The organism is Arthrobacter sp. GQ119 (assembly GCF_059759125.1).
The window spans coordinates 1-52,711 of sequence record NZ_JCAXEA010000032.1 but is presented as its reverse complement, the minus strand read 5'-3'; the positions used below and the strand labels follow the sequence as shown (position 1 = coordinate 52,711).

Annotated in this window: 55 protein-coding genes and 1 pseudogene; 28 read left to right on the top strand and 28 right to left on the bottom strand. The window is 65.6% G+C overall.

Annotated elements, in window-relative coordinates:
• From AC6CH3_RS21800 to AC6CH3_RS21790, 3 genes are all read left to right on the top strand, one after another.
• On the top strand, positions 1-299 hold a 299-nt coding region (locus AC6CH3_RS21800; protein ID WP_498134410.1), incomplete at its 5' end, for an aldehyde dehydrogenase family protein.
• A gap of 41 nt (positions 300-340) precedes the next feature.
• Positions 341-1,024 carry a GntR family transcriptional regulator gene (locus AC6CH3_RS21795; RefSeq protein WP_498134409.1) on the top strand — a complete coding sequence of 228 codons (684 nt, stop codon included), beginning with the start codon at positions 341-343 and terminating at the stop codon, positions 1,022-1,024.
• A 68-nt stretch (positions 1,025-1,092) separates the two neighbouring features.
• Entirely contained in the window at positions 1,093-1,737 is a 645-nt protein-coding gene (locus tag AC6CH3_RS21790; protein ID WP_498134408.1) for a GntR family transcriptional regulator, read from the top strand.
• A 78-nt stretch (positions 1,738-1,815) separates the two neighbouring features.
• On the opposite strand, the gene AC6CH3_RS21785 is transcribed toward AC6CH3_RS21790, so the two are convergent.
• From AC6CH3_RS21785 to AC6CH3_RS21775, 3 genes are all read right to left on the bottom strand, one after another.
• Complete coding sequence (locus tag AC6CH3_RS21785) at positions 1,816-2,481, bottom strand: nucleoside/nucleotide kinase family protein (protein WP_498134407.1); 666 nt, start codon at positions 2,479-2,481, stop codon at positions 1,816-1,818.
• Positions 2,482-2,513: 32 nt separating this feature from the next.
• Entirely contained in the window at positions 2,514-3,014 is a 501-nt protein-coding gene (locus AC6CH3_RS21780; protein WP_498134406.1) for a sensor histidine kinase, read from the bottom strand.
• 153 nt (positions 3,015-3,167) lie between these two features.
• Positions 3,168-3,407, bottom strand: a complete 240-nt coding sequence (locus tag AC6CH3_RS21775; RefSeq protein ID WP_498134405.1) for a hypothetical protein — start codon at positions 3,405-3,407, stop codon at positions 3,168-3,170.
• 142 nt (positions 3,408-3,549) lie between these two features.
• Here AC6CH3_RS21775 and AC6CH3_RS21770 point away from each other — a divergent pair, with 142 nt between their 5' ends.
• On the top strand, positions 3,550-4,164 hold the full coding sequence (locus AC6CH3_RS21770; RefSeq protein ID WP_494035736.1) for a TetR family transcriptional regulator: 615 nt from the start codon (positions 3,550-3,552) through the stop codon (positions 4,162-4,164).
• A 14-nt stretch (positions 4,165-4,178) separates the two neighbouring features.
• Here AC6CH3_RS21770 and AC6CH3_RS21765 read toward each other — a convergent pair whose 3' ends face one another.
• Positions 4,179-4,790 carry a mucin-associated surface protein gene (locus AC6CH3_RS21765; protein ID WP_498134404.1) on the bottom strand — a complete coding sequence of 204 codons (612 nt, stop codon included), beginning with the start codon at positions 4,788-4,790 and terminating at the stop codon, positions 4,179-4,181.
• A gap of 841 nt (positions 4,791-5,631) precedes the next feature.
• Between AC6CH3_RS21765 and AC6CH3_RS21760 the strand changes: the two genes are divergently transcribed.
• The 3 genes from AC6CH3_RS21760 (at position 5,632) to AC6CH3_RS21750 (ending at position 7,705) form a co-directional block, all read left to right on the top strand.
• Entirely contained in the window at positions 5,632-6,081 is a 450-nt protein-coding gene (locus AC6CH3_RS21760) for an Hsp20/alpha crystallin family protein (protein ID WP_498134403.1), read from the top strand.
• A 149-nt stretch (positions 6,082-6,230) separates the two neighbouring features.
• Positions 6,231-6,701 (top strand): transporter substrate-binding domain-containing protein, encoded by a 471-nt coding sequence (locus AC6CH3_RS21755; RefSeq protein WP_498134411.1) that lies wholly within the window; start codon positions 6,231-6,233, stop codon positions 6,699-6,701.
• Entirely contained in the window at positions 6,698-7,705 is a 1,008-nt protein-coding gene (locus AC6CH3_RS21750; RefSeq protein WP_498134402.1) for a cation diffusion facilitator family transporter, read from the top strand. Before AC6CH3_RS21755 ends, AC6CH3_RS21750 begins: the two co-directional genes overlap by 4 nt.
• Before the next feature lie 2 nt (positions 7,706-7,707).
• Here the strand turns inward: AC6CH3_RS21750 and AC6CH3_RS21745 are convergent, their stop codons facing one another.
• Positions 7,708-8,451 carry a GAF and ANTAR domain-containing protein gene (locus AC6CH3_RS21745; protein WP_498134401.1) on the bottom strand — a complete coding sequence of 248 codons (744 nt, stop codon included), beginning with the start codon at positions 8,449-8,451 and terminating at the stop codon, positions 7,708-7,710.
• Between the two features lie 224 nt (positions 8,452-8,675).
• Between AC6CH3_RS21745 and AC6CH3_RS21740 the strand changes: the two genes are divergently transcribed.
• Positions 8,676-9,548, top strand: coding sequence for an NAD-dependent epimerase/dehydratase family protein (locus AC6CH3_RS21740; protein ID WP_498134400.1), 873 nt, complete (start codon positions 8,676-8,678; stop codon positions 9,546-9,548).
• A gap of 254 nt (positions 9,549-9,802) precedes the next feature.
• Here AC6CH3_RS21740 and mmsB read toward each other — a convergent pair whose 3' ends face one another.
• From mmsB to AC6CH3_RS21710, 6 genes are all read right to left on the bottom strand, one after another.
• Positions 9,803-11,113 (bottom strand): multiple monosaccharide ABC transporter permease, encoded by a 1,311-nt coding sequence (gene mmsB / locus AC6CH3_RS21735; RefSeq protein ID WP_498134399.1) that lies wholly within the window; start codon positions 11,111-11,113, stop codon positions 9,803-9,805.
• A gap of 5 nt (positions 11,114-11,118) precedes the next feature.
• On the bottom strand, positions 11,119-12,648 hold the full coding sequence (gene mmsA, locus AC6CH3_RS21730) for a multiple monosaccharide ABC transporter ATP-binding protein (protein WP_498134398.1): 1,530 nt from the start codon (positions 12,646-12,648) through the stop codon (positions 11,119-11,121).
• A gap of 100 nt (positions 12,649-12,748) precedes the next feature.
• Positions 12,749-13,873 (bottom strand): multiple monosaccharide ABC transporter substrate-binding protein, encoded by a 1,125-nt coding sequence (gene chvE, locus AC6CH3_RS21725; RefSeq protein WP_498134397.1) that lies wholly within the window; start codon positions 13,871-13,873, stop codon positions 12,749-12,751.
• A 268-nt stretch (positions 13,874-14,141) separates the two neighbouring features.
• On the bottom strand, positions 14,142-14,300 hold the full coding sequence (locus AC6CH3_RS21720; RefSeq protein WP_498134396.1) for a hypothetical protein: 159 nt from the start codon (positions 14,298-14,300) through the stop codon (positions 14,142-14,144).
• A 10-nt stretch (positions 14,301-14,310) separates the two neighbouring features.
• Positions 14,311-14,508 carry a hypothetical protein gene (locus tag AC6CH3_RS21715; protein ID WP_498134395.1) on the bottom strand — a complete coding sequence of 66 codons (198 nt, stop codon included), beginning with the start codon at positions 14,506-14,508 and terminating at the stop codon, positions 14,311-14,313.
• A 104-nt stretch (positions 14,509-14,612) separates the two neighbouring features.
• Positions 14,613-14,819: a hypothetical protein gene (locus tag AC6CH3_RS21710; protein ID WP_498134394.1), complete on the bottom strand. Its 207-nt coding sequence runs from the start codon at positions 14,817-14,819 to the stop codon at positions 14,613-14,615.
• A gap of 158 nt (positions 14,820-14,977) precedes the next feature.
• Here AC6CH3_RS21710 and AC6CH3_RS21705 point away from each other — a divergent pair, with 158 nt between their 5' ends.
• On the top strand, positions 14,978-15,757 hold the full coding sequence (locus AC6CH3_RS21705) for a phosphatase PAP2 family protein (protein WP_498134393.1): 780 nt from the start codon (positions 14,978-14,980) through the stop codon (positions 15,755-15,757).
• Between the two features lie 58 nt (positions 15,758-15,815).
• The gene (locus tag AC6CH3_RS21700; RefSeq protein WP_498134392.1) at positions 15,816-16,121 is read left to right on the top strand and encodes an MmcQ/YjbR family DNA-binding protein; all 306 of its coding nucleotides are present in this window, start codon (positions 15,816-15,818) and stop codon (positions 16,119-16,121) included.
• 23 nt (positions 16,122-16,144) lie between these two features.
• Here AC6CH3_RS21700 and AC6CH3_RS21695 read toward each other — a convergent pair whose 3' ends face one another.
• Positions 16,145-16,453 (bottom strand): MerR family transcriptional regulator, encoded by a 309-nt coding sequence (locus AC6CH3_RS21695; RefSeq protein ID WP_494035699.1) that lies wholly within the window; start codon positions 16,451-16,453, stop codon positions 16,145-16,147.
• A 138-nt stretch (positions 16,454-16,591) separates the two neighbouring features.
• Here AC6CH3_RS21695 and AC6CH3_RS21690 point away from each other — a divergent pair, with 138 nt between their 5' ends.
• The 4 genes from AC6CH3_RS21690 to AC6CH3_RS21675 all read left to right on the top strand — a co-directional run bounded on the left by AC6CH3_RS21690 (position 16,592) and on the right by AC6CH3_RS21675 (position 19,851).
• A complete protein-coding gene (locus tag AC6CH3_RS21690; RefSeq protein WP_400581644.1) occupies positions 16,592-17,014 on the top strand; it encodes an Hsp20/alpha crystallin family protein in 423 nt (140 codons plus the stop codon).
• Between the two features lie 209 nt (positions 17,015-17,223).
• Positions 17,224-17,643, top strand: coding sequence for a J domain-containing protein (locus tag AC6CH3_RS21685; protein ID WP_498134391.1), 420 nt, complete (start codon positions 17,224-17,226; stop codon positions 17,641-17,643).
• Positions 17,640-18,026 (top strand): hypothetical protein, encoded by a 387-nt coding sequence (locus tag AC6CH3_RS21680; protein WP_498134390.1) that lies wholly within the window; start codon positions 17,640-17,642, stop codon positions 18,024-18,026. The genes AC6CH3_RS21685 and AC6CH3_RS21680 overlap by 4 nt, the downstream gene beginning before the upstream one ends.
• Positions 18,027-18,258: 232 nt before the next feature.
• The gene (locus AC6CH3_RS21675) at positions 18,259-19,851 is read left to right on the top strand and encodes a GH1 family beta-glucosidase (RefSeq protein ID WP_498134389.1); all 1,593 of its coding nucleotides are present in this window, start codon (positions 18,259-18,261) and stop codon (positions 19,849-19,851) included.
• A 14-nt stretch (positions 19,852-19,865) separates the two neighbouring features.
• On the opposite strand, the gene AC6CH3_RS21670 is transcribed toward AC6CH3_RS21675, so the two are convergent.
• From AC6CH3_RS21670 to AC6CH3_RS21660, 3 genes are all read right to left on the bottom strand, one after another.
• Complete coding sequence (locus AC6CH3_RS21670; protein ID WP_498134388.1) at positions 19,866-20,924, bottom strand: App1 family protein phosphatidate phosphatase; 1,059 nt, start codon at positions 20,922-20,924, stop codon at positions 19,866-19,868.
• An 87-nt stretch (positions 20,925-21,011) separates the two neighbouring features.
• Positions 21,012-21,743 carry a DUF72 domain-containing protein gene (locus AC6CH3_RS21665; RefSeq protein ID WP_498134387.1) on the bottom strand — a complete coding sequence of 244 codons (732 nt, stop codon included), beginning with the start codon at positions 21,741-21,743 and terminating at the stop codon, positions 21,012-21,014.
• A gap of 4 nt (positions 21,744-21,747) precedes the next feature.
• A complete protein-coding gene (locus tag AC6CH3_RS21660; protein WP_498134386.1) occupies positions 21,748-22,482 on the bottom strand; it encodes an ANTAR domain-containing protein in 735 nt (244 codons plus the stop codon).
• Between the two features lie 147 nt (positions 22,483-22,629).
• Between AC6CH3_RS21660 and AC6CH3_RS21655 the strand changes: the two genes are divergently transcribed.
• From AC6CH3_RS21655 to AC6CH3_RS21645, 3 genes and pseudogenes are all read left to right on the top strand, one after another.
• Complete coding sequence (locus tag AC6CH3_RS21655; RefSeq protein WP_498134385.1) at positions 22,630-24,432, top strand: glycoside hydrolase family 15 protein; 1,803 nt, start codon at positions 22,630-22,632, stop codon at positions 24,430-24,432.
• 93 nt (positions 24,433-24,525) lie between these two features.
• Positions 24,526-24,708 (top strand): annotated as a pseudogene (locus AC6CH3_RS21650) (DUF1508 domain-containing protein); the annotation flags it as partial.
• A gap of 62 nt (positions 24,709-24,770) precedes the next feature.
• Positions 24,771-25,478 (top strand): HAD family hydrolase, encoded by a 708-nt coding sequence (locus tag AC6CH3_RS21645; protein ID WP_498134384.1) that lies wholly within the window; start codon positions 24,771-24,773, stop codon positions 25,476-25,478.
• Here the strand turns inward: AC6CH3_RS21645 and AC6CH3_RS21640 are convergent.
• Positions 25,473-25,745, bottom strand: coding sequence for a hypothetical protein (locus AC6CH3_RS21640; protein ID WP_498134383.1), 273 nt, complete (start codon positions 25,743-25,745; stop codon positions 25,473-25,475). The genes AC6CH3_RS21645 and AC6CH3_RS21640 overlap by 6 nt on opposite strands.
• 211 nt (positions 25,746-25,956) lie before the next feature.
• Between AC6CH3_RS21640 and AC6CH3_RS21635 the strand changes: the two genes are divergently transcribed.
• Positions 25,957-27,132, top strand: coding sequence for a zinc-dependent alcohol dehydrogenase (locus AC6CH3_RS21635; RefSeq protein ID WP_498134382.1), 1,176 nt, complete (start codon positions 25,957-25,959; stop codon positions 27,130-27,132).
• 58 nt (positions 27,133-27,190) lie between these two features.
• Here AC6CH3_RS21635 and AC6CH3_RS21630 read toward each other — a convergent pair whose 3' ends face one another.
• From AC6CH3_RS21630 to AC6CH3_RS21600, 7 genes are all read right to left on the bottom strand, one after another.
• Positions 27,191-27,988: an SDR family oxidoreductase gene (locus AC6CH3_RS21630; RefSeq protein ID WP_498134381.1), complete on the bottom strand. Its 798-nt coding sequence runs from the start codon at positions 27,986-27,988 to the stop codon at positions 27,191-27,193.
• 40 nt (positions 27,989-28,028) lie between these two features.
• Positions 28,029-28,385 (bottom strand): VOC family protein, encoded by a 357-nt coding sequence (locus tag AC6CH3_RS21625; protein WP_400581619.1) that lies wholly within the window; start codon positions 28,383-28,385, stop codon positions 28,029-28,031.
• A gap of 44 nt (positions 28,386-28,429) precedes the next feature.
• The gene (locus AC6CH3_RS21620; protein WP_498134380.1) at positions 28,430-29,593 is read right to left on the bottom strand and encodes a serine hydrolase domain-containing protein; all 1,164 of its coding nucleotides are present in this window, start codon (positions 29,591-29,593) and stop codon (positions 28,430-28,432) included.
• Positions 29,594-29,756: 163 nt separating this feature from the next.
• The gene (locus tag AC6CH3_RS21615) at positions 29,757-30,569 is read right to left on the bottom strand and encodes a bifunctional allantoicase/(S)-ureidoglycine aminohydrolase (RefSeq protein WP_498134379.1); all 813 of its coding nucleotides are present in this window, start codon (positions 30,567-30,569) and stop codon (positions 29,757-29,759) included.
• Positions 30,566-31,870, bottom strand: coding sequence for a DUF6986 family protein (locus AC6CH3_RS21610; RefSeq protein ID WP_498134378.1), 1,305 nt, complete (start codon positions 31,868-31,870; stop codon positions 30,566-30,568). The genes AC6CH3_RS21615 and AC6CH3_RS21610 overlap by 4 nt, the downstream gene beginning before the upstream one ends.
• 3 nt (positions 31,871-31,873) lie before the next feature.
• Positions 31,874-33,472, bottom strand: coding sequence for a malate synthase A (aceB, locus tag AC6CH3_RS21605; protein ID WP_498134377.1), 1,599 nt, complete (start codon positions 33,470-33,472; stop codon positions 31,874-31,876).
• A 25-nt stretch (positions 33,473-33,497) separates the two neighbouring features.
• A complete protein-coding gene (locus AC6CH3_RS21600; RefSeq protein ID WP_498134376.1) occupies positions 33,498-34,973 on the bottom strand; it encodes an NAD-dependent malic enzyme in 1,476 nt (491 codons plus the stop codon).
• Positions 34,974-35,208: 235 nt separating this feature from the next.
• On the opposite strand from AC6CH3_RS21600, the gene AC6CH3_RS21595 reads away from it, so the two are divergent.
• Positions 35,209-35,964: an IclR family transcriptional regulator gene (locus AC6CH3_RS21595; protein ID WP_205652443.1), complete on the top strand. Its 756-nt coding sequence runs from the start codon at positions 35,209-35,211 to the stop codon at positions 35,962-35,964.
• Positions 35,965-36,048: 84 nt separating this feature from the next.
• Here AC6CH3_RS21595 and AC6CH3_RS21590 read toward each other — a convergent pair whose 3' ends face one another.
• Both AC6CH3_RS21590 and pucL read right to left on the bottom strand, forming a co-directional pair.
• Positions 36,049-37,530 carry a nucleobase:cation symporter-2 family protein gene (locus AC6CH3_RS21590; RefSeq protein ID WP_498134375.1) on the bottom strand — a complete coding sequence of 494 codons (1,482 nt, stop codon included), beginning with the start codon at positions 37,528-37,530 and terminating at the stop codon, positions 36,049-36,051.
• 165 nt (positions 37,531-37,695) lie between these two features.
• The gene (pucL, locus tag AC6CH3_RS21585; RefSeq protein ID WP_498134374.1) at positions 37,696-38,604 is read right to left on the bottom strand and encodes a factor-independent urate hydroxylase; all 909 of its coding nucleotides are present in this window, start codon (positions 38,602-38,604) and stop codon (positions 37,696-37,698) included.
• Between the two features lie 362 nt (positions 38,605-38,966).
• Here pucL and AC6CH3_RS21580 point away from each other — a divergent pair, with 362 nt between their 5' ends.
• The gene (locus AC6CH3_RS21580) at positions 38,967-39,164 is read left to right on the top strand and encodes a hypothetical protein (protein ID WP_498134373.1); all 198 of its coding nucleotides are present in this window, start codon (positions 38,967-38,969) and stop codon (positions 39,162-39,164) included.
• A gap of 161 nt (positions 39,165-39,325) precedes the next feature.
• On the opposite strand, the gene ligD is transcribed toward AC6CH3_RS21580, so the two are convergent.
• Positions 39,326-40,570, bottom strand: coding sequence for a non-homologous end-joining DNA ligase (gene ligD, locus AC6CH3_RS21575; RefSeq protein WP_498134372.1), 1,245 nt, complete (start codon positions 40,568-40,570; stop codon positions 39,326-39,328).
• A 101-nt stretch (positions 40,571-40,671) separates the two neighbouring features.
• Positions 40,672-42,060: an 8-oxoguanine deaminase gene (locus AC6CH3_RS21570; RefSeq protein ID WP_498134371.1), complete on the bottom strand. Its 1,389-nt coding sequence runs from the start codon at positions 42,058-42,060 to the stop codon at positions 40,672-40,674.
• Positions 42,061-42,454: 394 nt separating this feature from the next.
• Here AC6CH3_RS21570 and AC6CH3_RS21565 point away from each other — a divergent pair, with 394 nt between their 5' ends.
• From AC6CH3_RS21565 to AC6CH3_RS21535, 7 genes are all read left to right on the top strand, one after another.
• The gene (locus tag AC6CH3_RS21565) at positions 42,455-42,946 is read left to right on the top strand and encodes a nucleoside deaminase (protein WP_498134370.1); all 492 of its coding nucleotides are present in this window, start codon (positions 42,455-42,457) and stop codon (positions 42,944-42,946) included.
• Between the two features lie 14 nt (positions 42,947-42,960).
• The gene (locus AC6CH3_RS21560) at positions 42,961-44,508 is read left to right on the top strand and encodes an NCS2 family permease (RefSeq protein WP_498134369.1); all 1,548 of its coding nucleotides are present in this window, start codon (positions 42,961-42,963) and stop codon (positions 44,506-44,508) included.
• A gap of 178 nt (positions 44,509-44,686) precedes the next feature.
• On the top strand, positions 44,687-46,033 hold the full coding sequence (locus tag AC6CH3_RS21555) for an XdhC family protein (protein WP_498134368.1): 1,347 nt from the start codon (positions 44,687-44,689) through the stop codon (positions 46,031-46,033).
• Positions 46,024-46,959 (top strand): FAD binding domain-containing protein, encoded by a 936-nt coding sequence (locus tag AC6CH3_RS21550; RefSeq protein WP_498134367.1) that lies wholly within the window; start codon positions 46,024-46,026, stop codon positions 46,957-46,959. The genes AC6CH3_RS21555 and AC6CH3_RS21550 overlap by 10 nt, the downstream gene beginning before the upstream one ends.
• A gap of 2 nt (positions 46,960-46,961) precedes the next feature.
• Positions 46,962-49,865, top strand: coding sequence for a molybdopterin-dependent oxidoreductase (locus AC6CH3_RS21545; RefSeq protein ID WP_498134366.1), 2,904 nt, complete (start codon positions 46,962-46,964; stop codon positions 49,863-49,865).
• A 7-nt stretch (positions 49,866-49,872) separates the two neighbouring features.
• On the top strand, positions 49,873-50,853 hold the full coding sequence (locus AC6CH3_RS21540) for an aldo/keto reductase (protein ID WP_498134365.1): 981 nt from the start codon (positions 49,873-49,875) through the stop codon (positions 50,851-50,853).
• A gap of 3 nt (positions 50,854-50,856) precedes the next feature.
• The gene (locus AC6CH3_RS21535; RefSeq protein WP_498134364.1) at positions 50,857-51,528 is read left to right on the top strand and encodes a uracil-DNA glycosylase; all 672 of its coding nucleotides are present in this window, start codon (positions 50,857-50,859) and stop codon (positions 51,526-51,528) included.
• Here AC6CH3_RS21535 and nboR read toward each other — a convergent pair.
• Positions 51,525-52,148: a nicotine blue oxidoreductase gene (gene nboR, locus AC6CH3_RS21530; protein ID WP_498134363.1), complete on the bottom strand. Its 624-nt coding sequence runs from the start codon at positions 52,146-52,148 to the stop codon at positions 51,525-51,527. The two genes, AC6CH3_RS21535 and nboR, sit on opposite strands and share 4 nt — an antisense overlap.
• Before the next feature lie 151 nt (positions 52,149-52,299).
• Between nboR and AC6CH3_RS21525 the strand changes: the two genes are divergently transcribed.
• Positions 52,300-52,494: a YegP family protein gene (locus AC6CH3_RS21525; RefSeq protein WP_498134362.1), complete on the top strand. Its 195-nt coding sequence runs from the start codon at positions 52,300-52,302 to the stop codon at positions 52,492-52,494.
• The last annotated feature ends 217 nt before the right edge of the window (positions 52,495-52,711 follow it).

The window sequence follows — 52,711 nt, the reverse complement described above, 5'->3', positions numbered from 1 at the left end:
CCACCGAGATCTTCGGACCCGTCGCAGCGATCACTCCCTTCGACAGCGAAGAGGAAGTTCTCCGCCTGGCCAACGACACCGAATGGGGCCTCGTGGGCTATGTCTTCACTGAAAGCATGAACAAAGCCCTGCACTTCTCCGCAGAACTCGAAGTTGGCATGCTCGGGATCAACACCGGACTGGTATCCAACCCGGCAGCACCCTTCGGCGGCATCAAGCAGTCGGGACTGGGACGCGAAGGCGGCAAGGTCGGCATCGAGGAATTCCTCGAGATCAAATACACGGCAATAGCCGTCTAGTGAATATGTAGCCGGTGATGAGTGAAAAGAGTGGGATGTCAATGGCACCGAAAGGCCTGTTCACCCTGGAAGGAAGGCCCACGGCGCAGCTGATCGCCGATCAGCTGCGCGAACAGATAGTCCAGGGGGCCTTCCGCCCGGGACAGCAGATCAACGAATCTGCCGTGGCTAGCCAGCTGAACCTCCTGTCCAGAGGCCCACTCAGGGAAGCAATGCAGCGCCTGTGCCAGGAAGGGATCCTCATCAGCCGGCGTAACCGCGGAGTCTTCGTCCTGGAGCTTAAGGCAGAGGACATCACGGAGATTTACGCGGTCCGCGAAGCTGCGGAAATATCCGCGGCTAACTGCCTGCTGGATGGCAGGCCGGAGCAGCTCAAAGACACCTGCGAAGTGCTGAAGGAAATCGTCGGCGACATGAGGAAACACCTGGGCGTCCCCGATTGGCAGGACTTCGCACGGCTGGACATGCAGTTCCACACCTCCTTCATTGCCGGGACGGGAAATTCCCGTCTCGTCAGGATGTACGAGACCCTGGCAACCGAATCACGAATGTGTATCCTCAACCTTGCGGCATCCGGCCGAAGCGTTGACCTCCTGGTTGAGGAACACCAAAACATCCTCGATCTGCTGGAGGCAGGTGATAGGGAAGGGCTCCTCGAGGCCATTAAGAGCCACATGCAACACGCCGCTGACAGCTTCACCGCAAGCCGGCAGGACACCGCGTGAGAGTACTCGGCACAGCCCTGGCCTAGGAAATCCTGTATAATCGACAATCGACAACAGGAGGCGACCGCATGGAACCGAAGTTCGAGTGGCAAGCGCAGCGGACGACGACACCGGACGGCGTCTACAGCGTGCTGCGGACCGCCATTCTGGACGGAACTGTGCCGCCCGGCGGGCAGCTGCGGGAAATACACATCGCCAGAGATCTCGGGATCAGCCGGTCACCTCTGCGCGAGGCAATGACGAGGCTGGAGGAGGAAGGGCTGATCGTAAAGGTCCCCTTCCGCGGGTCCTTCGTTGTGGAGGTAAGCGCTCGGGAGGTCGCCGACATCGCATCCGTCCGACTGCTGGTCGAACCGTACGCTGCCCAGCTCTCTGCCGAAGCGCTGTGCGGACCCCAACGGCCGCTGTTGATGCAAACCATCGAGGAGCTCAACCGGGCAACGGAGAATAACGACATCCCAGCCAGCATCGACGCGCACCTTCGCTTCCACAGGCTCTTTTACGATTTTTCAGGGAATGGCGCGCTGCAAAACCTTTGGAATGGTTGGGAGAACAAGCTGCGCCTCTACCTCGCGGTCGACCATCGTTCGTACCACGATCTGCACGACATTGCCGTTGAGCACGAGAGATTGGCTGCTCTTGCCCTGGATGGCGACACTGATGGGTTCCGGCAGGAGCTGGCCAACCATTTCCAGTCGGCGCTGCGCGGCTAACTGTCAGACTGGATCCGCAAGCCGCACTGTTTCGGAATGACACGCACGATCATCCTCATGTGTCGAGCTACCGCGCCATCAGCCCCAAACGATGACCCGGTCCGCACGGTGCCGCGTGGCTTCAATGAGCCGCGCGTTCGCTTCGTCGGACCCGTTCGCCCAGGCTTCGGCCGCAGGCCGGTCCATTCCAAAAAGCATGTGCCGCTCCACGAGACGGGAGAGCCGCAGTTCCGGGGGAGTTTCGATGAACCACACCTCGTCCAGCTGTGACCGCACCCGCTGCCACGCGGGGTCCTCGGCCAGCAGGTAGTTGCCTTCCGTGATGATGAGGGGTACCGAGGCCGGCACGGCTATGGAAGCGGCCACAGGTTCGTCGAGGGACCTCCGGAAGTCCGGTGCGTAGACAACGTCCTCGTCCCGCAGCGCCAGCCGCTGCAACAGCGAGAAATAACCGCCGACGTCGAACGTGTCCGGGGCGCCCTTGCGCCGCTTCAGCGGCGTCCCGTCTATGATGGCGTTCCCCAGGTGGAAGCCGTCCATGGGCACCACCAGCGCTGCCTGCGGTCCGAAGAAATCGGCGAGGAAGGCGGAGAAGGTGGACTTTCCGGAGCCGGGGGCACCGGCCACGCCAAGCAGCATGCGGGAACCGTCGGACATCCGGAGGCGCAGATCTGCGATAGCCTGACGGATGTCCGGGGAATCGAAGGCCCGGGACGCAGACGGCTGGGCGTTGGGCTTAATCATGGAATGAATCCTAGGCCAGGCCCGGCGGCGCGTCAGTCCAGTGGAATGGTGACGGTCACTTCGGTGCCGGTTCCGGGTTCCGACGAGATGGCGACGGTACCGCCGGCTTCCTGCACCTCGGTGGACATTGTCAGAAGCCCGTGGCGGCGGCCGTCGGCGGCCTCCGGAAATGAGGTGTTGCCGGAGCCGATGTGGCCTGCTGAACGCTTGCCGAATCCCTTGCCGTTGTCGGCAATCGTCAGACGGATGCCGTGGAAGACGGCCGTGAGCCGGACCGTCACGTCAGTGGCATGGGCGTGCCTGAACGCATTGTCGAGGGCTTCCTGCGCAGACCGGTACAGCAAAGTGGCGCAGCCCGCCGGGATCTCCAGGCCGTGGTGCGGTGTCTCCCAATGAACGCAGGTGCCCTGGCGGCGCAGCGGGACCGTCAGGCGGTCGATGCAGCCAGCGAGTCCAAGCCGGTGAAAATCCGCAGACACAGGAGCCACAGCCGTGCCTGCGGCCACACCTTTGAGAGTTGCAGAGCTTTTCATGCCGACCCGTCTCCTTGCATCCTAAATGCGTGAGTTCCGGGGATCTTTTCCCCCGGGCTTTGCATCTAAGGGTGGCGCGGGAGGATCAGGCTTAGCGCGGCATATCCTCAGGATCGGATCAGGATTGATGCCTGGAGAATCCCAAAGCCACGTTTACTGGGCGAACGTCCAGGGTTGGAGCGCCTGCTGCGGATACGTGACCGCGTCCGCGGCGTCGAGCACTTCGAGTGCTGTCATGTGGGCTGCCGCGGCCACTTCGCGTATAGGTTTGCCGTGCGTCACGGCGGCCGCAACCGCAGTCTGCAGAGTCACTGCCGCGGGCTCGTGCTCGGCGCTGGCGGTTTCCAGCGTGGCAACGGCTTCCTCCACGGCGCGGATGTCTTCATCGTCCATCTGTGCACTCCTACTCTCTGCTCCATCGCAGTAACTCCCGCGGCGCCACCGGGACGGGGATCCGGTGAAGCTGCGTCATGCTGATAAAACAATAAGACAGACAGGTCTGTCTCGGCCAGTCCCGCGGTAGAGTATTTCCTTGATGAACGCACCTGAAGCAAGCGAGGGCACTTTGCTGCCCCAAGGGGTTCGTGCCGGTCAGAACGAGCCCCTGCACCGGATACTGTCCGCCGCCTACGAGCTCTTCTCCCGCCGTGGGATCCGTGACGTCGGCATTAACGAGCTGATCGAGCGTTCCGGCGTGGCAAAATCCACGTTCTATCGGCACTTCCCGTCGAAGGACGCGCTGGTTCTTGCCTTCCTCGCCCTGCGCGACCAGGTGTGGACCGTGGACCTCATCGTTGCCGAAGCCCGGCGCAGGGGAGATACGCCTGAGGGGCGCCTCCTTGCCATCTTCGATGTGTTCGGCGACTGGTTCCAGCGGGACGACTTCGAGGCCTGCACGTTCATCAACGTCCTCCTTGAAATGGGCCCCGAACATCCCTTGGGCGAAGCCAGCATCGGCTACCTGGCCCGAATCCGCGGCCACCTCCAGGCGCTGGCCGAAGAGGCCGGCTTGCGCGACACCGAGGAATTCGCCCGCTCCTGGCACATCCTGATGAAGGGCTCGATCATTTCGGCCACGGAGGGGGACTTCCTTGCTTCCAAGCGTGCCCAGCAGATGGCCGGCTGGCTGATCGCCCACCACCGGAGCTGAGGCCGGATTTCTGCTCACCGCTCCTTGCCCTTTCCTTTGCCTGGCCCGTTATCTGAGCCCTTGCCTGGCCCCTTGCCACCGTCTTCGTCGCCAGGCGCAGGGGGCGACGACGGCAGGGGCGCCACGGTGAGCGGCGATGGGTGGACGGCGATGTTTTGAGCCTCAGCCGCTTCCGCGGTTTCGGCCGCCGCCTTCCCGGCCGCCGCCTTCCCGGCCGCCGCCTTCCCGGCCGCGGCCTGGGACGCGGTCTGGGAGGCTGCCGCCTTCTCCGCCGCAGCTTTGGACGCCGCCGCCTTTGCGGCGATGGCGGCGAGGAGATCTGCCCGGACCGCTCCAATCGCTTTCATGATGCTTTGATGGCGCTTGAAGGAGACCTTCCCGTCCGCTGCGGCGCGGGTGACGTGATCCACGAGTTCATCAAGGGTCCGCAGGCCGGTTGCGGGATCTGCGTTGGCCGCGGCAGCGCTGACGGCCAAGACCCGTGTCTGTAGTTCCTTGCCGGTCTGCGGGTCCAGATCGGGTGAAGCTGGACTGCAGCCCAAAAGAGCAGCAACCATGAAGCAGGCGGCCAGCGGCCTGACGGCGACGCCCAGCCTCCGGCCCTTGCGGTCCAGCGAATCCTTCAAAGTTCCCAGCCTTGTGCGACGGTTCCCCGGCTGAGGATCTCCCACAGCCGAAGCGGCGCCGTCCGGTAACGGCAGCCGAATAGATCATAAGCCTACTTAGCTTCAGTCGCAGACTCCGCGGAAGACGAGGGGGCGGCGCGAGTTCTCATGCAGGTGGCACAACAGCGCCTGCTCAGGGCAGTCGGGGTGGGCGGCGAGATGGCGCAAAAGCCTTATCCTGACCTCCGACTGGGGATCTGTGGCTGAAATGATGTCCAGGATGAGGTCAATGACCTGCTGGCGCAGAACGGTCCGGCCCCACGGGTCGGATGGCCCGATGCAGGGCGGATAGAGGCTGACCGCTGGTTGGCAATTCCGAGGCCCCAGTCCTGGTTGCGGCTCGCTGTCCGGCACTTCGCGCTTCTGCCGGTCGGGGACGCTAGCGGCCATCACGGCCCCCCAGGTCGTCGGCGCCGGCCCCTGCAGGAAGGCCTGGGAGTAACAGCTTCTTCATCGGGGCTCTCCTTCACGGGGCTTCGCTGCCGGACACCGCCCAGTATCCCGCCGCGCTCCTGTGAAAATCTCGGCGTGCAATCCCCGCACCCCAGGCGTGGGGGCGGGAATTGGGGGGCGCGGGAAGCGGAATAGTCCCCGCACGGGGGAGTGCCAAAGTTTCCGTCAGGTAATCCCCGGCTTTTCCCAAGGAAGCGGCAGGACGTGCCGGGATATCGCATGGACGGAGCCTTAACATGCGGCTGCCTCCGGCGTAGTTTATTTGGTGTCGGATGCATCCCGAGCCGTCCCCTGCAAGTAAAAAGCTGCATGTAAAAACAGGGTCGGTGACAGACAGGAGGTAACAGCGATGGCTAACATTCTCCGCCGTGCCGGTGTTGAGTTCCCGGAGCCGTTCCGCCGGTTCCTGGAAGGAGATCTGGACTCCTGGCTCCGCGTGGAGGAATACCGTGAGGGCGGTGACTTAGTGGTCAAGGCCGAGGTCCCGGGAATCGACCCGGATAAGGACGTCGACATCACCCTGGCGGGTAACCAGTTGGAGATTTCGGTCCGGCATGAGGAAAAAGCCGAGCACAGGGATAAAGACGGTTACCGTTCCGAATTCCGCTATGGCACATTTGCCCGCACGGTAAGCCTGCCCGCTCCCGTAAGCCAGGAAGACATCAGAGCCTCGTACACCGACGGGATCCTTGAGGTCCGCATCCCCGTGCCCGAAAAGCCCGCGGCCGGTGCCCAAAAGATCCGGGTCTCACGTGGTGCTGCGACGGCGCCCGCGCCTGGTTCCGCCGGCGCTGAATAAAACCTTCAGCGAATCACTGCGCTATCGCGGAGCCCTCGGGTCCCGCGTTGGATAGAGTCGACCTGCACGCGGCCGCACTGCCGGCCGCGTGCATCCCGGTCGGCGAAAGGGACGCAGTGTTTCGGATCAGACATACGTTCGTGAGGCGCATGGCGGGGTTGCTCGCCGTCGTCGCCCTTGCCGGCGGGCTGGCTGGCTGCGCTGTCTCAGTGCCCCGGGATCCGGACGGCACCTTGGAGCGGGTCTCCGGGGGAAACCTGCGGGTTGGTGTCACGGCCAACGGCAAGTGGGCCAGCCTCCGTGACGGACAGGAACCCCAAGGCATCGAACCAGGCTTGGTGCGCTCCTTTGCCTCCTCCATCAGTGCCACGCCCGAATGGGTCACGGGAAGTGAACAGGAGCTTACCAAGGCGCTCAAGGAGGGTGCGCTGGATCTGGTGATCGGGGGTTTTGCCGCCGACACGCCGTGGGTCACACATGCGGGAACCACGCGCCCGTACACCGAATCGAAGGACGCCTTTGGCAAAACCGTGAAGCATGTGTTCCTTGTGCCGCTGGGCGAGAACGCCTTTCTGCTGGCCCTGGACCGCTTTCTCCTGCAACAGGACGTGCTGGGATGAGCCGCACGGAAACCGCCGCCAAGTTCGGAAACACAGAACTGCCCCGGGAGCAAAAAGAGGCCCTGCAAAGGGCAATCAGGTTCGAGTGGATCACCCTTGCTTTTCTGACCGTTTCCTCAGCTCTCGTCTTTTTGGTTCTGGGAAATTCCCAGGCCATGAAGGCCGCATGGATCGAAGACCTCCTCTCGTTCCTGCCGCCTCTGGCCTTCCTGCTGGCCTCCCGGCTGATTCGTCGGCCTCCGACGCAGAAACATCCGTACGGATATCACCGCTCGGTGGGGATTGCCCACCTTGTTGCCGCGGTGGCGCTGGTGGCCATGGGGTCCTTCCTGGTTGTCGACTCCGGCACAGGCCTGCTCACCGCGGAGCACCCGACCATCGGTGGCATCGAGCTGTTCGGCCAGACCATCTGGCTGGGCTGGCTGATGATCGCGGCGATGCTGCTGACCGCGGCTCCTCCGGTGTACTTGGGCCGGGTCAAAATCAAGCTGGCCGAAAAGCTCCACGACAAAGTGCTCTACGCCGACGCCGATATGAACAAGGCCGACTGGATGACCGCGGGCGCCGCAGCCGTGGGTGTTTTCGGCATCGGCGTCGGCCTTTGGTGGGCAGACTACGCGGCTGCCCTGCTGATATCGGTCAGCATTCTCCGGGACGGAGTGAAGAATCTTCGCGGTGCCGTGGGAGCGCTGATAGACACCCGGGCGCATACCGTGGACGACTCCGCGCCGGACCCCCTCAACCGGCGCATCGACGTCTACCTGAAGGGGCTTCCCTGGGTCAGCCAGGCCGCCTCACGCATCCGCGACGAGGGGCACGTGTTCCACATCGAGTCCTTCGTGGTGCCTGCCGGGGGAGCCGCGCCGTCCCTGGAAACCTTGGAGGATACACGCAAAGCCTGCGCCGGGCTCGACTGGAAGGTGCAGGACCTCGTCATCATTCCGGTTGCGGAGCTGCCGAAGGAGTTCCTGCCCGGACTGCGGTCCCCGGGTGGGGAGTACTGAGCCTAGCCCTCATAGTGGGTCTTTGCCGGCCCCTGTCCGAGTGAGTCGACGATCGCCGTCGCCACGCTGTGGAGCTTGATGTTCCGCGTGCTGGAGGCGGCCTTCAGCAGCTGGAATGCCTCCTCCTGGCTGCACCGGTTCTGGGCCATGATGACCCCGACGGCGACGTCAATCACCGTCCGGGACTCCAGTGTTGCCTTGAGATTTGCGGCCGCATCGCTGTAGTGGGCAAACCGCACGGCGAGGCGCAGTGCCATGGATGTCTGGGTGACAAAGTCCTCGGCCAGGTCCAGGACGCGTCCCTCGAACCTGCCGGGGCGGTGGGAGTAGAGATTCAGGGCGGCGCGCGTCTCGCCCTCAAGCTGGAAGGGGATGGCCAGGATGGAGCGTACGCCTTGGGCCAGCACCTTGCGGGAGTACTGGGGCCATAGCCTGTGCTCTTCAAGATCCGGGATATGGACTGTCACCTGCTCGCGCGAGGCAGTCATGCAGGGCCCGTCGCCGAAGTCGTATTGGATCTCGTCCATGGCCTGGGCCTCGGGCGTGCTGCTTGCCACCGTGGCGGCTTTTCGGTGCCGCAGCAGTGTGATTCCGCACAGGACTTCGTCGCCGGGCTCGGAAAGGCTGCGGGCCGAGACCCGGGCAAGCTCATGGAGGAAGGCCTCCACATCCGAGCTCGCGAGCACCATCTCATTCAGGTGCTCCGTGACTGATGTTTCAGATTTTGCGGTCGACTCGCTGGCCACGATTCCCAGTACCGTTTCGCTCAGGTCAAGACGAGCCGGCGGGCGCAGCGCATACCACGGAAGGGGAGCGGGTAGCGGCAGCAAAGAGCCGGATCGAACAACTATCCAACGGCCTTCTGCTAAACCGTACCGAGAAATTATATACACCAGTTCGCAGGGCATTATGACTGCGCCGGCGCATCCTCCCGCCTAGGCTGGGGAAGAACGAACCCGAGGAGACCACCATGAGAATTGCTGTGACAGGCGGAAGCGGAAAACTGGGGCGCAGCGTTGTCCGCAGGCTGACGGCGGACGGCCATGCCGTACTGAACCTGGACCGGACGGGTGAGAGAAGTCCGGCCCTGGCCATCGTGGACCTGCGGAACTATGGCCAGGTCCTGGATGTGATCCTTGGCCTGGATGACCGGCACCAGGGCTTTGACGCGATCGTCCACCTTGGTGCCATTCCTGCGCCCGGCATCGTGCCGGATGCGGCCACGTTCGAAAACAACATGCTCTCCACATACAACGTGTTCCAGGCGGCCCGCCGGGCCGGCATCAAAAAGGTGGTTTACGCCTCCAGTGAGACGGTGCTGGGACTGCCGTTCGACGTCGACCCTCCCTACATCCCGGTGGACGAGGAGTATCCGGCACGGCCGGAAAGCACCTACTCGCTGGTGAAGCACCTGGAGGAGCAGATGGCCATCGAAATGACGAGGTGGGACCCCGAGCTCAGCATCACCGGCCTGCGGTTTTCCAACGTCATGGACCCCGAGGACTACGAGGATTTCCCGTCCTTCGATTCCGATGCCACGCTGCGCAAGTGGAACCTCTGGGGCTACATCGACGGGCGCGATGGTGCCCAGGCGGTGGCGCGCGCCCTCGAGAACGGCAAGCCCGGGTTCGAGGCGTTCATCATCGCCAACGAGGACACGGTGATGAGCCGCTCCAGCGCCAGCCTTGCCGCGGAAGTGTTTCCCGGTGTCCGGGTGACCAAGGAGCTGGGGGAGCACGAGACCATGCTCTCCATTGACAAGGCCAGGCGGCTCCTCGGATTCGCGCCTGAGCACAGCTGGCGCAACTATCACTCCAACCGCACCACGCCCACCGAAGACTGACGATGTGCACCGGACGCGGTAGCTTCAGCTGATGAGTTCCCGCGTCGTTCCGAACGGCACCTGGTCGGAAAGCGCAGCCGTGTAACGGTCGGGTGCGTGGCGTGTGATCAGGATCCCGTGTGTCCCGGATTGCATGGCCAATTCCTGCAGGGCCCGCACGGCGTCGTCGAGCTGCTGGCCAGGGCTGGCCGGCTCGTGACCTGAATATCGATGCGTTCAGTGACGTCAGTCATGGTGCCTTTCCTCCGGTGAAATCAGTGGTTCTCGGCGTTCATCGGGTGGGGAACGGACGCCACGGTAACGGGTGTTTTGGCTGCTGGCTGCGGTTTCTCGACGGCGGCGGGCGGCGTCGTTTTCCACTTGAACCGCTTGCCGATGGTGGATCCGCTGCCGCCGCTGCGGTTCTTGTTGAAGATGTCGAAGCCGACTGCGAGCAGGAGCACCAGGCCCTTGATGAGCTGCTGGTAGTCGGTTCCGAGGCCGAGGATGGACATGCCGTTGTTGAGGACGCCCATGATCAGGCCGCCCACCATGGCTCCTGCCACGGTGCCGATGCCGCCCTGGACCGCTGCCCCGCCGATGAAGGCCGCGGCGATGGAGTCCAGTTCGAAGCCCGTGCCGCCGGCGGGCTGGGCAGAGTTCAGGCGTGCCGTGAAGACCAGGCCGGCCAGCGCGGCGAGGACGCCCATGTTCACGAAGAGCCGGAACGTCACGGCCTTGGTCTTGATGCCGGAGAGTTCGGCTGCGTGCAGGTTCCCGCCGATGGCGTAGGTGTGCCGGCCGAAGATGCTGTTGCTCATCAGGGCGGAGTAGGCGATGACCAGGACTGCGAGGACGATGAGGACGATCGGGGTGCCGCGGTAGCTTGCCAGCAGGAACGTGATGGTGAGCATCAGCAAGGCGATGAACGCTGTCTTGATGGCGAACCAGGCCATGGGTTCGTTTTCGAGGTTGAACCTGCGGCGGACCCGGCGCTCCTTGATGGCCTGGAAGAGGATGGCTGCAGTGCCTCCCACGCCGAGAATCACGGTCAGCCACTCGAGCACGGAGGTGCCGCCCGAAATGTCGGGGAGGAAGCCGCCGCCCAGGGCGCGCAGCTCGTCAGGGAACGGCGTGATCTGCTGGTTCTTCAGGGTGATGAGGGTCAGCCCGCGGAAGATGAGCATCCCGGCGAGGGTGACGATGAACGCGGGTATGCCGACGTAGGCGATCCAGTAGCCCTGCCAGGCCCCCACGAGTGCGCCGACGAGCAGGCACGCGGGGATCGCGATCCACCAGGCCCATCCCCAGTGGACGATCATCACACCCGATACGGCGCCGATGAAGCCCGCGATGGAACCGACGGACAGGTCGATGTGCCCGGCGATGATCACCATGACCATGCCGATTGCCAGGATCAGGATGTAGCTGTTCTGGACCACGAGGTTGGTGACGTTCTGGGGCTGCAGCAGGATGCCGTCGGTGAGGACCTGGAACAGGATGACAATGAGGATCAGGGCGACGAAGATGCCGACCTGGCGGAGGCGGCTTGCCAGGAAGCCGAGGGATTCTCGTAGGGCGGACATGTCCGTTATTCCTTCTCTTGGGTCATGTATTGCATGAGTGTTTCCTGGGAGGCCTCGGCGATGGGGACCTCGCCGGTGACGTGGCCTGCGGACAGGGTGTAGATCCGGTCGCAGATGCCCAGGAGCTCCGGGAGCTCGGACGAGATCACGATAACGGCTTTCCCCTGGGCGGCCAGTTCGGCGATGATCGTGTAGATCTCAAACTTGGCGCCGACATCGATGCCGCGGGTGGGCTCGTCGAGGATCAGCACATCGGGGTCCGAGAACATCCATTTGCTCAGGACCACCTTTTGCTGGTTGCCGCCGGAGAGTTTTCCGGTGATGGCCGCGACCGAGGGTGCCTTGATGTTCATGCTCTTCCGGTAGCGGTTGGCCACCGTGGTTTCTTCGTTCTTGTCCACCCAGCCGCGTTTGGCGAGCTTTCCGAGGGCGGCCATGGAGATGTTCCGCTGGATGTCCTCGATGAGGTTCAGGCCGTAGTGCTTGCGGTCTTCGGTGGCGTAGGCGATGCCGTGGCGGATGGCTTCGGGCACGGTGGAGGTGTTGATCTCCCGGCCATACTTGAAGACCTTGCCTGAGACGGCGTGCCCGTAGGTCCGGCCGAACACGCTCATGGCCAGTTCGGTGCGTCCGGCGCCCATGAGCCCGGCCAGTCCCACGACTTCACCCTTGCGGACGTTGAGGCTGGCGTTGTGGACCACGGTGCGGGTGTGGTCCTGCGGGTGCTGGACGGTCCAGTCTTCGATGCGGAGGACTTCCTCGCCGATCGATGGGGTGCGTTCGGGGTACAGGCTGTCGAGGTCCCGGCCCACCATGCCGCGGATGATCCGCTCCTGGGTGATCTGTCCCTGGTCCACGCGCAGGGTCTCGATCGATTTGCCGTCGCGGATGATGGTGACGGCGTCCGCCACCTTGCGGATTTCGTTGAGCTTGTGGCTGATGATGATGCTCGTAACGCCTTGGCCCTTCAAATGCAGGATGAGATCCAGGAGGTGGTCGGAGTCCTCATCGTTCAGGGCCGCCGTCGGCTCGTCCAGGATGAGCAGCTTGACTTCCTTTGAGAGGGCCTTGGCAATCTCCACCAGCTGCTGCTTGCCGACGCTGATGTGCTGGATCGGCGTCACCGGGTTTTCGCTGAGTCCCACCCGGGCGAGCAGCTTGGCCGCCTCGAGGTTGGTCTGGCGCCAGTTCACCCAGCCGCGGGAGGCCAGTTCGTTGCCCAGGAAGATGTTCTCCGCGATGGACAGGTACGGGCTCAGGGCCAGCTCCTGATGGATGATCACGATCCCGCGCTTCTCGCTGTCGGTGATGCTGGAGAACTCGCACGGTTCGTTCTCGAAGAGGATGTCCCCCTCGAAGGTGTTGTGGGCGTAGACGCCGGAGAGCACTTTCATCAGGGTGGACTTGCCGGCTCCGTTTTCGCCGCAGATCGCATGGACCTCTCCGCGGTTCACGTCCAGGGTGACGTCCTGGAGGGCCTTGACGCCGGGGAAGGTTTTGGTGATTCCCCGCATTTGAAGGATGGGTACGTTCATGGTGCTTTCCCGCTGGCTGGTGGGGCGCCGGGACCCTGCGGGTGCAGGGCCGGGGAGGGCGCGGCCCGGCCGGATGCCGGGCCGCGCCCCTTCGCGGCGCCTACTTGATGTCGGCGTCGGTGTAGTAGCCGGAGTCGATGAGTTCCTGCTTGTAGTTGTCCTTGGTGATGATCACGGACTCAAGCAGGTAGGCCGGGACTACCTTGACCTTGTTGTTGTAGGTTTCGGTGTCATTGGTTTCAGGCTGCTGGCCCTTCAGAACCGCATCGACCATCTTCACGGCCTGCTCGCCGAGCTTGCGGGTGTCCTTGAAGATCGTGGAGTACTGCTCCCCGGCGATTATGGACTTCACCGAGCCCTTCTCTGCATCCTGCCCCGTCACGGTCGGAAGGCTGCCCTTGGTGTAGCCGCCGGTGCTGGTCAGCGCGGAGATGATGCCGATCGACAGGCCATCGTAAGGCGACAGCACGCCGTCGAGCTTCTTGCCGGAACTGTAGGCGGAGGTGAGGATGTCCTCCATGCGCTTCTGCGCCACCGGCGCCTGCCAGCGGAGGATGGCTGCCTGCTCGAACTTGGTCTGGCCGCTCGGCACCTTCAGGGTGCCGGCGTCCATGAACGGCTTCAGCGTGTCCATGGCTCCGGTCCAGAAAAAGTTCGCGTTGTTGTCGTCCGGGCTGCCGGCGAACAGTTCCACGTTGAACGGGCCCTTGCCGTCCACCTTCTTTCCGCCGGCATCCAGAAGGCCCAGGCCCGTCAGGAGGGACGTGGCCTGCTGGACGCCTACGGTGTAGTTGTCAAAGGTCGTGTAGAAGTCCACGTTGGGCGTGCCGTTGATCAGCCGGTCGTAGGCGATGACCTTGACGTTCTGCTCCTTGGCCTTGGCCAGGACATCGGTCAAGGTGGTGCCGTCGATCGCGGCGATGATCAGGGCCTTGGCGCCCTTGGTGAGCATGTTCTCAATCTGGGACACCTGCGTGGGGATGTCGTCGTTGGCGAACTGCAGATCCGTCTTGTATCCGAGTTCCTTCAGCGACTTTTCGACATTGCTTCCGTCGGCAATCCACCGCTCAGACGTCTGTGTGGGCATCGAAATGCCCACGAGGGAGCCGGCAGTATCGGTGCTGGCCGCGGGGGCGGCGTTGCCGGGCCGGCTGCCGCAGCCGGTGGCCCCGACCGTCACGGCCAGGACCACGGCGAAGGCTCCCAGGAGTTTCTTGAAACGCACGATGTTCTCCTTCCGCGGCTGACTCGGGCCGCGAATTGCTGCTGAGCCGGGAGGCATCTGCGCCTTCCGACGGGACCGGCATTGGGCTCCGGTCGGCTGCGCGATCCTGAGGCCCGTACACCAGTGGGCTTTGCGGTCGGGGCGGCGTCCGTGCCGCCCCGTTGACTTCCTTGAAGCTGCTGCTCAATTCCTTGAGCCGATTGTCGCGCTTGTGAGCGCTAACAATCATGAGAATAGCTCACCCGTTATTGTGGGTCAACTCACATGTTTACCAAAGTGTGCGGGGATTTTGCCTCTTTGGTGTGGCTGGCCGGTTGCGGTGGACGTCGCCGGTAAGTGCGACGGCGTTGCGCACCTCGGCGGAACCCGGCAGGGCGAGGACGAGGCCGGTACCCACGCTGGCGGTGATGAGAGCTTCTGCGCGCACGTGAAAGTGGCTACTGGGAAGGTTGCGGAACCTCGCAGGCGATCTTGGGGTTGACCCCCATATAATTCAGCGGCCCCGCGGCGATGGTGATTGCCACGGTGCCGGCCTCCGTGCACGAGTCCGGCGAGCCGCCGAAATATCCTCGCTGGAATGCGGCGAAGACGCCGATGATAAGCCAGATGATCACTAGCGTTCCGACGATCCTCATGGAATCCTCCGTAGCCCCGTAGCCACACTCCAGTGTGTGTCCAATTATCCACCGCGGAGGCCTTCCGGGACAGGGCTCCCGGACGCGTCCGGGCGGCGGCGGAGTCAGCTGGGCTCTGTTGTTTCCACTGGGGTTTCTTCCACGTCAGGAGTGTCCTCGGCCGTGGCTACCGACGATTCTCCACGCGCCGAAGTGTCCTTGGCCTCGGTCCCCTCTTCCGGCTCAAACGTGTTGGGTTCGCCGGCGCCGAGCCCAACGCCGTTTTCCGAGCCCGGAACGGTGCCGCCGGTGTCAGTGTTTTCGGTGCTCATGTCGTCTCCTGATCCTCGTGGGGCTGGAAAAACTACGGTAACAGCGGCAGGCCGGCTTCGTAAGGGCATACACGCACGCCCCGATGTCCGGTCAGGCAGGAGATAATCTTCAACACAGAAATCGCTTCATTTCCATCGGCGCACAGGCAGGATTCCACGTGGCAGACGAATCAGCAGGCAAGGCGGGGTGGTGGCGGGTATTTCATGACAAGTTCGTGGTCGAGGAACGCTACATGGATGCGGGAGCGCGCAAGGCGCTGTATGTCACCGCCGTTGTTCTTGCCGCTGCGGGTGCCCTCGTCTTCTTCCTGACGCTGACGGATGTGCTCCAGAAGGACGGTCTGGCCGCCGCCGATGAGTCTGCACGGAAGTGGCTGCTCACCACGCGCTCGGAGGCGCTGACAATTGGCATGATCATCCTGGCGGTTGTCTTCGGTCCCGTAGCCCTGCCGATCATTGTGCTGGTGGTCACCCTGGTATGGGGAATCCTGGCCAAGCACGCCTGGCGGCCTGTCCTGCTCGCGGCAGCAATGGTCACGGGCGTTGTACTCGCCCAGCTCATCGGGCATGCCGTCGATCGTGCCCGTCCACCCGTCGATCTCATGCTGTTCGGTGCCGACCATACATTCTCCTTTCCCTCCGGGCACGTGCTCGGCGCCTCGGACTTCCTGCTCGTGACCGCTTTCCTTGTCTTTTCCCGCCACCGGCGCCCGGCAGTCACCGTCGTCGGTTTTATCTTCGCGGTCATCGGCGTGATCCTGGCCGCCCTCAGCAGGCTCTACCTGGGCTACCACTGGGTGAGCGACGCCCTGGCCTCGGTGTCCCTGTCCCTCGTGGTGCTCGGGACCGTAATTGCGGTGGACACGTGGCGGACCGCCAGGGTGCCCGGCGAAGCGGTGACCGGCGAATTGTCCAAGGCTGATTCCCCGGCGGACTGATGCCGGCTACACCAGGCGCCGCGATTGCGGCGGCCGCCGGCCGGTGCCAGAGTGGGGCATGGCCACTGAAGACGATGTCCGCCGGATCTGCCTCGCCCTGCCCGGAGTCACTGAGCGCAGCAGCTGGAACCAGCCCGCCTGGTTCGCAAAATCACTGATGGCCCGGATGTGGGACGAGGGCGTGCTGACGGTCAAGACCGGGGAACGTGAGGCATTGGCCGGTACCGATCCAGATACCTATTTCTGGACACCGCACCATGAGCGGTCGCCACAGTTGGTCCTGGTCCGGCTTTCACGGCTCGACGGCGGCGAACTCGCCGAACTGCTGGAAGAATCCTTCCTGTTGGCCGACGGGCGGATGTGAGGCCGCGGGCGTCACAGCAGGGACTAGCCTTCCGGCTGTCGGGCGTTGCGTGCACGGGCGCGTTCAAGCTGCCGGCGGAGCCTGGCGTTGTCCACCTCGAGTTCCAGCACTTTCGCCACTCCTGCCAGGTTGAGCCCTTCATCCAGGAGCTCGCCGATCCGACGGAGCACCGCCAGGTCTGAGTCGCTGTACTGCCGCGTTCCCCCGGAGGTCCGCCCCGGCGTCAGCAATCCGCGCCGCTCGTACAGCCGGATGTTTTGTTGCCCCGTTCCGAGCAGATCGGCCACCACGGAAATTGCGTAAAGGCCCCTGCCTTCGTCTTGATCTGCCACGGTGTTTCCTCGGTTGAGAATAATTTGAACTGCCTCTTGCACCAGTTTGACACCAGTGCTATAAAAAATCTATATCCACCACCATAGATGAGCGTGGGTTACCGTGACATTACATATGTGCTTAAGGAGTGGGAAATGATGCTCATCCGTACCGACCCGTTCCGTGAGCTGGACCGGCTCACTCAGCAGGTCTTCGGAACCGCGGCCCGCCCGGCCGCCATGCCGATGGACGCCTGGCAGGAGGACGGGGAGTTTGTAGTGGCCTTCGATCTTCCGGGCGTCCTGCCCGAGAAGGTGGACCTCAACGTGGAGCGGAACGTCCTTACCGTCAGGGCGGAACGCCAGGACCCCACGCAGCCCAATGTGGAGCTGGTGGTGGCCGAGCGGCCCCGCGGAGTTTTCAGCCGCCAACTGATCCTCGCAGACACTCTCGACACGGAGAACATCAAGGCGAGTTACGACGCCGGCGTGCTGACGCTTCGAATCCCCGTGGCGGAACAGGCCAAGCCCCGCAAGATTGAAATCGAGCGCAAGGGCGAACTCCACGAGATCGGAACCTGAGTCCGGCGGCGCTTGGCAAGGTAATCGCGTCGCTTGGCAAGGCAATCACCTGATGCTGCCAGGGCGGCTTCCGGCTTCAAAGTGCCGGCTCCATGCGGCCGGCACCAGGCCGGAAGCCGTTCCTGGTCCTCAACGGGCCATCTGGTCCTGAACGGGCCATCTGGTCCGCCGCTGAGCCAGCGCTCCTGCGGACTCACCAGGGAGGGACAATGCCGGGCAATTTTCCCGATCACTACGCGGCCCTGCATGTGCCGCGGACGGCGACACAGCGGGAAATAGCGCGCGCCTACCGGTCCCTTCTGAGAATGCACCACCCGGACTTGGCCAATCCCACCGCAGCACCCGCTGATCTGCAGCTCCTCATGCAGGCCTTCGAGGTGCTCCGTGACCCGAAACAGCGCCTCGCCTACGACCGCGAGGTTCTGAGGAATGAACGCGACATTATCAGGAACGAACCAAGGGCCGCTGCGGCCGGTCCCAGGGACGGCCAGTCCAAAGACCATTCCCGCGAGGTTCCCGTGCGGCACATCCGCCATGGGGATCCACCCCTGCGCGCAACGCCCGTCAGGTGGGAAAGCGGGCCTTGGGCAACCATCCGTTTCGACCCCGGAGGAAAGCGAAGACGATGAGCGATTGGCGCCGATACGACTCCCACCTGATCCCCGCCTTTCATGAAAGGTTTGAAGAACGCTGGGGCAAGAACACCGCGCCCTTCCTGGATCCGGAGGCACATGAAGAGCCGCTTCCGCGCGCGCAGTGGATCAACCCGGCCACCGGGGCGGCCCTCGCCGTGGTGCCCATCTGGACAGATGATGACCGCCAGCACCGATCGTTCGGGGTCTTCTACCTGCCGCCGGGAGGGGATATCTGGGTGCTCCGCCCGGGCTTCACCGGCTATCTGGAACCGGGGGAGGACACTTCCGAGCATCTGCTGGCCCTGAGGAACGACGCATTCAAGAAGGCCGTCGCCCACGCGAAGGATTTCCTGTTCGGCCCAGCGGTGATGCACTAGGTCGGCGTGGCCCGTGTCATCCTGCTCTCGTCAGGTCGCGCGGCCTGTGTCATTCTGGAAGGCACCGCAAGTGCCGACGGAAGAGAGGGCCATGTTTTCGCCAAGGGGTTCGTTTTCCAGCTTCAGCGTCAGCGATGCGGCGCAGGCAGTGATCCAAGGGGCGGGCCTGCTGTCCTGAGAGTTTCAGGCAAACTCTTCTTCTGCCCATTTCGAACAACACAGAGGTCCGACCATGCATGCCTCCGCCAAAGAGTTGGCCGCGAAGATTCCGCCGGGCTTCACCCTTGGAGTAGCCACCGCCGCATTCCAGATTGAGGGCGCCGTTGACGTGGACGGCCGGGGAAAGGCAGGCTGGGACGTCTTCGCCGCCAAACCCGGCGCCATTGTGGACGGCCACAGCCCGGCCGTGGCGTGCGACCACTACCACCGGATGCCGCAGGACGTGGCGCTCATGAAGGAGCTGGGCGTCGACTCGTACCGGTTCTCGCTCTCCTGGCCCCGGATCCAGCCAGGAGGCAGCGGACCCGTGAACAGGGCGGGTCTGGACTTCTACGACCGGCTGCTCGACGAGCTCCTGGCCAACGGCATATCTCCCATGGTGACCCTGTACCACTGGGACACGCCGCTGCAGCTGGACGAGGCGGGCGGATGGCTCAACAGGGACACCGCCTACCGCTTCGCAGAATTCGCCGCCATAGCCGCAGCAGCCTATGGGGACCGCGTGGCCCGCTGGGTGACCATCAACGAACCCGCCACGGTGACCACGAACGGTTATGCGTTGGGCCTGCACTCACCCGGGAAGGCCGATTTCGCGAACGGGCTGCCCTCGGTCCACCACCAGCTGCTTGGCCACGGTCTGGCGGTCCAGGCCCTGCGGACGGCCAAAGTGCCGGGGGAGATCGGCATGTCGAATGTGTACTCCCCGATGGTGCCGAATTCCGCCAATCCACTGGACAGGCTGAGCGCCGGCGCCATGGACGTGGCCCAGAACCGCCTCTACGCGGACCCCGTCCTTGCCGGGAAGTATCCCGACCTCGTCCGCCTCGGGAAGTTCTTTTCGTCCTTCGAGCATCCCGACGAGGACATGGCCATCATTTCGCAGCCACTGGATTTCTACGGGCTCAACTATTACATGCCCACAAGAGTGGCGGCCGGCGGGGGTGACAGTCCTGTGCCGGCGGCCATGGCGGAAGCCATCGGGGATGATCTCAGCACTGCCACACCGGGCGCGCCGCTGCACATCGAACCCTGGCCGGACACCGAGACCACGGCCTACGGGTGGCCCGTCAAGCCTGCCTATATGGCAGTCGCCCTCAAGGAGATGGCCGCCCGGTATCCGAACCTTCCGCCGGTCATCATCACCGAGGGCGGGGCCAGCTTCGAGGACATCATCGTCCGTGACAAGTCCACGAACCGCCGCTTCATTCCGGACGAACGCCGCCTGCGGTACCTGTCGGACCACCTTGGCACTGCGCTCCGTGCCACGGCCCCCGGCGGTGAGGCCGAGGCGGTGGATCTCCGCGGTTACTACGTGTGGTCCCTATTGGACAATTTTGAGTGGTCCGGTGGCTACAACCAGCCGTTCGGCCTGGTGCACGTGAACTTCCAGACGCTCGAGCGGACACCCAAGGCGTCCTACTACTGGTTCCAGGAACTCCTGGAGGAACGGACCTTGGTCGCCGCGGCAGGAGCCGCCGTCGCCGCTGCCGCTGAAGGCGCCGTTCCCGAGGGAGTTGTCCCGGAGGGAGTTGTGGCGGAGGGCGCTGTCCCTGAGGGAGCGGAACGCGGCGTGTCCGACGGCGAGGCGTCGCCGCTGGGCAGCTGACCCTCCGGTTCAGTTCAGATCAGTTCAAGTTCTTTGAGTTTCCGTGCAATGCCGGCGCCGTCGGGCGAGTAGATCCAGGGCACGGAGGAGGCACTGTGGTCTCCGTTTTCCGAATGCCCGCCGGCCAGAACCGACTCGCTGACGGAGAGCTGCCGGATGGCGATTGCAGCCACCCTGTCCGAATGCTCCCGGGTAAACGCGGAGTAGATCTGCTCGTCATGCTGGCCGTTGTCCCCGATGAGCAGCCAGCGCATGTTCGGGAATTCAGCGGCGAGGCGCTCCAGGTTTTGGCGCTTGTGGTCTTGGCCGCTGCGGAACCACCGGTCCTGGGTGAGTCCCCAGTCCGTGAGTACGAGCGCGCCGGAGGGATACATGTTGCGCGAGAGGAACCTGCCAAGGGTCGGGGCGGCGTTCCAAGGCCCGGTGGACAGGTAAATCACCGGGGCATCGGGGTGTTCCACCGTCAGCCGGTCCAGCAGCACTGCCATACCCGGAGTGGCCATCCTTGCCCGCTCACTCAGCACGAACGTGTTCCACAGGGCAAGGAAGGGCCTTGGCAGAGCCGTGACCATGACTGTGTCGTCGATGTCAGAGACGATGCCGAAGGTGGTCTCCGGACCGATGACGAAAATGCTGGCCTCCGCCGGTTCAGTACCTTCGGACCGCAGCACCGCCGTGTGCCAGCCCGGGGAAAGGGAGACCTGGACATCAATGTCGATGAGCCCGCCCCTGTCGGCCCTGACTTTCGTCACGGTGCCGCCGACCTCAATTTCCACCTCGGAGCCCGGGATGGGAACGCTGGTGAAGGCCCGCCATCCCCGGATGTTCTGGGTCCCGTTTTTTGCCGCGTGGTCGGCCTGGCTGCCGGGGACGGGCTTGCTGGCCAGCACCACCCTGCCCAGGATCCGGACCCACTCGGTGGAACCGTAGCCCTGGTAAGCGATGGTTTTAGGTTCGAACTTCCACCGCCGGGCAAGCTTCAGCCGGGCGGTGTTGATCGCGTTGGAGAGCCGGTGGGCCAGGCGGAAAACCTGAGTACCGGACAAAGAAGATTCCTGTGACGCCATGTCCATGTCTTCACTCTGCCACAGGCCCCGGTCCCGCGGGCCGTTACCTGTCTCTGTTACCTGACCCGGGCGGTTTCGCCCTTCCAGCGGCAGTCAGCCGTCCCCCAGCAGCCACCGCAAAGTGTCCGCGTTCCGCACCGCGTTGCCGCCGCCGTCGTTATTGAAATAGGCGTATACATCCTTGCCCGCGCCGCGCCACTCACGGATCCGGTCCGCCCACCACCGCAGGTCCTCGTCGGAGTACGAGCCGCCGTACAGGTGCTCGTGGTCCGGACCGTGCAGCCTGACATAGACGAAGGGAGCCGTGGCCCTCAGGATGCACGGCAGGTTGGCCCCGCTCATCACGCAGTAGGCCGCGGCGTGGTGCTCCAGCAGGCGGTAGACGTCCGGGTGGTCCCAACTCGGATGGCGGAACTCGACGCTCACCCGGATCCACGTGGGCAGGGCAGAGAGGAAGTATTCCAGCCGGCCGTCGTCGCGCGCCAGGTCCGGCGGGAGCTGGACCAGCAGGACGGCGCGCTTGTCGCCAAGTTCGTGCCAGCACCGGGAAATCCTCTCGATCCAGACTTCCGGGCCGTAGAGTTTCTTGCCGTGCGTGAGGCCGCGCGGAGCCTTGACGGACAGGGCGAATCCTTCGGGGAGCCGCCGCCGCCAGCTCGCAAAGGACGTGTCCCGCGGCCAGCGGTAGAAACTGGCGTTCAGCTCCACCGTGCTGAATCTCGCCACGTAATGCTGCAGCCTGTCGCGTGCGGGAAGCCCCGGCGGGTAGAGCACGTTCTCCCAGTGGTCGTAACTCCAGCCTGAGGTGCCGATATGCACGGACATGCGTTTACTCGAAGTGCGTGCTCAGTCGTCCTCCGCCGGCCGACTCCACGATCGCGGCAGCCACTTCGCGGAGTTTCGTGTTGCGGTTGCTGGAGGCGGACTTGATCAGCCCGATGGCCTCCTCCTGGCTGCAGCGGTTCTGCGCGATGATGATCCCCACCGCGGTATCGATGATGGTGCGTGACTCCATCGCCGCTTTCAGGTTCGAGGCCGCGTCGCTGTGCTGGGCTATCCGGATGGCGAGGCGCAGGCCTTTCGAGGCCTGGCGGACGTAGCTGACGGCGCGCTCCACGGCATCGTCGTCGAAGGCATTCGGCTTGTCCGAATAAACGTTGAGGCCGGCCCTGGCGTTGCCCCCGGGCAGGTCGAACGGCACAGCCAGGACGGAGCGGATGCCGGCTTTGAGGACAGTTTCGTTGTATTCGGGAAATGTGGTGTCCAGTTCAAAATCAGGAATGTGGACGATGATGCCTTCCCGGCACGACCGGAGGCACGGCCCGTCCTTGAACTGGTACTGGATTTCGTCAACCGCCCGCGCCTCTTCGCTGCTGCTGGCCACGGTGCCGGCACTGCGGTTCCTCAGGAGTGTGATGCCGCAATACAGCTGGCCGTGGGGACCCGACAATTGTTCGGCCGAGTAACGGGCCAGTTCGTTGAGGAAATCCTCGACGTCTTGGGTGTCCAGCAGGAGGTCCTGGACGTATCCCGTCACGTCAGTCTCGTTCAGACGACTATCCAAGGGAGCCTCCTGTTCTGCCCTGTCCACCGGTGTGGCTGGCCGTGGGACAGGTCCAAAGTCGTGATTCGTGGCAGTTGCACCGCCCACACTTCAGGCTACACCCGGGGTGCTCTCGTGCGGACGTTCCAGCTGTGGCACTGTAAGGGCATGGTACGCATCGAGGATTATGCGGTGGTGGGTGACCTGCACACCGCGGCCCTGATCAGCACTGAAGGTTCCATTGATTGGCTGTGCCTGCCGCGCTTCGATTCGCCGGCCTGCTTTAACGCCTTGCTGGACACGCCCGAGTCCGGACGCTGGAGGCTTGCTCCGGCGGGCGCGGGGGAGTGCACCAGTCGGCGCTACCGTGAACATACCCTGATCCTGGAAACGGAATGGGAGACGGACGACGGGGCCGTCCGGGTTATCGACTTCATGCCTCCCCGAGACGAAGTGGCGGACATCGTACGGATTGTCGTTGGCCTTCACGGCCAGGTCAGGATGCGGGGCGAGCTGGCTCTGCGTTTCGACTATGGCCACGTCATGCCCTGGGTGCGCCGCGACAGCCGCGGGCTGCACGCGATCGCCGGGCCGGATTCCGCCTACCTGACGACCAGCGCGCCTCTCCGTGGGGAACACATGCACACCGTCAGTGACTTCACAGTGAAGGCAGGCGACCGCGTGCCCTTTGTGCTGACGTGGGCGCCCAGCCATGTCCGCCGGCCGCGGTCGGTGGACGCCGAAGTTGTCCTGGAGTCCACGGAGAAGTTTTGGCTGGACTGGGCCGGGCAGTGCAAGGTGACAGGTCCATACAAGGACGCCGTGGAGCGCTCACTCATCACACTCAAGGCCCTCACCTATGCCCCCACCGGCGGCATCGTGGCTGCCGTGACCACGTCCCTTCCGGAACAGTTGGGCGGACCGCGGAACTGGGACTACCGCTACTGCTGGCTCCGTGACGCAACCCTGACGCTGCAATCGCTGCTTGCAGTCGGCTATACCGCCGAGGCCGCCGCGTGGCGGGACTGGCTGCTGCGGGCCGTCGCGGGCGATCCCGCTGACCTGCAAATCATGTACGGCATCCACGGCGAGCGCCGGCTGCCCGAGATGGAGCTCCCGTGGCTGTCGGGCTACGAGGACTCATCACCGGTGCGGATCGGCAACGGCGCGGCCGGACAGCTGCAACTGGACGTCTGGGGCGAGGTGCTGGACTGCCTGTCGCTCACCCGTAATTCCCTGCTCACGCATCCCGACGAGGCCTGGGACGTCCAGGTGGCGCTGATGGAGTACCTGGAAGGTGTCTGGAACCGGCCGGACAACGGGCTCTGGGAAATGCGCGGGCCGAGGCGCCATTTCACGCACTCGAAGGTCATGGCCTGGGTTGCCGCGGACCGGATGGTCAAGGGCGTACGGGAATCGGGGTTGCCCGGACCCGCCGCCCGCTGGGAGGCGCTCCGGGATACGATCCGGAAGGATGTCATGACCCACGGCTTTGACGCTGACCGCAACACCTTCACTCAGTCCTATGGCCGCCCCGAACTGGATGCCAGCCTGCTTCTCATCCCGCGCGTGGGGTTCCTGCCGCCCGACGATCCGCGCGTGATCGGCACCATCGACGCCATTCAGCGCGAGCTGACAGAGGACGGTTTCCTGCTCCGGTACCGGCCCGAAGTCAGCGATGACGGCCTCCCCGGTGGCGAGGGCGTCTTCCTGGCCTGCTCCTTCTGGCTGGTGGAAGCCCTCCTTGGCGCGGACCGCCACCGGCAGGCGACCCAGCTGTTTGAACGCCTCCTGGCGCTCCGCAACGACGTCGGCCTGCTCAGCGAGGAATGGGGTGTCCAGAGTGGCCGGCACCTGGGAAACACCCCTCAGGCCTTCAGCCACTTCGCGCTGGTGACCAGCGCCCTGGAACTGCAACAGCACCGGACACGGCGCAGCAACAAGCCTCTGCGGGCAGGAACTGCGTTGTAGCTACCGTTTCCTGCCGGAGGCCTCTTCATACGCCGAGGCAGTAAGTATACTTACTAACACCTGTCCGACTGGTGAAGGAGGAGGAGAGCTGGGATGCCTGGATACTTCGAACTGGTGGATGCCCCTGACGGCGGTTACCGGATCCGGCTGCTGGACGGCGCTGGCGCGCTGATGGCAGTGTCGGTCACCTTCCCAACGAAGCGGGCGGCCGTGGCCGGCGTTGCCCGTGCCCGTGAAATTGCCGGGACGGGGCTGATCCGCGACAACTCCCGCGATGCAGTGGAGCGGTCGGCATTTCTGTCTCCTGAATCCTCCGAGGCGGAACGTTGAGGGCCGGGGTGCCGAACCGTCGTGCCGCGGGCACGCGCCGGAAGGGAGTCCTGTTCGACGTCGACGGGACCTTGGTCGACTCCGCCTACCTGCATACGCTCGCCTGGTGGCAGGCGTTCCGCCAGTCCGGCTTTGATGTGCCGATGGCGCGGATACACCGCTGTGTGGGGATGGGCGGTGCGCGGCTGGTGGACCACCTGTTGCCGGACGGGCGTGACAAGTCCGTCGATGAGGATGTCCTCGCCGCCCACTCGGGAATATTCGGCACCTACTGGCCGGCCCTGAGGCCCTTGGAGGGTGCGCGGGATTTGTTGGCGCAGTGCTGTGAAAGCGGGTTGGCGGTGGCGCTGGCGTCCTCGGCCAGGGAACAGGACCTCAAGGCCCTCCGCGCGAGCCTTGCTGCCGATTCCTTCATCGATGCTGCGACGAGCGCCGCGGACGCAAAGGAGAGCAAGCCTGAGCCGGACATACTCGTCGCAGCACTGCGTGCCGTTGGGATCGAAGCCTCGGACGCCGTCTATGTGGGTGATGCCGTGTGGGACGTCTACGCCGCGGCCCGGCTTGGCATCCCCACCATCGGGGTGACCTGCGGCGGCACGAGCGAGGCGGAGCTGCGGGAGGCGGGGGCCGTCGAAGTGTACTCCGGACCCCGCGAACTGCTGGATGGCCTCAGGGACAGTGCCATCGGGAAGCTTCTCGCCCGGCACCCCTCATAAGGCGGTTGATCCGGCGGCCTCCCCGGATGAGGGGCTTCCTGATGCCGGCTCATCGGCATAGTCGCCCTTGTTCCACGACACCGTCACCGCAACCGATCCGTCGTCGTTCCTGGTAACTTGCGTAGTCACCTCCGGGACCCTGGCTCCCATTGCGAGGATCTTGGCGCGGTATGTGGTGACCAGTTCCTCAAGGCTGGACTCGGTCCACTCGCCGGGGCGCATCCGGGTGGAAATCTCCACGGGTTCGGGCTGGTACAGCGTCATCATGATGCCTTTCCTTGGGGGCGCGGACAGTTCCTACGCTAGGAGCCTTCGGTCGCTGAAACAAGAGAAAGGGAAGGGGGCTTACCTTTTGCCATCGGGCGCCGGAGTGCTACCTTGGCTGTGCGGCACAACTAATAAGCATGCTGACCTTTACTGCGGGCCGGATGGGCCCTGCTGTCGGAGGAACTCGTTTTGCGGCTGAAGGAAGGGACCCATGAAGGCACTGACCTGGCAAGGCAAACGCTCGGTGAGCGTGGAAGAAGTTCCCGATCCCGTGATTCAGGAGCCCACGGACGCCATCATCAGGATCACCTCCACTGCAATCTGCGGTTCGGATCTCCACCTCTATGAGGTGCTGGGACCCTACATGCACAAGGGGGACGTCCTGGGCCATGAGCCCATGGGCATCGTGGAGGAGGTGGGGGGCGCCGTCACCTCGCTCGCCAAGGGCGACCGCGTGGTGGTTCCGTTCAACATCGCGTGCGGGCGCTGCTACATGTGCAGCCAGGGTCTGCAGTCACAGTGTGAGACGACCCAGGTGAAGGAAAAGGGTTCAGGGGCCGCGTTGTTCGGCTACTCCGAAATGTATGGCTCCGTTCCGGGCGGCCAGGCGGAATACCTGCGGGTCCCGTTTGCGGACTATGGCCCGGTCAAGGTCGGCCATGAGCTCCCGGATGACCGCTACCTGTTTCTGTCCGACATTCTTCCCACGGCCTGGCAGGCCGTGAAGTACGCGGATGCTCCGGACGGCGGCATCCTCGCTGTTTTCGGGCTCGGGCCAGTCGGACAGTTCTCGGCGAGGATCGGAAATCACCTGGGCCTGCGGGTCATCGGGGTGGATCCCGTGCCGGAGCGCCGGGAGATGGCTGCACGGCACGGCGTCGAGGTCTTGGACTATTCCAAGGGCATCGGCGATGAGCTGCGGGAACGGACCGGCGGCCGCGGGCCGGATGCAGTGGTGGATGCCGTCGGCATGGAAGCCCACGGTTCTCCCGTGACGGGGTTCGCGCACCAGGCATTGGGTCTCCTGCCGGACAAGTTGGCGCAGAAGGCCATGGAAACCGCCGGCGTGGACCGGCTCGCGGCCCTGCACGCCGCCATCGACGCCGTCCGCCGTGGCGGAACCGTGTCCCTGAGCGGCGTGTACGGAGGCATGGCCAGCCCCATGCCGCTGCTGACCATGTTCGACAAGCAGATCCAGCTTCGGATGGGTCAGTGCAACGTCCGCCGCTGGACGGATGAGCTGCTCCCGCTGGTGGAGGACGACGCCGATCCGCTGGGCGTCATGGATCTGGTCACCCACCGTGCGGGGCTGGCCGGGGCGCCCGCGCTGTATGAGAAGTTCCAGAAGAAAGAGGACGGCTGTATCAAGGTCGTCCTGCAGCCTTAGGGCACCCCAATGTGACCGGGCTTTAGCAGAGGGGTCCGGAAGTGCGGCTGGCGGGGGACTAGTTCTCCCGCCAGTCGTGGCTCGTTATGTGGGAGCCTGCCTGCGGGCCCATCTGGAGCATTCCGCCGTCGACGGCCCATGATGCCCCCGTCACGTAGCTCGACGCCGGTGACGCCAGAAACGCGATTACGGCGGCAACCTCCCGGGCATCGCCGGGCCGTCCCAGCGGAACACCGGGCCGGTCCTTGGTGGCGGGGTCCTCATCGGTCTGGCCCGTCATGGGAGTGGCGATTTCGCCGGGAGCCACGGAATTGGCGGTGATGCCGAATTCCGCAAGCTCCAGGGCAATGGTTTTGATGAGGCCGCCAAGGCCGTGCTTGGAGGCATCATAGGCCGAGGAGCCCACCCGCGGCTGTGTCTCGTGGACGCTGGTGACGGCGATGATGCGGCCGCCCCGTCCGGCATCGACCATCCGCCGGGCCGCCGCCTGGATGCACAGGAAGGCGCCGTTCAGGTTGGTGTCCATGGTGTTCGACCAGGTCTCGTAGTTCAGCTCGAGGAATTTTCTACCGTCGCCGGTTCCGGAATTGTTGACGAACACATCCACGCCGCCGAGTTCCCCGGCAAGCCCGTCAATGACGCCGGCGCAGCCCAGCAGGTCAGTGGTGTCCAGTTGCCTGACCACCGCATTGCGGCCGGCGGCGCGGACCTCGTCCGCGGTTTTTTCGGCGCCGTCCTGGTCAGAGTGCCAGGTAATGCCGACGTCGAGTCCGGCTTTCGCGAGGGCCACTGCCGTGGCCCGGCCAATTCCGGAATCGCTGCCCGTGACAATGGCGGTGCGCGGGGAAAACTCCATGGTGTCTGTCCATTCCTTGGCTGGCTATATGGAGGCGCTGTCAGGCGGCGGCGTCGACGACGCAGAAGCGGTTCCCGTCAGGGTCTTCCAGGACGATGAAATCGGGGTCCTCCGGGTAAAGGTCCCAGTCCACCTGCGAGGCCCCCAGTCCCAGGAGCCGCTCCACCTCGCCCGCCTGGTTGTCGGCATACAGGTCCAGATGGATGCGCGGATGTTGCTGTACGGGCGTTTCGCTGAGCATGAGGGCGAGCCTGGCGCCTTCGCCCTTCTGCGGTATCAGGACCACCCAGGTTTCATCGCCCTCCTCCCGGGGGACATAGCCGAGGGCATCACACCAGAAGGCGGTGGCACGGGCGACGTCGTTGACGCCGAGGACAGTTGTTCCGATCGTCAGCATGCTCTCATGCTTGCGTGCGGGTGTTCGTGATGCAAGGGGCGCGGTCAGCACATGCTGTTCAGTGTCTGTTCGGCGACGTCCATCATTTCCAGGACCAGCGGGTTGCTTCCCTCCAGGAAGGGCGCCGGCGGATAGGTGAGGGCCACGGTCACCTGCCTGGTTCCGTCCGCGCTGGTCATCGAGACGGTGCCGTAGCCCAGGAGGTCTCCCTGATGGCCGTAGGCGAAGCCGTTGGTGCAGGTGTCGTTCCAGATCCACAGGCCGAGACCATAGAATCCGGCGGTGTTTGACGTCTGCATCTCCTTCAGCGTGGCGGGCTTCAGGAGCTTCCCCTGCATGAGGGCTGAATAAAACGTGCTCATGTCCTGCACCGTGGATATCATGCCCGCGGACGGGGACCCTATGAGAATTGCCGGGGACGTCACATCCACGCGTTGGTCCTCAATGACCAGATAGCCGTGTGCCATGGCTTCCGGCACGGTCCTGGCGCCGATCATGTAAGTCCCGGTCATCCCCAGCGGACCGGTGATCTGCTCATGGATGACGTCACCGATCGGCTGCCGCCTGAGCCTCTCCACCAGCAGCGCCAGCGCCACGTAGTCCGATGCCGAATAATCGAATCCCTGGGCGAGCCGTTTCTCCCACGTCGTCCTCCCGGCCCATGCAAGCCGCTCGGCCAGGCTGAGCCTGGTGTTGATCACTTCCTTCAACGGCTTGGACTGGATCAAGGCCGCCGCATAGTCCGGCATTCCCGACGAATGGCTGAGCAGATCGCGCACGGTGACCGGAAATGGCGGATTCACTGTGCGGCCAAGGTCCGGCAGGTGATCACTGACAGCGTCGTCGAGGCGAAGCCGGCCCTCCTCCACGAGCTTCAGGACGGTCACGGCCACCATGGACTTCGTCACGCTGGCGACTTGAACGGGATCGGTGAGCTGCGCCGGCTCCTTGGTCTTGAGGCTCCTGACGCCGATCGCGCGGGACCATTCTTCGCCCTTGTTCTTCACGTGCATCAGGACGGCCGGTGCCCCGTCGTCGATCATCGTCCGGCCGAACAGTTCAAGGTCCCGCAAAGCACCGGCGGAAGTTGATGGCTCCTCAGGAGGATCCGGCGCGGCAGTGCAGCCGCCGAGGGAGGCGGCCAGCACTGCCGCAGACATGGCCGCAGCGCACCGCAGGATGGAGACCGGAAGCCTGAACCCTGGCATGCCATCAGATCCTTCAGCAGTGCCGGCGCTGGACCCACCACAGGGAGGCCAGCCTGCCGGCACCACACATGCTCCTCGCGCGCCTTGAGGAGGTCAAGGGCCGGATGCCGCTGCCGGCGTCGCCGGAAAGGCTCAAGATCCCGGCGGGACAGGGGGCGACCGGCTAGGTCAGGCGGATCTGGCGGTTGACGTCCTTGTAGAGCAGGTAGCGGAAGTTCCCGGGGCCGCCGGCGTAGCAGGCCTGCGGGCAGAAGGCGCGCAGCCACATGAAGTCCCCGGCTTCCACCTCCACCCAGTCGTCGTTCAGGCGGTAGACCGCTTTGCCCTCGAGGACGAAGAGCCCGTGCTCCATCACGTGGGTTTCCGCGAACGGAATGGACGCACCCGGCTTGAACGTCACGATGTTCACGTGCATGTCGTGTGCGAGATCGTCCGGGTCCACGAAACGGGTGGTGGCCCAGGCGCCGTCGGTGCCGGGCATGGGCCGCGGCTCGACGTCCTGGTCGCGGGTCACGAAGGACTTGGCCGTGAAGCCTTCCAGCGGTTCGTAGGCCTTGCGGACCCACTGGAAGCTGGCGATTCCGTCGGAGGAGTTGCTGACGGACCAGTCGGCGCCGGCCGCGAGGTAGGCGTAGCCGCCCTCCTCAAGGTGGTGGATTTCGCCGTCGAGGCTCAGGTCCAGCTTGCCCTTGGTGAGGAAGATGACGCCTTCGACGCCGGCCTCCGCCTCGGGCTTCTGGGATCCGCCGCCGGGAGCCACCTCAACGATGAGCTGGGAGAACGTGGTGGCGAAGCCGGCGATGGGCCGGGCGATGATCCAGGCGCGGGTGTTGGTCCAGCCGGGGAGGTTGGAGGTGACGATGTCCCGCAGCACGCCCTTGGGAATGACGGTGTAGGCCTCCTTGACCACGGCCCGGTCGGTCAGGAGCTGGGTCTGCGGCGGCAGGCCGCCCTCGGGGAAGAAGTAGTTGCTCATGAGTGTGCTCCTTGCGGTGTAGACGAGAGGGGGGAGGTATGTGCGGCGAGCCGCGGGTGGGCCAGGCCAGTAAGCTGGGGCAGTCCGACGCCGGCAAGCGCCAGTACTTCTTCGGCACCTGCCGCTCCGCATTGGACGCCGCGCAGCACGAACGCCGCCAGTGCCCGGGCCGTGGCGGGCTCATCCATGACCCCGCCCTCGGTCTGCTCGACGTAGTTGCGGAGGCGTGCCGCTGCGGCCGGAAGCCCCTGGCGGTAGAACGCGTAGGTGGCCGCGAACCGGCTGGGCAGCTGGGCCGGGTGCAGGTCCCAGCCCTGGTAGTAGCCGCGCTCGAGGGACCGCCGCACCAGCCGGCCGTGCAGCTGCCAGGCGTTTTCCACGTTGTCGCCAACGGGAATGATGTTGGTGGAGCCGTCCGAGAGCCGGATACCGGTCCCTGCCACGGCCAGCTGCATGACCTCCTTGGCGAAATCCGCCACCGGGTGCTCCATGGACTGGTACTCGGCCGAAATCTGCAGCGATGCCGAATAGTCGTATGTGCCGTAGTGCAGCCCGCTGATCCGGCCGGGAACAGCGGAGGGAAGCTGGGCGACGGGCGCGGTGCCGTCCGGGCCGAGGATGAGCTGGGGCGTCTCCACCTGCACCTCGAACCGGAGCCGGCCGGCGGGGAGCGAGTGGACTTCCTCCAGCCGGGAGACCGCATAGTCCATCGCCTGGACCTGGGCCACGGTGGTGACCTTGGGCAGGGTGAGGACCAGCCCCTCGGGCAGCTCGCCCGCCGCAGCCAGGCCGGACACGAAGAGGTCCAGTGTGCGCAGGCCGCGGGCGCGGGTGGGTGCCTCGAAGCATTTGAAACGGATCCCGATGAAGGGCGGCGCCGACCCCGCCGCAACTGCGGCGGCCACAGCGGAAGCCGCGGCAACAGCGGCGGCGTCCTCGGCGTCGTCGCCCCTGTCCCCAAAACCGTCCTCGAAGTCGAGGCGGAGATCCTCGATCGGTTCGCTGCCGAGTTTGGCCTCCGCCCGCGGCGCCACGGCCTCAGCGAGCTCCGCGTCCTGGCCGAGCAGCGCGCCCAGGTGCGCGAGGCCGCCGTGGGCGGCCGCCGTCGCCAGCGCCTGGGCGCCCCAGTCGGCAGCGAACGACGGCGTGAACCGGTCCGCGGGGACGTACACCGTGTGAACCGGCTGGCGGGAGCCGTCGTCGCCCGGGTAGTTCTGCTCCAGCAACCGGTCGGTGGCCGCCAGCTGGGAGTCGATCCGGGCGAGATCGGCCGCGCCGAGTGATGGTTCGGGTACCGCCATGCCTCAGCCCACCAGTTCGTAGGCCGGCGTGGTGAGGAAGTCCGTGTAATCCTCGGAAAGGCAGATGTCCGCGATCAGGCTGCTGGCGGGCCGGTAGTAGCGTTCGAAGGCTTCCTCGCCCACTTCGCCGCGCAGCTTCTCGGTCTCCTCGGCCAGGATCTTCGTGACCAGCTCGCGCGTGACCGTGTTGCCGGTGTCGGCCAGGACCACCTTGTTGCGGATCTGCTGCCACACCTGCGAGCGGGAGATCTCCGCCGTCGCGGCGTCCTCCATGAGGTTGTGGATGGCCACCGCACCGTTGCCTGAAATCCACACTGCCGTGTAGGCGACGGCGACGTAGAGGTTCAGGCGCAGCCCGGCCTCCGTGACCTGGCCGTCGGCCGAGGCGATGTCCAGCAGCTGGCCGGCGGTGACGGAGACCTCCGGGCGCTGCTTATCCAGCTGGTTCGGGCGCTCGCCGAGAACGGCGTCAAACACTTCACGGCAGACGGGAACGAGGTCCGGGTGGGCCACCCAGGAGCCGTCGAAGCCGTCGTTCGCCTCGCGGGTCTTGTCCGCGCGGACCTTCTCGAAGGCCTGGGCTGTGACTTCGGGTTCGCGGCGGTTGGGGATGACCGCGGCCATGCCGCCCATCGCGAAGGCGCCGCGGTGGTGGCAGGTCTTGACCAGCAGCTCCGTGTAGGCGCGCATGAACGGCGCCGTCATGGCCACGGTGGCGCGGTCCGGCAGCACGAAGCTGGCACCGGCGTCGCGGAAGTACTTGATGATGCTGAACAGGTAGTCCCAGCGGCCGGCGTTCAGCCCGGAGGCGTGGTCGCGGAGTTCGTAGAGGATCTCGTCCATTTCGAACGCCGCCGGGATGGTCTCGATCAGCACGGTGGCGCGGATGGTGCCCTGGTTGAGGCCGAGGAAGTCCTGCGCGAAGACGAACACGTCGTTCCACAGGCGGGCCTCGAGGTGGCTCTCCATCTTGGGCAGGTAGTAGTACGGGCCGTGGCCGTTGAGCACCAGCTGCTTGGCGATGTGGAAGAAGTGCAGGCCGAAGTCCACGAGGGCGCCCACGGCGGGTTCGCCGTCGATCAGCAGGTGCCGTTCCTCCATGTGCCACCCGCGGGGGCGGGCCACGACGACGGCGAGCGGGGCATCTGTGCGGAGCCGGTATTCCTTGCCTTCCGGGGAGGTGTAGCTCAGGGTCCCGGTGGCGGCATCACGCAGGTTCAGGATGGCGTCGATGACGTTGGCCCACGTGGGGGTGCTGGCGTCCTCGAGGTCGGCAAGCCACACCTTGGCACCGGAGTTCAGCGCGTTGATGGCCATTTTGGCGGGCGAGGCGGGGCCGGTCATCTCGACCCGGCGGTCCCGCAAGGCGGCCGGTGCCGGCGCAACCTTCCAGTCGCCGTCGCGCACGTCCTGGGTGTCCGGCAGGAAATCGAGGCTGCCGGTCCGGGCCACGTGCTCGCGCTTGGCGGCCCGGGCCTCGAGGAGGTCGGCGCGGGTGCCGGCGAAGCGCTTGTGGAGCTCTTCGACGAACGCCAGGGCCTTCGGGGTGAGAATCTCCTCGGCCCGCTCGATCGGCCGGGGGTCTGTGACTGTGATAGCCATTGTTGGTCCTTTCCAGGGCTGCTAATCAGGCGTCGGCGAAGGCTGCTGTGGGTGCGGCAGCAGGTGCTGCTGCTTCCATTGTGTCCTCCATTGCCGCCGGTGAGGTGTGGACACCGGCTGCTGCGTGGGCCGCGGCGGCCACGGCGGCCGCGACGTCTCCGGCCACGTGGGGGTCGAACACGCTGGGGATGATGTAGCTGGCGTTGAGCTCATCGTCGGCAACGCGGTTGGCGATGGCATCCGCGGCGGCCACCAGCATCTCGGGGGTGATGTCGGAGGCGCCGGCGTCCAGCAGCCCGCGGAAGAAGCCGGGGAAGGCCAGCACGTTGTTGATCTGGTTGGGGAAGTCGCTGCGCCCGGTGGCCACGACGGCTGCATGGCGGGAGGCGACGGCGGGGTCGATTTCCGGCGTCGGGTTGGCCATGGCGAAGACAATCGCATCCTTGGCCATCGAGGCGACCTGCTCCTCGCCGATCACGTGCGGTGCGCTGACGCCGATAAACACATCGGCGCCGCGGAGGGCCTCGTGCAGGGTGCCGGAGAATCCCTCCTCGTTGGTATTGGCGGCGATCCAGCTGCGGTGCTCGTCGTTGTACTGCTCGCCGGAGTGGATGGCACCGGAGCGGCCGGCGGCCACGATGTGCCTCGCGCCCTGGGCCTTGAGCAGCTGGATGATCGCCGAGCCGGCGGCGCCGACGCCGGAGACGACGATCCGCACCTCGTGGAGCTTCTTTCCGACGACGCGCAGCGCATTGGCGAGGGCGGCGAGCGTGACGATGGCGGTGCCGTGCTGGTCGTCGTGGAAGACCGGGATGTCGAGTTCGTCGCGGAGCCGGTTTTCGATCTCGAAGCAGCGGGGGGCCGCGATGTCCTCGAGGTTGACGCCGCCGTAGACCGGGGCGAGGGCCTTGACGATCCTGATGATCTCTTCGGTGTCCTGGGTGTCCAGGCAGACGGGCCAGGCGTCGACGTTGGCGAACTGCTTGAACAGGGCAGCCTTGCCTTCCATCACGGGAAGCGCGGCGGCCGGGCCGATGTTGCCCAGGCCAAGAACGGCCGAACCGTCGGTGACCACGGCGATCGTGTTCCGCTTGACGGTGAGGTTCCGGGCGGCGTCGGGGTTTTCCGCAATGGCGAGGCAGACGCGGGCGACGCCGGGGGTGTAGGCGCGGGAAAGGTCGTCGCGGTTGCGCAGGGCCACCTTGGGGACCACTTCGAGCTTGCCGCCCAGGTGCATCAGGAAGGTGCGGTCCGAGACGTTCCGGACCGTGACGCCGTCGAGGGCGTTAAGGGCGTCCTTGACCCGGTTGGCGTGGTCGTCGTCGGTGGTGTTGCAGGTGACGTCCACAACCAGGGTCTCGTGGTGGGACTCGGTGACGTCCAGGGCCGTGATGGCCGCTCCGGCGGCGCCCACGGCTGCGGCGAGTTCGCTGGTGGCGGTGAAGCTGGACGGCGCCTCGACGCGCAGGGTGATCGAATTTCCGGGGCTCGGATTCGCCATTGAGTGTCCTCCTGGTTGGGCCCATCGCTGGGCTTGGCTGTCGCCGCTAAATGTTTTCGTATTATGGATATTATTATCTACTTTATGGAAACACAAGCCCCTGCCTCCTCTATTCCGTGCATCGGTTGCCTGCATCGACGCGGACCCGGCCGTACTGTATGTTGGGATTTCTAAGCAGTTCTTTTCACAATGCGGATAAGAGTTGTCGCAATCTACACCTGCAGGAGACCACGGAATGGCCGAGAAAGCCGCGGGAGGCGTGCAGTCCGTTGAGCGCGTCTTCGAACTTTTGGAACTCATCACGGATGCCGGGGGAGACGTCACGCTCAGCGAGCTCTCGTCCTCCACAGACCTGCCGTTGCCCACGATCCACCGCCTCCTGCGCACCCTCGTCACGCTCGGCTACATCCGGCAGCTGCCGAACCGCCGCTACGCCCTGGGGCCGCGGCTGATCCGCCTCGGCGAGGGCGCCAACAAGCAGCTCGGCGCCCTGGCGCGGCCGCAGCTCAAGTCCCTCGTGGACCGGCTCGGCGAGACATCCAACATGGCCGTGCTCGATTCGGACATGGTCATCTACGTGGCCCAGGTCCCGTCGCTGCATTCCATGCGCATGTTCACCGAGGTGGGCCGCCGCGCTCATACCCACGACACCGGCGTGGGCAAGGCCATCCTCGCGCAGCTTGACGACGAGGCCGTCCGCGGGATTGTGTCCCGGACCGGCATGCCCACGCCCACGCCCAAGAGCATTGGTGACATCGACGCCCTGCTGGCGGACCTGAAGCTCATCCGCGAGCGCGGGTACTCCATCGATGAGGAGGAGCAGGAACTCGGTGTCCGCTGCTTCGCCATGGCAGTGCCGAACGCGCCCACCCCAACGGCCATTTCCGTGTCCGGGCCGGTGTCGCGGGTGGACAAGTCCTTCGCCGATCGCGCCGTGCCGCTGCTCCGCGAAGCGGCCCAGGCGATCTCGGACGAGTTCAACCAAAACTGACCTGCTCCTTGAGCGCGAACAAGCACGTAATGCCCCCAAATCTCGGATTTGGGGGCATTACCTGCTAGTTCGCGCTTTGGTGGGTCAGTGCTCGGACGCGGAGGAAGCCTGGATGGGGACTTCCTTGCCGTCGCAGTCAATCAGCTTGCCGCCCTCGAAGCGGTCGCCGTCGGCCAGGCACTGCAGGTCCTCCTCCCGGACCACGCGCCCGGTGCCGGCAACAAAGACCGACTGGTTCTCCGAGTTGCCTGCCTTGAGGTGGTTGAAGAGCAGGTTCAGCAGGATGGCCATGACAGCGGCCGAGCTGATGCCCGAGTGGAAGATGGTGCCGAACCAGGACGGGAACTGGTCGTAGAACGCCGGGGCGGCAATCGGGATCATGCCGAACCCGATGGAGGCCGCCACGATGATCAGGTTCATGTTGTTCTTGTACTCCACTTTGGCCAGGGTCCGGATGCCGCTGGCGGCAACGGTTCCAAAGAGTACGACGCCGGCACCGCCCAGGACGGGGGTCGGCACCGCTGCAACGACACGGCCAAGCACCGGCAGCAGGCCCAGGATGACCAGGATGAGGCCGCCGGCGCTCACCACGAAGCGGCTCTTGACGCCGGTGATGGCCACCAGGCCCACGTTCTGGGCGAAGGCGCTTTGGGTGAAGGAGTTGAACAGCGGGGAGACGGCGCTGGAGAGCATGTCCGCCCGCAGGCCGTCCCCGATGCGCTTGGAGTCCACCTTGGTGCCCACGATCTCGCCCACGGCAATGATGTCCGCTGACGTTTCGGTGAGGGTCACGAGGATGACGATCAGCATGGAGATGATGGCGGCGGCCTCGAACGTGGGCGGACCAAAGGCGAACGGGGTGGGGAAGGCGACGATTTCGCCCTGGCCCACCTTGGAGAAGTCAGCCATGCCGAAGATGAAGGCGATGACCGTGCCCAGGACCATGGCCAGCAGGATGGAGAGGCGGGAGATCGCTGCGCTGCCCACTTTGCTGAGCAGGAGGACGATTGCCATGGTGGCGGCGGCCAGGCCGATGTTGGCCATGCTGCCGTAATTGGGTGCCTTGCTGTTGCCGCCCATGGCCCAGTTGGCCGCCACCGGCATCAGGGTCAGGCCGATGGTAGTGATGACCGTACCGGTGACCACCGGCGGGAAGAACCGGATGATCTTGGAAAACAGCGGCGTGATCAGCAGGCCGATCAGCGACGCCGCAATCACCGAGCCAAAGACCGCCTGGATCCCGCCGCCGCCGTGGACGATTGCAACCATGGTGGAGACGCCCGCGAAGGAGACGCCCTGGACCAGCGGGAGCTGGGAGCCGAAGAACCGGATGCCGACGGTCTGAAGGATCGTGGCCAGGCCGCCGACGAAGAGGCAGGCGGCGATGAGCAGGCCGATGTCCTGTGATGACATGCCGGCGGCCGCACCAATGATCAGCGGCGGGGCAATGATGCCTCCGTACATGGTGAGGACGTGCTGGAACCCGTAGGCAAACGTGGCCCCAAGGGACAGTCTCTGGTCTTCGGGGCGGGCGGCCGCTGTGCGGGCTTTTTTCTTGGTGTTCATGGCAGACTTTCTTGGTTCATGGCAGACGCCTTCGTCTGGCTAACAATGTCTGGCTAACAGGGTGTTCTGAAGTGCTGGGCCGGTGCGGAGTCTGCACCGGCAGGGTGCCCGCGCCGGGACATCCCTGAGGGGATGGAGACTCCCGGCGCGGATGTGTAACCGCGTTTAGCAGAAGCCGGCGATTCCGGACCAGGCGATTTCCGCCGGGGCAGCGTCTTCGCGCTGGACCGTGGCCTCGATCAGGCCGTAGGGCCGGTCGGCCGCGAAGAAGACCTCGTTGGGGTTGTCCAGGCCAAACGGCGAAAGGTCCACCAGGAAGTGGTGCTTGTTGGGCATCGAGAACTTGATCTCATCGATCTCGTTGTGCGCCTCAAGGACCTTGGTCCCCATGTCGAACAGGGTCTGCTGCAGGGCGTGGGAGTACTTCTCGGTGAACCCTTCGAGCAGCAGTCCCTTGATGTCCTCATAGCTCTTGTTGAAATCAAAGGTGCTGAAGTCCGTGCCCGCTTTGAACCGCCAGCGTGCGGAGACGTCGGTGGCGAGGATGCGGTCGGTGGTCTCCGGCAGGGTGGTGTATTTGTCCTTCGGGTACCCCACGAAGCCGGACTGCGTCGATTTCAGGACAGTCAGGTCCTTGAGCCCGGAAATGAGGTGGGTTTCCGTCCCGTCCTTCACGAGAACGGCCGTGCGCACCTCCTGGCCGTTGCGCACGAAGGAGTGGTCGTGCCCGGCGCCGTGGGCCTGGATGCGGTCCCAGCTGTAGGACTCGGCCTCCCAGCGTCCGCCGGTGACCCAGCCGAAGCTTGAAGTGAAGTGCTCGCCAAGGCGCAGCAGGAACGCCTCCGGAGAGCCGATGCCATCCTTGGCGAAGGCGTAGATGGTGTTCTTCTGGGTGTCCGTGGCCACGACGTGGCTGTTATCGCCCTCGAGGTGGGCGGCGGCGAAGTCGCCACGGAGCTGTGAGGTGACGTTCAGGTCTTCGATTTCGTGGCGGTCCGTGTCCCGGGTGATTTTGACGACGCGGACTTCAGCCTTGCCGTACTGGTTCTGGCCGAGGATGATTTTGCTGCTCATTGGTCTGTTCCCAACTTCCGTGAGGTGGAACCGAGGTTCCATCATTGAAATTAAGCGCGCGTTTCAGGCGCGTTTCCGATGGCGCCGACCCAACAAAAAAGAGCCGGCATCCAGTGATGCCAGCTCATTACGACCCTGCCTGCTGCTCCCAGGTTACGTGACCTAGGCCACGAATTGCTTACAAGCGTAGCCCAGCCAGTCCGGTGGTGTACATCACTTTCTGAAATTTGTGATTGTGACCGTCTGCCCGCAGGGCCTCTTGACGGTGGGCTGCCGGCGCCGTACGCTTTTCGTATAGCAAAATAATTATTCCGAAATGCGGAATAGCTCGCTCGGAAGCATCTTAGGAAAAGGAGGATCAGATGTCCCCGCAGGACCAGTACCCGGCCGCCCAGGCCACAGCGTCGGCCAAGCCAGCCGCCCCTTCAGTCCCGGAGTTCTACCTCCCCCGTGGTGGCGGATCGGATCCGGATTTTTACCTTCCCGCGGACCGTGCACACGCGCCCGGCCCGATCTCCCGCTGGATCCATCGGCTTCCGGTCTTCGGCAGGCGGCCGTAAGCACGCGGACGTAGCCGGGCGCTGGCGACACTCGAACCGCTGCATGACGCGCAAATGGTCTGGCGACACCGGAATTCAGGTGTCGCCAGGCCATTTGCGCGTCGCCGGACCAATTCCGTGTCCTCAGGTTCCACCCGTGCGCGGAGTGCGCGCCGTCGGGGTCAGGCCCCTGGGCGGCCCGGCCACTCTTTGCCCGCCCATGGGTCGTAATCAGCGATGAGCTCCTCCTGCGGCGGACGCTCCGCTTCGGGGACGTGCTGCAGGTTCACCCGCACCCTGTACCAGAGCGAGCTCGATCCGCGCATCCCGTCGACCAGCACATCGGCGGGGTGCAGGGCAGGGACCACGTCCGCATGCCGGGACTTCCACTCGTCGAGCGCGGCCAGCGCCTCGGGTTTGGTTTTGGTGCGGGCCACCTCGATGAGCGGCATCACCGACTGCCGGCGGCCGGAGCTGTCACCACTGCGGGGCGGCTTGTCGGCGGGACCGAGCTCAGCAGCCAAGGCGAGAAGCCCGTCGAGCGTGCCGACCGCGTCGTCGATGCCGGCATGAGGGTCGCCCACGTCTGCGAAGCGCTCAGGCACTGTCCGCACCGTGAACTGTTCCGGCCGGGCGGAACGGACCTCGTGCCAGGCGAGCGGCGTCGAGACCCGGGCATCGGGCAGGGGCCGGACCGAGTACGCCGATGCCACGGTGCGGTCCTTCGCATTCTGGTTGAAGTCAACGAACACACTCTCGCCACGCTCCTCCTTCCACCACCGCGCGGTGGCGAGGCCCGGAGCGCGGTCTTCGACTTCCCGGGCAAGGGTCTCGGCAGCGAGCCGCACGTCGCGGTATGACCACTGCGGTGCGATGCGCACGAGAATGTGGAGTCCCCGCGACCCGCTCGTCTTTGGCCACCCCACGAGTCCGACGTCGTCGAGGACCTCCTGCGCGACGTACGCGACGTCGACGATCTGGGACCAGTCGACCCCCGGCATTGGATCGAGGTCGACCCGGAGCTCGTCTGGGTGCTCGAGGTCCTCGGCGCGCACCGGATGCGGGTTGAGATCGAGGCAGCCAAGATTCACCACCCATGCCAGGCCCGCGCCATCGCGGATCACGGCTTCCTCCGCCGACGTCCCGGACGCGTAGTGCAGTGTGGCCGTGTCGATAAAGTCGGGGTGGTTTTCGGGCACGCGCTTCTGAAAGAACGGCTCAGAATCGATGCCCTTCGGGAAGCGCTTGAGCACCATTGGCCGGCCACCCGCGCCACGCAGCGCGCCATCTGCGACGGCCAGGTAGTAGCGCACCAGGTCGAGCTTTGTCAGCCCGGGCTTTGGGAACACCACCTTGTCCGGACTCGAGATGCGGACCTCGGTGCCGTCAATGGTGAGGATCTCGGCCGGCGTCTTCGACGGATTCATGCCGCCACGCTAGCAGCAGGCCCACACCATTTCGATGGTTCCCTGCACACTCGATGGTTTGAGCCAGCGTGTGAGCAGGGAACCATCGAAACGGCGGAGAATCAGCCGGCGATCAGCCTCCGCGCCGCCGCTGAATGCTCTGCGATGAGCCGGCCGAGGTCCAGTCCGGGAATCTGTCCGTCCACCACCCGCCACCGGCCGCCCACCATCACCCGGTCAGCGCGGTCCGCGGCGCACAGCAGCAGGGCTGCGACGGGATCGTGACTGCCGGAGAACCGCAGGTCATCCAGCCTGAAGAGCGCCAGATCAGCCTGCATCCCGGGAGCCAACTGGCCGAGATCGCTCCGCCCCAGTACTGCCGCCGATCCGCGTGTGGCCCAGCCCAGTGCCCGCTCCACCGGGACCTGCGCGCCGTAGCGCAGCCGCTGCAGGTACAGCGCCTGCCGCGCCTCGAGGATCATGTTGGAGGCATCGTTCGACGCCGACCCGTCCACTCCCAGCCCCACGGGGGCTCCCGCGTCCTCAAGTTCCAGGACGCGCGCGACGCCGGACGCCAGCCGCATGTTGGAGGTCGGGCAATGCGCGACGGCGGTCCCTGCGGCCCCCAGCCGGGCGATCTCGGCATCGTTGAAATGGATCCCGTGCCCCAGCCATGTCCGCTTGGTCAGCCAGCCCACGCTGTCCAGGTAGTCCACGGTGCGCAGCCCGAACATCTCCCGGCAGAACTCCTCTTCGTCCAGGGTCTCGGCCAGGTGTGTGTGCAGCCGGACATCCAGCCGTTCGGCCATCAGTGCGCTCTCGGCCATGATTTCCTTCGTGACCGAAAACGGCGAGCACGGTGCCAGCGCTATCTGGATCACGGCACCCTCGCCACGTTCGTGGTACTGCCCGATCAGGCGCTCGCTGTCGGCCAGGATCACTTCCGGCGCCTGTACCGTCGACTGCGGCGGCAGGCCGCCGTCGTTCTCTCCCAGGCTCATGGAGCCGCGGGTGAGGGTTGCCCGCATTCCCAGCCGGCGGACCACCCCGACCTCGATGTCGATGGCGTCTTCCATGCCTGCCGGGAACAGGTAATGGTGGTCGGCCGCCGTGGTGCAGCCGGAGAGTAGAAGTTCGGCGAGGGCCACCGTGGCGGCGAGTTCGAGATCCCGCGGCGTGAGCCGCGCCCAGACCGGGTAGAGGTTCTGCAGCCACGGGAACAGCGGGGCGTTGGCTACCGGCCCCCACGCCCGGGTCAGCGTTTGATAAAAGTGGTGATGCGTGTTGATCAGGCCCGGCAGGAGCACGTGGCCGCCGGCGTCGAAGATCTCATCGCAGGGCGCGGACGGATATTCGCCTGCGCCAAGCACCTCGGTGATCCTGCCTCCGCAGACCACCACGCCGCCCGAGGCGTCAAGGGTGTTGGCGGAGAAGGCGGCGAGCGGATTGCGGATCCAGAGCCGGGATCCGGCGTCCGTGGGTGTAACGGGGTGCGATGCTGCTTGGGCCATGGTGGGTTCCTGTCTGAGCGTGCCGAATGAAATGCCAGCTCAGTGGTGCCCTGTCTGCTGATCCAGGGGTCCGCCGGCGGTGCGGCGGTAGGGCCAGCGTAGGGTCGGCAATCGGGTACGTCAACGCACCTGATTGTGACCACGAATTGCCAGAGCCCAGGGTGACGATTCGGAAACCCAGATTTCACATCACGAAATTAACTTTTCAAAAACTATGGCGCAGGCCACACTCCGATGCTAATCTCGATGTTGCCAAAGGCGGGCACCCGGAGACCGGGAAGCTATCTACCAGGCGCAACTAAACCTTCAAAGCACATGCTGAAGCCTGGTATCCGTCGCAACTGGTATTTGATCCCGCCACGGGGTACCGGCTTCCACTCCAAGGGAGCGCATCATGAGTACCACCGTCACGGCCGAACAATTCCTGGCCAGGTCCATCGAGCTTGCAACCGCGAACGTCCTCAACAGCGGAGGGCCGTTCGGCGCGGTCATTGTCACCGCCGACGGCCAGGCGTTCGACGGCGTCAACCGCGTCACCGCCACCAACGATCCCACCGCCCACGCCGAGGTCACGGCGATCCGCCGGGCCTGCAGTGAGTTGGGCACCTTCGACCTTCGCGGAGCCACCCTCTACAGCAGCTGCGAGCCCTGCCCCATGTGCCTGTCCTCGGCTTTGTGGGCACGCATCGACCGCGTGATTTTCGGAGCGGACCGTCAGGATGCTGCCTCCGTCGGCTTCGATGACGCCGTTTTCTACGAGTACTTCGACAACGCAGACCGGGACGCCCTCATGCCGGTCGCCAAGCTGGGGCTCGAAGGCACCTCCCCGGCCATTCTCGAGCCGTTCACCACGTGGAACACGCTCGATTCCAGGATCGACTACTAGAGGCTGTGGTTCCAATGACCATCCTGGACACGACCCCCGACGGCCCCGAGACCACGGCCACGCACGCCACGCCCAAGCCGGGCCGGCAGCCCGCACAGTCCGGAACGGATCCCAGGAACCGGCCCCCGGCGCCGAACGCCTTCCTGGACCGCTTCTTTCACATCACCAAACGCGGCTCAACCCTGGCACGCGAACTGCGCGGCGGGCTGGTCACGTTCTTCACCATGGCGTACATCGTCATCCTCAACCCCCTGATCCTGGGCGGCTTCAGCGCAGACAACGCACCAACGGATGTGGCCGGCGGCTGGCTGTCCGCTGCACAGGTCGGCGCGGTCACGGGGCTCACGGCCGGCGTCATGACCATCCTCTTCGGGCTGATCGCCAACCTGCCCTTCGGGCTCGCCGCCGGACTCGGCATCAACTCCTTCCTCGCCGTCGCCGTCATCCAGGAGGTCACCTGGGCCGAGGCCATGGGGCTCGTGGTCATCAACGGCGTCCTGATTGTGCTGTTCGGCGTCACCGGCGCGCGGACCGCGATCTTCCGGGCCGTACCGAAGGAGCTCAAGGCAGCGATCACCGTGGGCATCGGCCTGTTCATCGCCTTCATCGGCTTCGTGGACTCCGGCTTTGTCCGCTCCACAGCGGGCGGGCCTCCGGTCCAGCTGGGGGATAACGGCTCCATTACCTCCGTGCCCACCCTGGTGTTCATCGTGGGCCTGCTCGCCATGGGCATCCTCGTCGCCCGCAAGGTGCAGGGCGGGCTGCTGATCGGCATCGTGGCCACCACGGTGCTGGCCGCCGTCGTCGAAGCCGTGTTCCACATCGGTCCGGCCACCAAGGACAACCCCGGCGGCTGGCACCTGAACACGCCGGTCCTTTCAGGCCAGCTGGTTTCGGCGCCGGACCTGGGCCTGGTTGGCCAGTTCGACCTCTTCGGTGCGTTTGGCAGGATCGGTGCGCTCGCGGCCACCATGCTCGTCTTCACCCTGGTGTTCACCAACTTTTTCGACGCCATGGGCACCATGACGGGGCTTGCCAAGAGTGCCGGCGTAGCCCACAAGGACGGGACCTTCCCGCGGCTCAAGTCGGCCTTCATCGTGGAAGGCGTCGGCGCAGTGGCCGGAGGTGCGACCTCGGGATCCTCCAACACCGTGTACATCGACTCGGCGGCGGGTATCGGGGAAGGCGCCCGCACTGGGCTGGCCTCGGTGGTCACCGGCGTCCTGTTCCTCGGCTCCATGTTCCTCACCCCGCTCACCAGCGTGGTGCCGCTGGAAGTGGCCGCCGCGGCGCTGGTTGTGGTGGGCGCGATGATGATGGCGCAGATCCGCGAGATCAAGTTCACCAAGTTCGCCGTAGCGCTGCCCGCCTTCCTGACCATCGTCACCATGCCGCTGAGCTACTCGATCGCCAATGGCATCGGCGTGGGCTTCGTGTCCTGGGTGGTAATCGGGGCGGCCTCCGGCAAGGCGAAGAAGATCCATCCGCTGATGTGGGTGGTGACCGCGGGATTCCTGGTCTACTTCGCCCGGGGGCCGGTCAGCGCGCTGCTCGGCGCGTAGGGGCCGGCATAGACCGGACCGGGACAGGCAGATGGGGGCTGTCCCGGTCCACCTACCCTCACACCCTTCCATTCCGCCGCAACCCAACTGATGCCCCGCCGCCGGTGATGCTTTCCCCGGCCACTGATAGGAACGAGAATATGGAAAATACCGCAGCCCAGGAAAAGGGAGTGCTGCCATGCTGGATCTGATGCCGTCCCTCGCCGGGTGGTTGCCGGCCGCCTCGGGACAACGGTGCGCAGTTGCCACCGTGGTGGGAGCCAGCGGCTCCGTGCCACGCCCCATGGGCACCTCCATGATGGTGTCTGAGTCAGGCGAGGTCCTCGGCAGCCTCTCCGGCGGGTGCGTGGAGGGGGCAGTCGTTGAGGCCGCGCTGGATGCAATGCGCGACGGCGGCACGCGGCTTGAGCTGTTCGGCTACAGTTCTGCGGACGCTTTCGCGGTCGGCCTTACCTGCGGGGGCCAGCTTGAGGTCCACATCGAACCCCTGGACGCGCTCGGCGGACCCCACCTTGGCGAACTGCTGCAGCAGCAGGCGCCGGAGAGTCCGTTGGCACTCATCCGCCGGGTGGACCGCAATGGGAGCGGGGCCGTCGTCATTCCGGATCCGTCCACATTCAAGGCAACCGAATCCGCCCCGCTGGCTGCACTCCTCGGCCTTAACGGCCCGCTCCGCGGCACGAAAAACGGACGCGGGCCGAAAAAAGGAGGGGATGCCGGCGCCACCGGCCGCGCATTGGGGGCGGCCGGAGCGCAACTGGACCCCTTGCTGCGGGCAGGACGCACCGGACTGGTCCGGCTGGCACCCGCCGGAGGCTGCTTCACGGCGATACCCGGCCGGGACGGCTCAGGCATCCTGCAGCCGGAGCCCGTCACGCTCTTGGTGGAAAGCCGCCTGCCGCCGCCGCGCATGCTGGTGGTCGGCGCCAACGACTTCGGGGCGGCCCTGGTGCCGGCGGCGAAGCTCCTCGGGTACCGCGTGACACTCGTGGACGCGCGCCCTGCCTTTGCCTCCCAGGACCGTTTTGAGGCCGCGGACGATGTGGTGGCGGAGTGGCCCCACCAGTACCTCGCGGCTGAGGCAGCCGCCGGAAGGATCGACCCGCGTACGGCCATCTGCGTGCTCACCCACGATCCCAAGTTCGACATTCCGCTGCTGGAAAAGGCGCTCGCACTGGACGTGGCCTTCGTCGGAGCGATGGGCTCGCGGCGCAGCCACCGCCAGCGCGTGGACGAACTTCTGGCCTCGGGCGTAACGCCGGAACACCTGGCCCGCCTCCATTCGCCCATCGGGCTCGACCTGGGAGCCGTCACACCGGCGGAGGTGGCCGTTTCGATCACGGCCGAGCTGATAGCCGCCCGCACCATCACCGCCTGCGGCGGGGCCGCCACGTATGCCCCGTTGCGGGACGGCGCCGGCCCCATCCACCACCCCGGCGCAGACATTCCCACAGGAGGCACCTGCACGGAGGGCACCTCCACAGAGGGCACCTCCAGAGAAGGACACGGCACGCCATGGACATGAACACGATCGAGGCCGTGGTCCCCACGACGGACCCCGCCGAATGGCGCGCCGGCGACGCCTGGCTCGCGGGCGGCACCGTGCTGTTCTCCTACGGCAGCTACGCGTTCGGCGCCGAGCCGCTCCGGCGGCTGCTGGACCTTGGCTCGGCGGACTGGCCGGCCATCACGCTGACGGAAAACGGCATCGAATTGGCTGCCACGTGCACAGTCGCGGAGCTGTATGCCCTTCCGGACTCGGCGCAGAGAGCCGGCAGAGCCGGTGCGTGGCCCGGCCTTGATCTCATCCGCCCCTGCTGCGATTCCTTTGTGGCCTCCTTCAAGGTGTGGAACATGTCCACGGTGGGCGGCAACCTCTGCACTTCCCTGCCGGCAGGGCCCATGATCTCGCTCTGCGCCGCCCTCGACGGCACAGCCAGCATCCTCGGCCCGGGCGGCTCAAGCAGGGAACTGTCCGTGACGGACCTGGTGACGGGGGACGGGCAGAACGCGCTGGCACCCGGGGAGCTGCTCCGCAGCATCCGGCTCCCCGCCGCTGCACTGTCCGCACGCGTGGCGTTCCGCCGCCTCTCACTCAGTAACCTCGGCCGTTCCGGGGTGCTGCTAATTGGAAGGCTCGACGACGGCGGGCAGCTGACGCTCACGGTCACCGCCGCAACGAAACGGCCGGTACAGCTGCGGTTCGGCCATGTGCCGGACGCCGCCGAACTCAGCCACGGGCTGGACGAAGCCATCCCGGACACCCTGTACCACGACGACATCCACGGGCTCCCCGAGTGGCGCCGGGACATGACGTACCGGCTTGCCGAGGAGATCCGCGGCGAACTTGCCGCACCGGAAGGCGCCCGGCCCGGGGCAGTCTCCGGCGACTTCTGGCCGCCGGAACGGCACGCCCCCCACACACCGCCCGCCCCGAAGAAAGACGCCTGAGCATGACCATCGACATCAACGGAGTACCCGCCGGCACGGCGCCGCGCCCGGGCCAGTGCCTGCGCACCTTCCTGCGCGAGCAGGGCAACCTGGGCGTCAAAAAGGGCTGCGACGGCGGCGACTGCGGAGCATGCACGGTGCACGTGGACGGCACGCCCGTGCACAGCTGCATCTATCCGGCAGTGCGCGCCGAAGGCCATGCCGTGACCACCATCGAGGGGCTGGCCGCCACAGCGGGAAACTCGGGCACCGGGAATGAAAGCGCCGTGAATGAAGGCGCCGGGAATGCCGGCACCGCGGGGAACACCGCCCTGCATCCGATGCAGCAGCAGTTCCTGGACCGGCAGGGCTTCCAGTGCGGCTTCTGCACTGCCGGCATGATCATGACCGCCGCGACTTTCGACGAAGCCCAGAAGGAGAACCTGCCCCGGAACCTCAAAGGCAACCTTTGCCGCTGCACGGGCTACCGCGCCATCGGGGACGCCATCTGCGGACGCGAGGGGCATCCGGACCCGCAGGGCCCGGGATCCGGTGTCGCCGGGAAAGGCCAGCCGGAGCCGACGCCAGGGCAGCTCGGGGACGATGTGCCCGCCCCGGCCAGCCGCGCCGTGGTTACCGGCCAGGCCCGCTACACGCTGGATGTTCCGGCAGATGAACTGCAGGGATTGCTGCACCTGAAGCTGCTGCGCTCGCCGCACGCGCATGCCCGGGTGGTCTCGATCGACGAGGCCGCGGCCCTGGCGGTTCCGGGCGTGGTGGCCGTCTTCACCCATGAGGATGCGCCGGCCCAGCTGTTCTCCAGCGCCCAGCACGAGCTTTACACGGATGACCCCGATGACACCCGGCTGCTGGACGACGTGGTGCGGTTCCGCGGGCAGCGGGTTGCCGCCGTCGTGGCCGAATCGGTGGCGGCGGCGGAAGCGGGCGTCCGAGCGCTGGACGTGAGGTACCAGGAACTGCCCGCAGTGTTCACGCCCCAGGACGCCATCCTGCCCGGAGCGCCGGCGATCCACGGTGACAAGGACGGCGCCGCGGCAAGGATCAGCCGGCCCAAGGAGAACGTGGTGGCCGAACTGCACTCGGAACTCGGCAGCGTGAAGGCCGGATTCGCGGAGGCCGACGTCATCCACGAGCAGACCTACCGGACGCAGCGTGTGCAGCACGTGGCCCTTGAAACACACTCCTCCATCGCCTCCGTGGACGAGGACGGGCGGCTGCACATCCGCACGTCGAGCCAGGTACCGTTCCTGGTGCGGCGCACGCTCTGCCGCCTCTTTTCGCTGCCGGAGGAGCAGGTCCATGTGGTGGCAGGCCGTGTGGGCGGCGGGTTCGGCGGCAAGCAGGAGGTGCTCACAGAGGACATCGTGGCGCTCGCGGCCCTGAACCTGAAACGGCCGGTGCAGCTCGAGTTCACCAGGACCGAGCAGTTCACGGCCAGCACCACCCGGCACCCGTTCACCATCCGGCTCAAGGCCGGCGCAGCGAACGACGGCCGGCTCACGGCACTGCAGCTGGACGTGCTCACCAACACGGGAGCCTACGGAAACCACGCCCCGGGTGTCATGTTCCACGGCTGCGGGGAATCCCTGGCCGTGTACAAGTGCGCGAACAAGAAGGTCGATGCCCAGGCGGTGTACACCAACACCGTTCCCGCCGGAGCCTTCCGCGGCTACGGCCTGAGCCAGATGATCTTCGCCATTGAATCCGGGATCGACGAACTGGCCGCAGGCATCGGCATGGACCCGCTCGAATTCCGCCGCCGCAACATGGTCCGCGAGGGCGATGACATGCTCTCCACGCACTCCGAGCCGGAAGAGGACGTCCACTATGGCAGCTACGGGCTGGAGCAGTGCACGCGGCTCGTGCAGGACGCCCTGGAACGAGGCCGTGACCGGTACCGCGCAGCCGGGCTGGACGACCTGGGGCCGGATTGGGTCACCGGCGAGGGTACCGCGCTGTCCATGATCGACACCGTCCCGCCGCGGGGGCACTTCGCCCATGTGAAGCTCAGGCTCCTGCCGGACGGGACGTACGCCGCCGACGTCGGGACTGCCGAATTCGGCAACGGCACCACCACGGTCCACGCCCAGCTCGCGGCCTCCGCGCTGTCCACCTCTGCGGCGCACGTGGCCGTGCGGCAGGCGGACACGGACCTCATCGAGCACGACACAGGCGCGTTCGGTTCTGCCGGCACGGTGGTGGCAGGCAAGGCCACGCTCGCCGCGGCAGAGGAACTGGCGGTAAGGATCCGTGCATTCGCCGCCGGGGTCCGCCAGCTCCAGGCGTCGGGCTGCGTGCTCGACGGCGACGCCGTGGTTTGCGAGGGGACCCGCGTGCCGCTGTCGGAACTCGCGCACGAGGCCGCACAGGCCGGCGTCGAGCTCGTGGCCGAAGGGCGCTGGGGCGGCACGCCCCGGTCCGTCGCGTTCAACGTCCACGGTTTCCGGGTTGCCGTCAACACCGGCACCGGGGAGCTGCGGATCCTGCAGAGCGTGCAGGCCGCAGACGCCGGCGTCGTGGTGAATCCGCGGCAGTGCCGCGGCCAGATCGAAGGGGGCATCGCCCAGGCGCTGGGCGCCGCGCTGTACGAGGAAGTCAGGGTGGACGACGGCGGCCGCGTCACCACGGACATCCTCCGCCAGTACCACATCCCGTCCTTCGCGGACGTGCCGCGCAGCGAGGTGTATTTCGCCGAGACGAACGACAAACTGGGACCGCTCGGTGCGAAGTCCATGAGCGAAAGCCCCTTCAACCCCGTGGCGCCTGCCCTGGCCAATGCCATCAGGAACGCCACCGGACTGCGGTTCGCCGAACTGCCGATCGCGCGGGACAAGATCTATCTGGGACTGAAGGAGGCCGGACTCGTCCCGTCACCAACAAGCCCGAGCCTTTCAGGCAACATATAGTCGGGGAATGGAACAACGGACTTTAGGCAAAACCGGACGGGACGTCTCCGTCGTCGGACTTGGCACGTGGCAGCTCGGTGCGGACTGGGGAAACGTTGACCCGGCGCAGGCCCGGGCCGTCCTGGCCGCCTCGGCGGAAGCCGGCGTGACGTTCTTCGACACCGCCGACGTCTACGGGGACGGGCGGAGCGAACAGGCCATCGGGGCATTCCTGGCGGACAATCCGGGGCTGGAGCTTACTGTGGCCACGAAGATGGGCCGCCGGCTGGAGCAGCAACCGGAGAACTACAACCTCGCCAACTTCCGCGAGTGGGTGGACCGCTCACGGCGCAACCTGCGTACTGACTCCCTCGACCTGGTCCAGCTGCACTGCCCGCCCACCGCCGTCTACAGCAACGCAGAGGTCTACGACGCACTCGACACCCTCGTCTCCGAAGGCGCCATCAAGAACTATGGCGTCAGCGTGGAGCGCACCGACGAGGCCCTCGAAGCCATGCGCCACGAGGGCACCGCGTCCGTGCAGGTCATCCTGAACGCCTTCCGGCTCAAGCCGCTGGATGAAGTGCTTCCCGCCGCCAAGGCCGCCGGCGTGGGAATCATCGCGCGCGTGCCCCTGGCGTCGGGGCTGCTGTCAGGCAAGTACACCAAGGACACGTCGTTCGCCGCGGACGACCACCGGAACTTTAACCGCAGCGGCGACTCCTTCGACGTCGGCGAGACGTTCTCCGGCGTGGACTACGAACTGGGCCTCAAGGCCGTGGCCGAATTTGAGCAGCTGGTGCCGGAGGGGGCCAGCACCGCACAGGCGGCCATCGCCTGGATCGTGGCCCAGGAGGGCGTCACCTCGGTCATCCCCGGAGCCCGCACTGTGGAGCAGGCGCAGTCCAACGCAGGCGCGGCCGGTGTCCCTCTCGGCGAGGAATTCGACGACGGAGTGCGCTGGATTTACGATCACTACTTCCGCGAAGCAATCCACCCCCGCTGGTGACCTGTGGCGTCGTCGGGCTTCGAAGGCTTTATTGACCGGCTCGCCGCCGTGAAAACCCCGGCCGGTTGCACTAACTTCTTCGACCACTCAACGTCCGCGAACGCCCTGCGCCGTCAAAATCTGGCGGCGTATTTCGGGGAAATGCGTCACCGGGCGCCGAAGGTGCTGCTGGTGGGCGAAGCTCCGGGTTTTCGCGGCATGAGGATTACCGGCATTCCCTTTACCAACCGCACCATGCTCCAGGGGCCCGCCAATCCCCTCGGGCTGTTCGGGCCAGGGAAAGGCTACGTGCTGCCGCCCGACGCCGCCGGCGTCGCAGCGGAGCCGACGGCGACCGTGATGTGGGAGATCCTGGCCGAGCTCGACGTCCTCCCTGTGCTGTGGAGCGCCTGCCCGTGGCATACACATGTGCCGGGACAGCCCCTGTCCAACCGCACACCGACGCCCGCTGAGGCGGCTTTGGGCAACCCGTTCTGGCAGGAGCTGACCGAACTTTTTCCCATCGAAACAGTCGTGGCAGTGGGAAACGTCGCGCACCGCAGCCTCCACGGCAGCGGCCTTGACGTGCCAAAACTTAGGCACCCCTCCCATGGCGGCAAGGCCCGCTTCAAAGAGGGGCTGCAGGAACTTCTCGCAGCGGGCATGCTGCAGCAGGTGCACCAGCAGTCCAACTAGTCGAGCAGGTGCAGCTGGTCCGGGGTATCGAGGTCTTCCCCGCCGGGCTGAGCTGAGCCCGGAGGCGGGGTGCAGTCCACCAGGTCGACCAGCTCGGGGTGGACCCGCAGGAAGTGCCGGGCACCGGCGTCGCCCGCCGCGGAGGCCGCGGCTTCCGCGCGCAGCGTTGCATCCAGGAGCAGCGGATGCCCGCGCCGGAGCTCGCCTGAGGCATCAGGGTAGGCGGCAGCCGTGACACGCCCGGGCCGGTGGGCCTGCAGCAGCCGAGCCACGGTATCCGGCGTCAGTCCCGGCTGGTCCACGAGGGCCACAAGCACATGGTCCCCGGGCCGGGCGGTGGCGAGGCCCAACTTCAACGAACTGCCCATCCCGGATGGCCACTCCGCGTTGTCCACCACGGCATGCCGGCGGAGGTCGGTTGACGCCCGCACAGCCGCGGCGCCTGCGCCGAGGACCACCACCACCTCGCGGCAGCCGCCGTCGGACAGCACGTCCGCCAGCACCTCAACGAGGGTACGTCCCCGGAACGGCAGCAGGGCCTTCGGACCGCGGCCCAGCCTGGTGCCGGCCCCCGCCGCGAGAAGGACGGCGGTGGTGGCCGGCGCGGGGTTGTCTGCCATGTCCCCACCTTAGGACGGGCGTTGGCACCTGGAAAACTACCGGCTGGTAGGGGTGGTTACTCCAGTTAGTGGTCGCTAACCTCGTAAATGTCGTGTTGGCAATTGGGGGCTACAGGCGGCTGCAAGGGCGCGGCCGTTAGAAGGAGCGCAGATGGCAGGCACATTTGAAATAGTAAGCGCGGGACAGGGAACGTTCCGCTTCCGACTGAAGGCAGACGACGGCACCCTGGTTGCCGTTTCACCGAGTTTCCCGAACATCAAAGCAGTGGTGGCGGGCATTACCGCGGTCCGCGAAAATGCGGCCACCGGGTTTGTCGTAGACCAGAGAACTTCTCGGGCAAGCTGAGTCCCAGCGCATTCATTGGGACGGCGACGGCGGCCCTCACCGGAAGGTGGGGGCCGCCGTTCTGTGTGATCCGCGGGGAGTCCGGCGCCGTTAGGCGTCGCCCCCTGCTCCGCCGGTGGTGCCCGCGTTGACGTCGAGGAGTTTGTAGCGGTCCATGGCGTACGACGGCGCCCCCTCCTCGACCTCGCCCCTCGCCGCAAGCAGCTGCAGGGTCTTC

Coding starts and splice junctions, on each gene's coding strand:
- AC6CH3_RS21795 (WP_498134409.1), top strand. CDS start 341: ATGGCACCGAAAGGCCTGTTCACCCTGGAAGGAAGGCCCACGGCGCAG.
- AC6CH3_RS21790 (WP_498134408.1), top strand. CDS start 1,093: ATGGAACCGAAGTTCGAGTGGCAAGCGCAGCGGACGACGACACCGGAC.
- AC6CH3_RS21785 (WP_498134407.1), bottom strand. CDS start 2,481: ATGATTAAGCCCAACGCCCAGCCGTCTGCGTCCCGGGCCTTCGATTCC.
- AC6CH3_RS21780 (WP_498134406.1), bottom strand. CDS start 3,014: ATGAAAAGCTCTGCAACTCTCAAAGGTGTGGCCGCAGGCACGGCTGTG.
- AC6CH3_RS21775 (WP_498134405.1), bottom strand. CDS start 3,407: ATGGACGATGAAGACATCCGCGCCGTGGAGGAAGCCGTTGCCACGCTG.
- AC6CH3_RS21770 (WP_494035736.1), top strand. CDS start 3,550: ATGAACGCACCTGAAGCAAGCGAGGGCACTTTGCTGCCCCAAGGGGTT.
- AC6CH3_RS21760 (WP_498134403.1), top strand. CDS start 5,632: ATGGCTAACATTCTCCGCCGTGCCGGTGTTGAGTTCCCGGAGCCGTTC.
- AC6CH3_RS21755 (WP_498134411.1), top strand. CDS start 6,231: ATGGCGGGGTTGCTCGCCGTCGTCGCCCTTGCCGGCGGGCTGGCTGGC.
- AC6CH3_RS21750 (WP_498134402.1), top strand. CDS start 6,698: ATGAGCCGCACGGAAACCGCCGCCAAGTTCGGAAACACAGAACTGCCC.
- AC6CH3_RS21740 (WP_498134400.1), top strand. CDS start 8,676: ATGAGAATTGCTGTGACAGGCGGAAGCGGAAAACTGGGGCGCAGCGTT.
- mmsB (WP_498134399.1), bottom strand. CDS start 11,113: ATGTCCGCCCTACGAGAATCCCTCGGCTTCCTGGCAAGCCGCCTCCGC.
- mmsA (WP_498134398.1), bottom strand. CDS start 12,648: ATGAACGTACCCATCCTTCAAATGCGGGGAATCACCAAAACCTTCCCC.
- AC6CH3_RS21715 (WP_498134395.1), bottom strand. CDS start 14,508: ATGAGGATCGTCGGAACGCTAGTGATCATCTGGCTTATCATCGGCGTC.
- AC6CH3_RS21710 (WP_498134394.1), bottom strand. CDS start 14,819: ATGAGCACCGAAAACACTGACACCGGCGGCACCGTTCCGGGCTCGGAA.
- AC6CH3_RS21700 (WP_498134392.1), top strand. CDS start 15,816: ATGGCCACTGAAGACGATGTCCGCCGGATCTGCCTCGCCCTGCCCGGA.
- AC6CH3_RS21690 (WP_400581644.1), top strand. CDS start 16,592: ATGCTCATCCGTACCGACCCGTTCCGTGAGCTGGACCGGCTCACTCAG.
- AC6CH3_RS21685 (WP_498134391.1), top strand. CDS start 17,224: ATGCCGGGCAATTTTCCCGATCACTACGCGGCCCTGCATGTGCCGCGG.
- AC6CH3_RS21680 (WP_498134390.1), top strand. CDS start 17,640: ATGAGCGATTGGCGCCGATACGACTCCCACCTGATCCCCGCCTTTCAT.
- AC6CH3_RS21675 (WP_498134389.1), top strand. CDS start 18,259: ATGCATGCCTCCGCCAAAGAGTTGGCCGCGAAGATTCCGCCGGGCTTC.
- AC6CH3_RS21670 (WP_498134388.1), bottom strand. CDS start 20,924: ATGGACATGGCGTCACAGGAATCTTCTTTGTCCGGTACTCAGGTTTTC.
- AC6CH3_RS21665 (WP_498134387.1), bottom strand. CDS start 21,743: ATGTCCGTGCATATCGGCACCTCAGGCTGGAGTTACGACCACTGGGAG.
- AC6CH3_RS21655 (WP_498134385.1), top strand. CDS start 22,630: ATGGTACGCATCGAGGATTATGCGGTGGTGGGTGACCTGCACACCGCG.
- AC6CH3_RS21640 (WP_498134383.1), bottom strand. CDS start 25,745: ATGATGACGCTGTACCAGCCCGAACCCGTGGAGATTTCCACCCGGATG.
- AC6CH3_RS21635 (WP_498134382.1), top strand. CDS start 25,957: ATGAAGGCACTGACCTGGCAAGGCAAACGCTCGGTGAGCGTGGAAGAA.
- AC6CH3_RS21630 (WP_498134381.1), bottom strand. CDS start 27,988: ATGGAGTTTTCCCCGCGCACCGCCATTGTCACGGGCAGCGATTCCGGA.
- AC6CH3_RS21625 (WP_400581619.1), bottom strand. CDS start 28,385: ATGCTGACGATCGGAACAACTGTCCTCGGCGTCAACGACGTCGCCCGT.
- AC6CH3_RS21620 (WP_498134380.1), bottom strand. CDS start 29,593: ATGCCAGGGTTCAGGCTTCCGGTCTCCATCCTGCGGTGCGCTGCGGCC.
- AC6CH3_RS21615 (WP_498134379.1), bottom strand. CDS start 30,569: ATGAGCAACTACTTCTTCCCCGAGGGCGGCCTGCCGCCGCAGACCCAG.
- AC6CH3_RS21610 (WP_498134378.1), bottom strand. CDS start 31,870: ATGGCGGTACCCGAACCATCACTCGGCGCGGCCGATCTCGCCCGGATC.
- aceB (WP_498134377.1), bottom strand. CDS start 33,472: ATGGCTATCACAGTCACAGACCCCCGGCCGATCGAGCGGGCCGAGGAG.
- AC6CH3_RS21600 (WP_498134376.1), bottom strand. CDS start 34,973: ATGGCGAATCCGAGCCCCGGAAATTCGATCACCCTGCGCGTCGAGGCG.
- AC6CH3_RS21595 (WP_205652443.1), top strand. CDS start 35,209: ATGGCCGAGAAAGCCGCGGGAGGCGTGCAGTCCGTTGAGCGCGTCTTC.
- AC6CH3_RS21590 (WP_498134375.1), bottom strand. CDS start 37,530: ATGAACACCAAGAAAAAAGCCCGCACAGCGGCCGCCCGCCCCGAAGAC.
- pucL (WP_498134374.1), bottom strand. CDS start 38,604: ATGAGCAGCAAAATCATCCTCGGCCAGAACCAGTACGGCAAGGCTGAA.
- AC6CH3_RS21580 (WP_498134373.1), top strand. CDS start 38,967: ATGTCCCCGCAGGACCAGTACCCGGCCGCCCAGGCCACAGCGTCGGCC.
- ligD (WP_498134372.1), bottom strand. CDS start 40,570: ATGAATCCGTCGAAGACGCCGGCCGAGATCCTCACCATTGACGGCACC.
- AC6CH3_RS21570 (WP_498134371.1), bottom strand. CDS start 42,060: ATGGCCCAAGCAGCATCGCACCCCGTTACACCCACGGACGCCGGATCC.
- AC6CH3_RS21565 (WP_498134370.1), top strand. CDS start 42,455: ATGAGTACCACCGTCACGGCCGAACAATTCCTGGCCAGGTCCATCGAG.
- AC6CH3_RS21560 (WP_498134369.1), top strand. CDS start 42,961: ATGACCATCCTGGACACGACCCCCGACGGCCCCGAGACCACGGCCACG.
- AC6CH3_RS21555 (WP_498134368.1), top strand. CDS start 44,687: ATGCTGGATCTGATGCCGTCCCTCGCCGGGTGGTTGCCGGCCGCCTCG.
- AC6CH3_RS21550 (WP_498134367.1), top strand. CDS start 46,024: ATGGACATGAACACGATCGAGGCCGTGGTCCCCACGACGGACCCCGCC.
- AC6CH3_RS21545 (WP_498134366.1), top strand. CDS start 46,962: ATGACCATCGACATCAACGGAGTACCCGCCGGCACGGCGCCGCGCCCG.
- AC6CH3_RS21540 (WP_498134365.1), top strand. CDS start 49,873: ATGGAACAACGGACTTTAGGCAAAACCGGACGGGACGTCTCCGTCGTC.
- nboR (WP_498134363.1), bottom strand. CDS start 52,148: ATGGCAGACAACCCCGCGCCGGCCACCACCGCCGTCCTTCTCGCGGCG.
- AC6CH3_RS21525 (WP_498134362.1), top strand. CDS start 52,300: ATGGCAGGCACATTTGAAATAGTAAGCGCGGGACAGGGAACGTTCCGC.